The organism is Collinsella sp. SGI.033 (assembly GCF_050315135.1).
In the GTDB taxonomy this organism is placed as follows: domain Bacteria; phylum Actinomycetota; class Coriobacteriia; order Coriobacteriales; family Coriobacteriaceae; genus Collinsella.
This window is the reverse complement of sequence record NZ_JBNPOK010000003.1, coordinates 57672-115342: the sequence shown is the minus strand read 5'-3', so window position 1 is coordinate 115342 and position 57671 is coordinate 57672. Positions and strand designations below refer to the sequence as shown.

At 60.8% G+C, this 57671-nt stretch carries 46 protein-coding genes and 1 tRNA gene (2 of these 47 cut by a window edge); 17 read left to right on the top strand and 30 right to left on the bottom strand.

Annotated features, from left to right (window positions below; all coding sequences use genetic code 11):
• The 3 genes from ACQRC0_RS02050 to pknB form a co-directional block, all read left to right on the top strand.
• Window positions 1–1284, top strand: partial view of a Stp1/IreP family PP2C-type Ser/Thr phosphatase gene (locus tag ACQRC0_RS02050; protein WP_427727389.1) — the 3' portion only. 654 nt of this gene lie to the left of the window's left edge; only the last 1284 of its 1938 coding nucleotides appear in the window; its start codon lies off the left edge, out of view; it ends in the stop codon at window positions 1282–1284.
• A gap of 16 nt (window positions 1285–1300) precedes the next feature.
• Window positions 1301–4171: an FtsW/RodA/SpoVE family cell cycle protein gene (locus ACQRC0_RS02045; RefSeq protein ID WP_427727386.1), complete on the top strand. Its 2871-nt coding sequence runs from the start codon at window positions 1301–1303 to the stop codon at window positions 4169–4171.
• 133 nt (window positions 4172–4304) lie between these two features.
• On the top strand, window positions 4305–6254 hold the full coding sequence (gene pknB, locus ACQRC0_RS02040) for a Stk1 family PASTA domain-containing Ser/Thr kinase (RefSeq protein WP_427727384.1): 1950 nt from the start codon (window positions 4305–4307) through the stop codon (window positions 6252–6254).
• 177 nt (window positions 6255–6431) lie between these two features.
• On the opposite strand, the gene ACQRC0_RS02035 is transcribed toward pknB, so the two are convergent.
• From ACQRC0_RS02035 to ACQRC0_RS01960, 16 genes are all read right to left on the bottom strand, one after another.
• Window positions 6432–6905 (bottom strand): PTS sugar transporter subunit IIA, encoded by a 474-nt coding sequence (locus tag ACQRC0_RS02035; protein WP_427727382.1) that lies wholly within the window; start codon window positions 6903–6905, stop codon window positions 6432–6434.
• 117 nt (window positions 6906–7022) lie between these two features.
• Window positions 7023–7916 carry a class II fructose-bisphosphate aldolase gene (locus tag ACQRC0_RS02030; RefSeq protein ID WP_427727380.1) on the bottom strand — a complete coding sequence of 298 codons (894 nt, stop codon included), beginning with the start codon at window positions 7914–7916 and terminating at the stop codon, window positions 7023–7025.
• A 54-nt stretch (window positions 7917–7970) separates the two neighbouring features.
• Window positions 7971–8630 (bottom strand): class II aldolase/adducin family protein, encoded by a 660-nt coding sequence (locus tag ACQRC0_RS02025; protein ID WP_427727377.1) that lies wholly within the window; start codon window positions 8628–8630, stop codon window positions 7971–7973.
• Window positions 8631–8705: 75 nt separating this feature from the next.
• Entirely contained in the window at window positions 8706–9254 is a 549-nt protein-coding gene (locus tag ACQRC0_RS02020; RefSeq protein ID WP_427727375.1) for a hypothetical protein, read from the bottom strand.
• A gap of 98 nt (window positions 9255–9352) precedes the next feature.
• Window positions 9353–10756: a PTS galactitol transporter subunit IIC gene (locus ACQRC0_RS02015; RefSeq protein WP_427727373.1), complete on the bottom strand. Its 1404-nt coding sequence runs from the start codon at window positions 10754–10756 to the stop codon at window positions 9353–9355.
• A 102-nt stretch (window positions 10757–10858) separates the two neighbouring features.
• Complete coding sequence (locus tag ACQRC0_RS02010) at window positions 10859–11143, bottom strand: PTS sugar transporter subunit IIB (protein WP_427727371.1); 285 nt, start codon at window positions 11141–11143, stop codon at window positions 10859–10861.
• 135 nt (window positions 11144–11278) lie between these two features.
• Window positions 11279–11800: a YjbQ family protein gene (locus ACQRC0_RS02005; RefSeq protein ID WP_427727369.1), complete on the bottom strand. Its 522-nt coding sequence runs from the start codon at window positions 11798–11800 to the stop codon at window positions 11279–11281.
• Window positions 11801–11803: 3 nt separating this feature from the next.
• Window positions 11804–12508, bottom strand: a complete 705-nt coding sequence (locus ACQRC0_RS02000) for a triose-phosphate isomerase (protein ID WP_427727367.1) — start codon at window positions 12506–12508, stop codon at window positions 11804–11806.
• 216 nt (window positions 12509–12724) lie between these two features.
• A complete protein-coding gene (locus ACQRC0_RS01995; RefSeq protein ID WP_427727365.1) occupies window positions 12725–13423 on the bottom strand; it encodes a GntR family transcriptional regulator in 699 nt (232 codons plus the stop codon).
• Window positions 13424–13901: 478 nt separating this feature from the next.
• A tRNA-Arg gene (locus ACQRC0_RS01990) sits at window positions 13902–13977 on the bottom strand.
• Window positions 13978–14308: 331 nt separating this feature from the next.
• Window positions 14309–14707 (bottom strand): DUF956 family protein, encoded by a 399-nt coding sequence (locus ACQRC0_RS01985; protein ID WP_427719318.1) that lies wholly within the window; start codon window positions 14705–14707, stop codon window positions 14309–14311.
• A 120-nt stretch (window positions 14708–14827) separates the two neighbouring features.
• Window positions 14828–15748: a PTS system mannose/fructose/sorbose family transporter subunit IID gene (locus ACQRC0_RS01980; protein WP_154518429.1), complete on the bottom strand. Its 921-nt coding sequence runs from the start codon at window positions 15746–15748 to the stop codon at window positions 14828–14830.
• Between the two features lie 16 nt (window positions 15749–15764).
• Window positions 15765–16583 (bottom strand): PTS mannose/fructose/sorbose transporter subunit IIC, encoded by an 819-nt coding sequence (locus ACQRC0_RS01975; protein ID WP_055285302.1) that lies wholly within the window; start codon window positions 16581–16583, stop codon window positions 15765–15767.
• A gap of 18 nt (window positions 16584–16601) precedes the next feature.
• On the bottom strand, window positions 16602–17591 hold the full coding sequence (locus ACQRC0_RS01970) for a PTS sugar transporter subunit IIB (RefSeq protein WP_154518426.1): 990 nt from the start codon (window positions 17589–17591) through the stop codon (window positions 16602–16604).
• A gap of 378 nt (window positions 17592–17969) precedes the next feature.
• On the bottom strand, window positions 17970–18398 hold the full coding sequence (locus tag ACQRC0_RS01965) for a hydrogenase maturation nickel metallochaperone HypA (RefSeq protein WP_427727363.1): 429 nt from the start codon (window positions 18396–18398) through the stop codon (window positions 17970–17972).
• Window positions 18399–18597: 199 nt separating this feature from the next.
• Window positions 18598–21375 (bottom strand): FAD-dependent oxidoreductase, encoded by a 2778-nt coding sequence (locus ACQRC0_RS01960; protein ID WP_427727361.1) that lies wholly within the window; start codon window positions 21373–21375, stop codon window positions 18598–18600.
• Between the two features lie 188 nt (window positions 21376–21563).
• Here ACQRC0_RS01960 and ACQRC0_RS01955 point away from each other — a divergent pair, with 188 nt between their 5' ends.
• The 3 genes from ACQRC0_RS01955 (at window position 21564) to ACQRC0_RS01945 (ending at window position 25016) form a co-directional block, all read left to right on the top strand.
• Window positions 21564–22226 (top strand): TetR/AcrR family transcriptional regulator, encoded by a 663-nt coding sequence (locus tag ACQRC0_RS01955; protein WP_427727359.1) that lies wholly within the window; start codon window positions 21564–21566, stop codon window positions 22224–22226.
• A 62-nt stretch (window positions 22227–22288) separates the two neighbouring features.
• Window positions 22289–23296 carry a DUF5692 family protein gene (locus tag ACQRC0_RS01950; protein WP_154518417.1) on the top strand — a complete coding sequence of 336 codons (1008 nt, stop codon included), beginning with the start codon at window positions 22289–22291 and terminating at the stop codon, window positions 23294–23296.
• Window positions 23297–23528: 232 nt separating this feature from the next.
• A complete protein-coding gene (locus ACQRC0_RS01945; RefSeq protein WP_427727357.1) occupies window positions 23529–25016 on the top strand; it encodes a hypothetical protein in 1488 nt (495 codons plus the stop codon).
• A 131-nt stretch (window positions 25017–25147) separates the two neighbouring features.
• On the opposite strand, the gene ACQRC0_RS01940 is transcribed toward ACQRC0_RS01945, so the two are convergent.
• The 7 genes from ACQRC0_RS01940 to dnaK form a co-directional block, all read right to left on the bottom strand.
• A complete protein-coding gene (locus tag ACQRC0_RS01940) occupies window positions 25148–25342 on the bottom strand; it encodes a hypothetical protein (RefSeq protein ID WP_427727355.1) in 195 nt (64 codons plus the stop codon).
• A 133-nt stretch (window positions 25343–25475) separates the two neighbouring features.
• Window positions 25476–28103 carry an ATP-dependent chaperone ClpB gene (gene clpB / locus ACQRC0_RS01935; RefSeq protein WP_427727353.1) on the bottom strand — a complete coding sequence of 876 codons (2628 nt, stop codon included), beginning with the start codon at window positions 28101–28103 and terminating at the stop codon, window positions 25476–25478.
• A 621-nt stretch (window positions 28104–28724) separates the two neighbouring features.
• Window positions 28725–31025, bottom strand: coding sequence for a hydratase (locus ACQRC0_RS01930; protein WP_427727351.1), 2301 nt, complete (start codon window positions 31023–31025; stop codon window positions 28725–28727).
• Between the two features lie 535 nt (window positions 31026–31560).
• Window positions 31561–31977 carry a heat shock protein transcriptional repressor HspR gene (locus ACQRC0_RS01925; protein WP_427719306.1) on the bottom strand — a complete coding sequence of 139 codons (417 nt, stop codon included), beginning with the start codon at window positions 31975–31977 and terminating at the stop codon, window positions 31561–31563.
• Window positions 31978–32049: 72 nt separating this feature from the next.
• Complete coding sequence (locus ACQRC0_RS01920; protein ID WP_154518131.1) at window positions 32050–33015, bottom strand: DnaJ C-terminal domain-containing protein; 966 nt, start codon at window positions 33013–33015, stop codon at window positions 32050–32052.
• Window positions 33016–33122: 107 nt separating this feature from the next.
• Window positions 33123–33965 (bottom strand): nucleotide exchange factor GrpE, encoded by an 843-nt coding sequence (locus ACQRC0_RS01915; protein ID WP_427727348.1) that lies wholly within the window; start codon window positions 33963–33965, stop codon window positions 33123–33125.
• A gap of 2 nt (window positions 33966–33967) precedes the next feature.
• Window positions 33968–35860 carry a molecular chaperone DnaK gene (dnaK, locus tag ACQRC0_RS01910; RefSeq protein WP_154518137.1) on the bottom strand — a complete coding sequence of 631 codons (1893 nt, stop codon included), beginning with the start codon at window positions 35858–35860 and terminating at the stop codon, window positions 33968–33970.
• Window positions 35861–36450: 590 nt separating this feature from the next.
• Between dnaK and ACQRC0_RS01905 the strand changes: the two genes are divergently transcribed.
• The gene (locus ACQRC0_RS01905; protein ID WP_158564522.1) at window positions 36451–36702 is read left to right on the top strand and encodes an indolepyruvate ferredoxin oxidoreductase subunit alpha; all 252 of its coding nucleotides are present in this window, start codon (window positions 36451–36453) and stop codon (window positions 36700–36702) included.
• A 236-nt stretch (window positions 36703–36938) separates the two neighbouring features.
• Here the strand turns inward: ACQRC0_RS01905 and ACQRC0_RS01900 are convergent, their stop codons facing one another.
• The 5 genes from ACQRC0_RS01900 to ACQRC0_RS01880 form a co-directional block, all read right to left on the bottom strand.
• Window positions 36939–37484 (bottom strand): transcription repressor NadR, encoded by a 546-nt coding sequence (locus ACQRC0_RS01900; RefSeq protein ID WP_427727345.1) that lies wholly within the window; start codon window positions 37482–37484, stop codon window positions 36939–36941.
• Complete coding sequence (gene nadC / locus ACQRC0_RS01895; protein ID WP_427727342.1) at window positions 37484–38344, bottom strand: carboxylating nicotinate-nucleotide diphosphorylase; 861 nt, start codon at window positions 38342–38344, stop codon at window positions 37484–37486. The genes ACQRC0_RS01900 and nadC overlap by 1 nt, the downstream gene beginning before the upstream one ends.
• A 3-nt stretch (window positions 38345–38347) precedes the next feature.
• Window positions 38348–39724: an L-aspartate oxidase gene (locus ACQRC0_RS01890; RefSeq protein ID WP_427727339.1), complete on the bottom strand. Its 1377-nt coding sequence runs from the start codon at window positions 39722–39724 to the stop codon at window positions 38348–38350.
• Window positions 39725–39780: 56 nt separating this feature from the next.
• Complete coding sequence (gene nadA, locus ACQRC0_RS01885) at window positions 39781–40806, bottom strand: quinolinate synthase NadA (protein ID WP_427727336.1); 1026 nt, start codon at window positions 40804–40806, stop codon at window positions 39781–39783.
• Window positions 40807–41071: 265 nt separating this feature from the next.
• A complete protein-coding gene (locus ACQRC0_RS01880; RefSeq protein ID WP_427727333.1) occupies window positions 41072–46312 on the bottom strand; it encodes an MBG domain-containing protein in 5241 nt (1746 codons plus the stop codon).
• 242 nt (window positions 46313–46554) lie between these two features.
• Here ACQRC0_RS01880 and ACQRC0_RS01875 point away from each other — a divergent pair, with 242 nt between their 5' ends.
• Both ACQRC0_RS01875 and ACQRC0_RS01870 read left to right on the top strand, forming a co-directional pair.
• Entirely contained in the window at window positions 46555–47277 is a 723-nt protein-coding gene (locus tag ACQRC0_RS01875) for a LytR/AlgR family response regulator transcription factor (protein WP_427727330.1), read from the top strand.
• Window positions 47277–48554, top strand: coding sequence for a sensor histidine kinase (locus ACQRC0_RS01870; protein ID WP_427727327.1), 1278 nt, complete (start codon window positions 47277–47279; stop codon window positions 48552–48554). The genes ACQRC0_RS01875 and ACQRC0_RS01870 overlap by 1 nt, the downstream gene beginning before the upstream one ends.
• Before the next feature lie 60 nt (window positions 48555–48614).
• On the opposite strand, the gene ACQRC0_RS01865 is transcribed toward ACQRC0_RS01870, so the two are convergent.
• A complete protein-coding gene (locus tag ACQRC0_RS01865) occupies window positions 48615–49211 on the bottom strand; it encodes a hypothetical protein (RefSeq protein ID WP_427727324.1) in 597 nt (198 codons plus the stop codon).
• 115 nt (window positions 49212–49326) lie between these two features.
• Here ACQRC0_RS01865 and trxA point away from each other — a divergent pair, with 115 nt between their 5' ends.
• The 8 genes from trxA (at window position 49327) to ACQRC0_RS01825 (ending at window position 56781) form a co-directional block, all read left to right on the top strand.
• A complete protein-coding gene (gene trxA, locus ACQRC0_RS01860; RefSeq protein ID WP_154518161.1) occupies window positions 49327–49647 on the top strand; it encodes a thioredoxin in 321 nt (106 codons plus the stop codon).
• A 219-nt stretch (window positions 49648–49866) separates the two neighbouring features.
• Window positions 49867–50115, top strand: coding sequence for a hypothetical protein (locus ACQRC0_RS01855; RefSeq protein ID WP_006235225.1), 249 nt, complete (start codon window positions 49867–49869; stop codon window positions 50113–50115).
• Window position 50116: 1 nt separating this feature from the next.
• Window positions 50117–50623, top strand: a complete 507-nt coding sequence (nikR, locus tag ACQRC0_RS01850; protein WP_370450671.1) for a nickel-responsive transcriptional regulator NikR — start codon at window positions 50117–50119, stop codon at window positions 50621–50623.
• Window positions 50624–50740: 117 nt separating this feature from the next.
• Entirely contained in the window at window positions 50741–53398 is a 2658-nt protein-coding gene (hypF, locus tag ACQRC0_RS01845) for a carbamoyltransferase HypF (RefSeq protein WP_427727319.1), read from the top strand.
• A gap of 134 nt (window positions 53399–53532) precedes the next feature.
• Entirely contained in the window at window positions 53533–53793 is a 261-nt protein-coding gene (locus ACQRC0_RS01840) for a HypC/HybG/HupF family hydrogenase formation chaperone (protein WP_427727316.1), read from the top strand.
• A complete protein-coding gene (gene hypD / locus ACQRC0_RS01835) occupies window positions 53793–54905 on the top strand; it encodes a hydrogenase formation protein HypD (RefSeq protein ID WP_427727313.1) in 1113 nt (370 codons plus the stop codon). Before ACQRC0_RS01840 ends, hypD begins: the two co-directional genes overlap by 1 nt.
• Before the next feature lie 48 nt (window positions 54906–54953).
• Window positions 54954–55988, top strand: a complete 1035-nt coding sequence (gene hypE / locus ACQRC0_RS01830; RefSeq protein ID WP_427727310.1) for a hydrogenase expression/formation protein HypE — start codon at window positions 54954–54956, stop codon at window positions 55986–55988.
• A gap of 124 nt (window positions 55989–56112) precedes the next feature.
• Window positions 56113–56781 carry an HAD family hydrolase gene (locus tag ACQRC0_RS01825; RefSeq protein ID WP_229770728.1) on the top strand — a complete coding sequence of 223 codons (669 nt, stop codon included), beginning with the start codon at window positions 56113–56115 and terminating at the stop codon, window positions 56779–56781.
• Between the two features lie 511 nt (window positions 56782–57292).
• Here the strand turns inward: ACQRC0_RS01825 and ACQRC0_RS01820 are convergent.
• Window positions 57293–57671, bottom strand: partial view of a hypothetical protein gene (locus ACQRC0_RS01820; protein ID WP_427727307.1) — the 3' portion only. It continues 179 nt past the right edge of the window; the window shows 379 of its 558 coding nt (coding positions 180–558); the start codon falls outside the window, past its right edge — the gene reads right to left on this strand; it ends in the stop codon at window positions 57293–57295.

Here is a 57671-nt window from a genome sequence, read left to right as displayed (position 1 = left end):
GAGATTGATGTCGCCGCCGTGGAGGCCAAGCTCAAGGACCCTGGTTCGACCATGAGTTTTGAGCCGCTGGCCGACGAGCGCATCGAGACCGATTCGACCTACGATGCCGGCACCACCACGCAACTCATGTGGGGCGCCCGCTCCGATGTTGGCTGCGTGCGTCCGCACAACGAGGACTCCTACCTGGTACAGTCGCCGCTCTTTTGCGTGTGCGACGGCATGGGTGGTCACGCCGCCGGCGAGGTAGCCTCCTCCATCGCGGTCGAGACCATCGCCAAGACGGCGCCACAGGCTGCCGACGCCGCGCGCCTAGCCGCAGCCGTCGAAGCTGCCAACGCCGCCGTCATCGAGGCCGCACTCAACGGCCTGGGCAAGCCCGGTATGGGCTGCACGGCAACCTGCGCCTATATCGAAAACGACATGCTCGCCATCGCCCACGTGGGCGACTCGCGCGCCTACCTGCTCCACGAGGGCACGCTCATCCGCGTGACCCGCGACCACTCCTATGTGGAGGAGCTCGTGGACGCTGGCGAAATTACGGCCGACGAGGCGCGCGTCCATCCCAACCGCTCGGTTATCACACGTGCGCTGGGTTCGGACCCCGCCATGTATGCCGACCACTTTACCCTGCACATCGAAGAGGGCGACCGCCTGATCCTGTGCTCGGACGGCCTTTCGAGCATGATTCCCGATAGCGAAATCGAAAACATCGCCACGCAATCGTCTACGGCGCAGATTTGCGTCGACAACCTGGTGGACGCCGCGCTCGCTGCCGGCGGCCACGACAACGTGACGGTAGTCGTTGTGGACCTGGTCGACGACGGCGTCATGCGCGAGGCGAAGCGTGTTCGCCGCCGCAACGTCACCATTGCCGCCATCCTGGGCATCGCTTTTGTGCTGGCGGCAGCCATCTGGGCCTACGCGGGCGTCACCGGCTCGTATTACCTGGGCACCTACAAGGACACCGTCGCGGTCTACCGGGGCATTCCCGGCAAGCCGCTCGGCCTTAAGCTGCACTGGCTCGAGAGCACGACCGCCATCAAGCTATCCGACCTACCCGAAGACACGCAGAATCGCCTGAAAGCAGGCATTCCGCAAACGAGTGTCGACGACGCGCAGGACACTATCTCCAAGTACCGTCATCAAATCGATGAGGAACAGACCCGCCAGGTGATCGACGCGCAAACGATTCGCGACAACACCGACCAGGAATCGACTTCCAAATCGAATTCCGAAAAAACCGCCGAACAGTCCGCCGAGGCCGAAGCCTCCGATAAGAATTAGAAAGGGAGTGCCGCTTATGAGTCGCCGCAACACCGAAATGCTCTTGCTCATCGCCTCGGCGTTCCCCGTCATCCTGCTGTATGCGATGTACGTGCTCACCGCAGGCGCTTCCATCTCGTTTGAAACGCTCGCCGTGCCGATCGGTCTCTTTGCCGCCTTCGCCGCGGCGCATATCGCCGTGCGCATCCTGGCGCCCGGTGCCGATCCGGCCATCCTGCCCATCGTCTTTGTGCTTTCGGGTATCGGCATCACGTTCGTAACGCGTCTGGCACCCGCCCTCGCCATCTCGCAGCTCGTCATTCTGTTTGTCTCGGTGGCACTGATGGTGGGCACGCTCGCGATGATCAAGAATCTCGATGTGGTCATGCGCTACAAGTACACCTTTGGCATCATCGGCATCATCTTGCTGATGCTGCCCATCTTTATCGGCACCACCATTTCGGGCTCCAAGCTGTGGATTCGCATCGCCGGCTTCACCATCCAGCCCGGCGAGTTCGCCAAGATTTTTATCGTATTGTTCTTGGCCGGATACCTAGCCGAGAACCGCGAGCTACTCTCCATCTCCAATCGTAAGATCTTGGGCCTCAAGGTCCCGCGCCTGCGCCTGCTGCTACCGCTGTTCGCTGTGTGGGGTGTATGCCTTCTGGTCGTTGTCTTCGAGCGCGACTTGGGCTCCGCCGTGCTGTTCTACACCATCTTCTTGCTGATGCTCTACGTCGCCACGGGACGTTTCTCGTATGTCGTCATCGGCCTTGCGCTTTTGGCAGTGGGTGCCGTGGGCGCCTACAAGTTCCTGTCGCATGTCCAGGTACGTTTCCAGATCTGGGCCGACCCCTTTAAGGATGCCCAGGGCCAGGGCTACCAGATTGTGCAATCCCTTTTCTCGTTGGCTGACGGCGGTCTTATCGGCGTTGGCATCGGTAATGGCATGGCCAATAACATCCCCGTCGTCGAGTCCGACTTCATTTTCTCGGCCATCGGCGAGGAAATGGGCCTTTTGGGCGGCGGCGCCGTACTCGTCCTGTTTATGCTCTTTGCCGTGCGAGGCCTGACCACGGCCGCCCGCGCTAAGTCCGACCTTGCCGCATTTAGCGCCACGGGCCTCACGGCCGCCATTAGCTTCCAGGCCTTCTTGATCGTTGGCGGCGTTACCCGCCTGATTCCGCTGACCGGCGTCACCCTGCCCTTTATGAGCCAGGGCGGCTCCTCGCTGCTGGCGAGCTTTATCATTGTCGCGCTTTTGCTGCGCGCCGGCGATGAGGCCACCGGTCGCGAAGCCGAGCTCACCGGTACCGGCACCATGGCCGCCATCACTGACGACCAGGTCGCTTCTGCCGCGGCGCATGCCGGCACGCGCTTCGCTTCTTCGTCTTCCTACGGCCGTGGCAGCCACTCCACCGGCTCGCGCATGCGTCGTCGCCTGCTCGATACGCCCGAATCTGGCGTGCTCGGCCGCGTGGCGCTCGCTAACCGCCTAACCCGCGCGGTGTTTGCCTTTACGGCCCTGTTCGCCATCCTCATCGGCAACCTCACCTATGTCCAGGTCATCAAGGCCAAGGATTACCAGGATATGCCGACCAACAATCACACCATCGCCCGTTCCAAGTACATCCAGCGCGGCTCCATCATCACGTCCGACGGCGTGACGCTGGCCGAATCGCTGCAACAGGAGGACGGCACCTACGTACGCTCCTACCCTAACGGCAACCTGGCCGCCCATGTGGTTGGCTATGTGAGCCAGCAGTACGGTACCGCCGGCATCGAGAGCGTGATGAACGACACGCTCACCGGTTCCAAGGATTACTCCAGCTGGAACAACGCCATCGCGTCGCTCGCGGGCCAAAACCAGCCGGGCAACACCGCCAAACTCACCATCGACTCCCGCATCCAGACGGCCGCCGAACAGGCTCTCAAGGGCTTTAAGGGCGCCGTCGTGGTCATGGACCCGCGCACTGGCGCGGTGCTCGCATGCGCCAGCTCGCCCACCTACGACAACACCAACATCGACGCCCTGCTGCAATCGGGCGGCGGTGAGGACGGTTCTATGTACGACCGCGCCATGGACGCCCTCTATACTCCGGGCTCCACGTTTAAGGTCGTCACGCTTTCGGCGGCACTCGAGACCGGCACCGCAAGCCTTTCGAGCACTTATCAGGCGCCCGGTTCCATGGATATCGGCAATGCACCAGTCACCAACTCCGCCAATGAGAGCTACGGCACGATTAGCCTGCAGCAGGCCTTTGCCGTGTCGTCCAACGTCGTCTTTGGTCAGGTGGCAAACGAGGTTGGCGCCAGCTCACTCGTACAGTTCGCCAACGCCTTTGGCTATGGCCAAAAGCTCGGTCAGGACCTAACCGCCGCGGCGTCCATCATGGCCGACCCCTCGCTCATGACCGAGTGGGAAATCGCCTGGGCCGGCGCCGGCCAGCCCGTCGGCATGGACCACACGCCGGGTCCGCAGACCACCGTCATGCAGAACGCCGTTATCGCGGCGGCCATCGCCAACAGCGGCGTCGTCATGGACCCGTTCTTCGTTGCCCAGGTGCTCGCCCCAGACGGAACCGTGGTCAAAACCACGCAGTCCCGCTCACTGGGCCAGGCCGTCAGCGCCACCACGGCCGAACAGGTCAAACAGGCCATGCTCGACGTCGTTCAATCCGGCACCGGCACCGATGCCCAGATTCCGGGCGTCAAGGTTGCCGGCAAGACCGGCTCTGCCGAGACCGTCGGTACCAAAGTCAACTCAATGTTCGTCGGTTTTGCGCCTTACGATTCACCCACGGTCGCCATCTCGGTAGCCTTGGAGGATTACGACAAGCACGATGTCGAGGCGGCAAAGATCGCCGGCATCGTCCTGACCGCGGCGCTTGCCGCCCAGGGAGCGTGATGCCCGTGATTGATGCGCAAGCATGGGGCGTGCCGCGGCCGATAACGCTAGCGGCAATGCGCCACACGGCCCCAGCGGCCTCAAATTTGGTACTACACACATCGTTGAGCGAATAGTCATGTTAGGAGCAGGAATGGAACAGAGGGTCCTCGGGGGAAGATACCTCCTCAAGGATAAGGTAGGAACGGGCGGCATGGCGACCGTCTACCGTGCACAGGACCAGGTCCTCGACCGCACGGTAGCTATCAAAATCATGCTGCCGCAATATGCCGGCGACGCCACCTTTGCCGCACGCTTTAAGCAGGAGGCCCAAGCAGCCGCCGGCCTCTCCTCCCCCTATATCGTCGGCGTCTACGATTGGGGCAAGGACGGCGACACCTATTACATCGTCATGGAATACCTGCGCGGCACCGACCTTAAGAGCGGCATCAAGAGCCACGGCGCCCTTGACCCCAAAAAGGTCGCCCAGATCGGCTCGCAGATCAGCTCCGCACTTTCGGTCGCCCACAAGCACGAGATCATCCACCGCGATATTAAGCCGCAGAACATCATGGTGCTGCCCGACGGCAACATCAAGGTCATGGACTTTGGCATCGCGCGCGCCAAGAACAGCCACCTTACGCAGGACAACAACGTTTTGGGCACCGCCCACTACGTAAGCCCCGAGCAGACCCGCGGGCAGGATCTAGGCCCCACCTCGGACATTTACTCGCTGGGCGTCGTGATGTACGAGTGCGCCACCGGCCGCGTGCCTTTCGACGGCGACGATGCCATCTCGGTCGCACTCAAGCAGGTCAACGAGTTGCCCGTGCCGCCGAGCCAGATCAACTCCGGTGTCGATGCCGATCTTGAGCGCATTATCCTCAAGTGCATGGAAAAAGATCCGGCCAACCGTTTCCAGACGGCCGACGAGCTGCGTCAGGTGCTCAACAGCTACCTGTCTGGTCGCGCCGTCAACGTGCCGGAGCCTACGCGCGTTATCGGCGCCGTTGGCGACCTGGGTGCCACCAAGACCCGAGAGCTATCCGACCAGACGCGCGCCATGGTACGCCCCGTCTCGGGCGTGAGCGGACAAAATAACGCTCGCAGCTCCGTCTCGGGTTCAACCGGCTCTTACGCCACCGAGCAGCCCAAATCCAACAAGAACAAGATCATCGCCGCCGTAATTGCTGCGGTAGCCGTTATCGGCGTCATCGTGGCCTTTGCCACCGGACTCTTTGGCGGCGAGCAGGTCCCGGTTCCCGATGTGTTGGGTAAGGACCAGCAGACCGCCGTCGAACTGATTAAGGATGCCGGCCTTGACGTCGGAACCATTGACCAGAGCTACAACGACGACGTCGACGAGGGAAAGGTTGTCGAGCAGACTCCTAACGGTCACACCAAGAAGCCCAAGGGCACCAAGGTGAATCTGGTAATCTCCAAGGGTCCCAAGCCCTCCGAGAAGGTTGATGTCCCGCAGCTCGTTGGTCTGACCAAGGACCAGGCAGAGGCGGCGCTGGCAAGCGTCGGCCTTAAGGGCAATGCCACCGAGGAAGCCAACGAGGCCGAAAAGGGCGAAGTCTTTGAACAGGGCACCGATGCGGGCAAGGAAGTCGATAAGGGCACGACCATTTCGTACAAAGTCTCGAGTGGACCCGACACCACCTCCGTTCCCGATCTGACCGACATGACCGAGGCTCAGGCACGCAACGCCCTCGATATGGCCGGCTTTGGCGTCGATGTGACCTACCAGGAGAACGATTCCGTCACCGAGGGCACCGTCATTAGCTGGAACCCCAGCGGTAAGCAAAAGCCCGGCGCCACGATTACCGTCGTCATCGCCAAGAAGTCCGGCAAGGCAAACGTTCCGGGCAACCTGTACGGCAAGAGCATCTCCTCCGCCGTCACCGCGCTCAACAACGCCGGATTCTACAACATCGCATTCTGCGATCAGAACGGCAACCCCGTGAGTGGTAACGAAAACGCCACCGTGACGGGCGTCTCCCCCACTGGCAAGCAGTCCACCGACAGCACGATCACGCTGACGGTTTCGATTTCTGGCTCTGGCACCGATTCAGGCGACGATTCCGGCACGACCAACTAGTCATCGAGACATTGCCCACAGCGGCTGATGCCGCAAACATATTCGCTCACAGGCGCCCGCTTGCTCCCCCAGCAAGCGGGCGCTTTCTTTATCGACAGACCAAGGCTCCATAGCAACGCAAAGAGGCCCGCCGAAGCGAGCCTCCCAGGTGACAACAGATATGTGATACAGTAATTGCTAGCCGCAGAACTTCACCATGGTCTCGACCATGGACTCAGGAGTATCCTGAGCCAGGATCTCGGCACAGGAGTTATCATCCATAAAGATGCCCATCAGCGCCTGGAGAATAAACACCTGGCCCTCGGCGTGGGCAAGCAGGCCCAGGTTCACAATAAACTCGGCGGGGACGGGATCGCCCATACCGCCCATAGCCTCAAACTCAATGGGAGTCTTGGGCTTGATGATGGCAATGTAGGGCTTTACGAGATGCTCGGGGTCGACGTGCGGAATCGCGACGTTGATGGCCTGGCAGCCAAGACCGGTGGGGTAATTGGTCTCGCGCTCCATAATGGCATCGAACCACGAGTCCTTAACGTAACCACGAGAGCTGAGCTCCTCGCCAAGCTTTTTAAAGAAGTCCACACGATCAGTGGCCTCAAAATCAAAGAAAACGAGCTCCGGCTTAAAAAGACTGGTGTCAACAGCAGACATGGCGTTCCTTTCAGATACATCGCACCCTTTGAAAACAACGAGGGCACATATAGCTCAATGAAGAATTAAAACAGATCGCGGAGACGGACCTTCCGCCCCCGCGATCCCAGGGGGCTACTAGGCGAGCGGCTCGGCGCCGTTGGCAAAGACGCGAATGACCTGCGTGAAATCCTCGAGCAGGCGCTCGTAGGCAGCAGTGGTCATATCATGCCAGTACACTACGGCATTGCTGTCGTTGGCGCGACGCGACTGGACAAGGTCGCAGACTGTCTCGCCGGCATACTTTACGCCGTAGGTGTAGTAGTTGATCTTACGGATGCCGGCGTCGATGGCCTTGTGGTAATCCTCATCGGATACGCCGGAGCCGCCATGCATGACCAGCGGAATCTCGACGCGATTGCGAATCTGGTCGAGCACCTCAAAGGAAAGCTGGGGCTCGCCGCGATACAGGCCGTGCACGGTTCCGAAGGAGCAGGCAAGGATATCGAGGCCGGTGGAGGCGACAAAATCGAGCGCCTGGTCGGGATCGGTGTAGGTTGCACCGGAACCGCCCTCGGGAGCAGCGGAGCCGTCCTCGAGAATATCGCCCTCACGAGCTCCCAGGCTGCCCAGCTCGCACTCAAGGCCGCAATCGAAGCTTGCGCACATGGCGGCGGCGCGGCTGGAGTTAGCGATATTCTGCTCGTAAGGAAGCGCAGATCCATCGAACATCGCGCCGTTGAAGCCCATCTCGAGCGCGCGACGCATGTAGGACAGGTTCTCGCAATGATCGAGATGTACGCACACCTGCGCGGTAGAACGCTCGGCAAGCGCGACCATTGCAGGGCCCATGACATCGAGCGGCGTAATGTCGTCGTGGCACTCGGCGTGCTGGATGATCACGGGATACCCCGTTGCCTCGGCGGCGTCGATCGCAGCACGGACGGCCTCGAGGCTCGGCGTGTTAAACGCCGCGATAGCCATGTTGTTCTGCTCGGCGATACCACAGATATCACGAAGATTGACAAGCATGGTAGTTCCTTCCTATCGAGTTAGTAATTTGAGATGGAGTTGCCAAATGAAGCTTTACGCGTCTTGGTCGATGGGCTTTTGCCCGTAACGGTGGAATACCGCAACGGCCTCATCTATCTGCTCTTGAGTCATGGTCGCCATAGGCATCCCCGTCGACAGAGCCACGGAAACAGTTTTTGCCGCCTCCTCGAGATAGACGCAAGAGAAGAGTGCCTGACGAAGATCGCGACCCACCGCAATGACGCCGTGATGCTTCAAAACGACCGCAAGTCGATCGCCAATCGCCTTAACGGCCTCAACGCCCATAGACAGACTGCCCGGATCACCGTATTCCGCCACGGCAACCGGTCCTTCAGTCGCATTTGCCATCGTGGACAAATTGCAGGGAAGCTCGTCCATGACAAGTCCCAGACCAGTCGCATATGGCTGATGCGTATGGATTACGGCGTTAACTTGCGGCATGTTCTTATAGATGTACAGCAGCGCCTCGGTATCCACAGACGCTTTGCGCTCTCCCTCGATGATATTTCCATCGAGATCAACAACAAGAATGTCCTCGGGGACCATGTCGTCGTAAATCATGCCCGAAGGCGTGACAAGAACCTCACCAGAGTCCATTCGCCAACTCACGTTACCGCCCGACAACGCAATAAGGCCGTAGCGATCGAGTTTGAGAGCAGCGTTCAGAACTTCCTGCTTCTGTGTATCAAACATTTCTTTACCTCGCGGTTCTCGAATCCTTCGGCCCCGCCAAATCGAAAAGGCAAAATCGCTGCATTGATTTCTTTATTAGTGCTTTTTGCCCTTACGGTCATGACGGCGGCTTTTTGGTTTTTCATCATCGGAAGCTTTCTCTGCTTCCAGGTACTCGGAGTTGACCCTGCGGGCGCGCGCCTTAAGCGTATCCGGATGAATCTTGTACTCCAGGTCACAAATCCTCTGGAACAGCTCACGACCGTCAGTCATGACACGCGTTTGGAGCCAATAACGACCCCTCAAAAGCCCACTGTTGTTAACTCTGATATAAATCTTTCCAGCGGAGGGGAACTCTCTAACGCGGAAGGACGTCACGTCATTCCACAGATATCGGTCGGTCCTACCCCACGCAGAAAAAGCGATCGCCTCATCGTCAATCTCAACCGTCTGCGGGTTGGCAATTGCCACGAACGTGTTCCATACCTGATAAGCGGCCGGAACCATCAAGACGATCATGATGCCGGGGACAATACCCTTATAGGCGAGATAGGGACACACGAGGAGGGCCGCCAGGCACACTATCCCCGTTAGAGTAACCTCGATAAAGAAATAGCGTTTGAGATAGCTGTAGGTCGTCTTCATAGTGCCCCGTTTCAAAAAGACCTGGCGCACACACACCGTACACGCCAGGTCCTATCCGATTAAATCAGCCCTGCATTAAACTAGCTTAGTAGGATAACTTACGCCTCGACCTCATGCATGGCCTTGGCCTCCTTGAGGATGCGAGCGCGGTTCCAGACAGCCATACCGATAGCGACCACGGCGACGATAGCGGCACCGATGTAGCCGAGCCAGCCATTCAGGCGAGTGATGACCCAAGTGAGCGGGTTAGCGCCGTCGCAAATGGAGGAAATCATGGTGTCAGCAGCACCGGTAGCACCGGCGATGTCAAATCCAACGTTGTTGGCAGCCGTGGTGATGAGCGGAGCAAGGTCAGTAGCGATGTACAGGCCAACGGCGAGGACAATGATACCGATCAGGATGCCACGGAAGCCGTTGTTCTCAACGATCGGGGTGATGAGAACGAACATCCAAGGCACAACTGCAAGGTCAGCAAAGGGCAGAACCTTGTTACCCGGCAGCACGACGGCCAGAACGATCATCAGGGGAACCAGAATATAAGCGATGGTGAGGGTGGTCGGATGACCGACGCCCACGGCAGAATCGAGACCGATGTAAATCTTGCCACGGTTCTTAAAACGCTTCTGAACGAACTCGGAAGCGGAATCGCTGATGGGGATCAGGCCCTCCATGAGCAGGGCTGCCATCTTCGGGATGAGAACCAGAACAGCGCCGAGGGAAACGCCGGTGGTGAGCACGCTGGCCAGAGAGGTCTGGATGTCTGCGCCGTTCCAGTATGCAAGAGAGCCGATAACGAGACCGATAACGGAACCGATAATCATGGGCTCACCGAAGATGCCGAACTTCTGCTGAAGATCGTCAACGTTGATGTCGATGTCCCTGAGGCCAGGGATGTGATCGATAATCCAGTTAAAGAGCATGGCGATCGGTGCATAGGCGGTAGTGAAGCCATGCGGCAGGGAGACACCGGGCATACCCAGAGACTTCTCGACCTGCGGAGCAGTGTAGTCGCCCAGAACCATGATGATAATCATGTTCAGGACAGCAGCGATAACACCCATGGCGATGTTGTCCGTAACAATCGCGACGAGGGCGCCCGTAAAGGCGAAGTGCCAATAATCCCAGATGTCAACGTCGACGGTCTGAGTGGTGTTCGTCAAGAGCATGACGATGTTAACGATGAGACCGAGCGGAATGATGATGGTACCGACGACCGAGCCCATCGCGATGGCGGCGGCAGCGGGCCAACCGACATCGATAACGGACAGACTGAAACCAAAGCGCTCGATCATTTCCTGAACGGCAGGAGCGAGCGTCGTGCCAAGCAGGCTATTGATGACGAGGTTGAGGCCAATAAAGCCAATACCGACCGTCAGGCCGGCGCGCAAGCTCTTACCAAAGCCCGCACCGAGCACGCAGCCGAGAATCGTAATGACGATGGGCATAACCACAGATACGCCCAGCGAGTTAATGAACGAGAAAAAGCCAAGAATTGCGTCCATCGCGTTCTATCCCCTTTCAAAATAGACAAAGTTATCCTGGGGACGTATGTCCCTTCCAATACAACGCTAGTTTTTAGCCGGGTGATCCCTTTTCGGCAGGGACTACTCAGCCATCAGGGCCAGGATCTGCTCCTCAGCAGCGGCAGTGCCAACACCGGTAAGATAGGGAATGCCGTTGACGTAGGGGCACTGAAGACCAGCAGGGGCCATGGTCGTGGCGATCAGGAAGTCAAAGTTGGGGGACTTTGAAGGGGCCTCGGAAACCTTGCACTGGGTGATCTCGAACTGTCCGGCATAGCCCTTGGAGATGAGCATCTCCTCGACCTTCTTGTGAACGGCAGTAGAAGTGCAGATACCAGAACCACAGGCCAACAGAATCTTCTTCATATCTTTCTCCTTTCGGAATTAACGTATTACTAAAAGTAACCCACTAGAACCAGAACTGCCCGTCAATTTATATATGGCGGTTCGCTGGCTCCGGCTCCACGGCTACCAGTTTATCCGTCACCGGATGGTGGAAGGCTAATCGCCCATCACCACGACCTTCACCTTGCGCGTGCGCTCGCGGGTGCGGTCGTAATCAACGAGGTAGATGCTCGCCAGACCGTTCATCTCGAGTTTGCCCTCGGCAACCTCGAACGTCTGGTTGCTGCCGACCAGCGTGGAACGCAGGTGCGCGTCGCCGTTCCACAGCATGGTGCGGTCACCGCCCGGCAGCCAAGCCTCCAGGTTGGGCCAGGACTCTACCTCCTCAAAGTGGCGCAGGCCGGGATAGCGGTAGGTATTCCAGTCGTGCTGCTCCGGGAAAATACGCTCGAGGCCGGCATTCAGGTCGGCCTGGAGATACGTGTCGCCCGCGGGCGTGTAGTCGTGATCGAACTCCTCGGAGAAGACCGCGCAGGTGGTGTGGCAGGAAATCACCGTGACGGTGCCCTCCTTGATGCCGGAGTTCTCGACGGCAGCGGCAACGCCGTCGGTAATATCGACATACGTCGGCTTGCCAGCGAGCGTGTCCGTCTTTAGGGTCTCTTTGTAGACAGCCATGTTTTACGCCTCCTTGCAAAAATCGGTACGAGCACGATCGAGTGCCTCGAACATCTCGTCAAGCGTTGCAAACGGATCCTCGGCGGCAACGATGCCAGAGGTGCCACCCGTTGCGTCGGCGCCGTACTTGATGGCGTCGTAAACGTTCTGGCCAGTGGAAATACCAGCTGCCTGAAGTACCTTGGTCTGAGGGGAAACCGCCTTGACGGCCTCGGTCGACTCGCGCATGTAGTCCTCACCTGCGACCTGACCGGTGCCGATAAGGCTCGTCAGCTCGCACACCATGACATCGGGGTGCAGGCCGGCGATCCACTCGCCCTCCTCCACGGAGTCGGCGCACACGACGGTAAGGATGCCCACCTCGTTGGCACGCGCAATGGTGGAAGCGAGCTCGTGAACGGTACAGGGGTTCTCTGCATGGTTGAGGAACGTCGCCTTGACGCCTGCGGCAGCAAGGGCCTCGGGAAGCACATGGCCCATGCCGCGACCGGGCTTGAGGCTCTCCATGTGCTGCGCACACGGAATCAGGTGCGGGCAGGTCTCGATGATGTGCGGAAGGTCGATCAGCTGCGCGGTGAACAGCACGTCAAAGTCGTACTTGGCCGCCAGCTCATCGGTCTTTTTTGCGAGCGCATAGATATCCTCGCCGTACAGGTACGACTTAGGATTCACCACAAAAAACGGCGTCCTGAGCTGAGTTTTCTCCATAGCATCAAGCCTCTCTACTCTCTGTCCTCGCAGCCCCGTAGCGATGGACAACTAATAGACTAGTTGTACACTTCACTGTGTACATCTAGTTGTATACCAGAATGAACAGCTTTATGTACCTGATATGGAGTTGCGCTCTTTGAACGGTCGATTATTTCCCACGAACGGCGGAGTCAGTAAATACAGGCAGCACGGGAGCATCTTGCCTTAGACCGGCTAGTCGGCCTGTTCGGCCGTTCCTACGATATGCTGCCCCGGCTTAAACCACGTATAGGTCCATTCGATGCAGACCCCATCTTCCAGGCAGATGTTTTGTTCTAGCAACAGCAGCGCGGCCGACTCGCTGCAGCCAAGTAGCTCGCCGTATTCGATGCCGGCAGTCCGCGCGCTGTAACGCATATGCGAGATTTTGATTTTGCGCCCTGAACACTGCTGAACGGCGTTGAAGAGCGATTCCTGGGTGTAGTCGATATCCAACAGTCCCGGGCACTCCGGTAGATTCAGCCAGCTCTCTTGGCACATGATGGGCTCGCCGTCCACCGTGCGCACGCGGCGCATAAACATGGACTCAACGCCGGGCTCGATACCCAGCTCCGCCGCCACTTCGGCACTTGCCGGGGTCACGCGCTGCTCGAGAACATGCGTCTCGAACTCCTTGCCCTGCTCGCGTAGCGAATCGGCAAACGAGAGCGGGCGAACACCGGCCGGATGCGAAATGCCTGGTTCGGCAACATACGTTCCGCTGCCACGCACCTGGACCAGCAGACCTTCCTCGACAAGCGATTTCAGCGCCTTGCGCACCGTACCGCGCGCAACCCCAAACACGCTCATAAGCTCGTGTTCCGAAGGAATCTTGCTTCCGGCGGTCCACTGCTTGGTAAATATCCGCTCTCGCATAATCTCGGCAAGCTGCAAATAGATAGGATCTTTCGACTTGAGTATGGCAAGGTCAATCGAATTTCTCGGCGCTCCGTGCTGCGCATGAACCAGCGCAGGACCGCTTGCAACGGTTTCATGAACGTCAAAATTTGCAGCCAGTTTGATCGCCTCCCAGTTGTCTACTTCTTGTACAACATAACGCATGGCGTTGCATAACGTGCCGAGAAATCGAAGAACGGACGAAACCGTTCGCCCACCGTTATTTTAGCGGGCAAAGAGTGGGTAAGAATGGCTTGTTAGATGGTGACGCGGGTGTCGACGGCCCGAATCCGGCCCTTAGACCAGAAGAGCCCGGTACCGTGGTGGTACCGGGCTCGATATTGCTCTGGTGCCCCCGGGCGGATTCGAAAACTCCCCCCGCGGGGAAATCGGTGACGCGGGTGTCGACGGCCCGAATCCGGCCTTTAAACCAGAAGAGCCCGGTACCGCAGCGGTACCGGGCTCGATATTGCTCTGGTGCCCCCGGGCGGATTCGAACCGTCGACACCCGCTTTAGGAGAGCGGTGCTCTATCCCCTGAGCTACGGAGGCATGTTGTACTAGTGTAGCAGATTTGCGCCACTGCCATGCAGCGCATAGCCACTCTTCGAAGTTACGGTGGAACAGCCTTCCGGAAAGCGTGTCCCACTATCCAGACGAATTCTGGGACGGGCTTTCCGGATGGGGCCTCTCTAGGAAACTACGACCCGAAATTTGAGCTCGAAACGGGATATGGTTTCCCAAATGAGCCTGTTCCGGAAACTGCATCCCAGAATAGGCGCTCAAACTGGGATGATATTTCCCCAGCGAATCCCGCGAAGAGCTACAGGTAGTCATTGGGGACGTTCTTAAATGACTAGTCGTATAAGAACGTCGCAGGCGACTAGTTGCCTTTGTGGAAAAGGCCTTTGATGACGGAGGGGATGCTCTTGGCGCCCTTGGCCGTCACATCGATAAAGTCGGGCGAACGCACGAGCTTATCCTCGTCGACGTACTTGCGAACTGCACGAAGCGTCTCTTTGTCGTCGCGCGTCGAAAACGTAAAGTGGCCGTTATCCTTGGTAAAGATAGCAAAACGCGTGATCTTCTTAGTGCCGCGCAAAACCTCGGCGGCAATATAGTCGACCTCGTCCCACGGAATTTGAATAAAATCCTCGGGATTGCGCTCGTTGTAATACTCGAACGCCTTATTGCCCACCATCACGTTACCGTGGCTGGTAAGCCCCATCAGGCAGGTTGCCGGTGTTGCCAGATCGACCGTGCTGTTCTGAGATTGCGCCATGCGCGCCTCGCCCTCCAAATAAAACAATCGGACCGCATCCAGTGTACCCACCGGGTGCGGTCCGTTTCAATGGCTCAAAAGCCCTTGCCTAGCAACTCTCGGTCTTAAGCCGAAGCGTGCTTACATGAAGCCGCAAACGCGACCGATGATACCGACGGCGAAGAGAGCCAGGATGATGACGATCGGGCTGACCTTCTTCTTGAGCAGCTTGCAGACGAACAGCGTCAGGCACACGGCAGCAAGGCCGGGGATGAGCTGATCGAGGTTAGCCTGAAGCGTAGTGACCTTCACCTGATCAAGGGCGGTAGCACCGACGGAGTTGTACATCGTCAGCGCTTCCTTGATGCCCTCGGCACCGGAAGGCAGGTTAGCCCAGTCAATGAAGGCGCCGGCAGACTGCGTGACCTTGGAGACGACCGGGGTGAAGGAGATGGACACCCAGCGCTCGACCAGGGCGCCGATGATGAACATACCCAGGATGGAAGCACCCTCGGTGACCTTGCCCATCAGACCGCCGGAGAGGTCCTTGGCGATGGAGGAGCCGACCTTATAGCCAAACTCCTGCGTGTACCACAGGAAGGCGTAACGGATGATATTCCACGCGAAGAAGAACAGCAGCGGACCGGCGATGCTGCCGGACAGGGCCAGGGAAGCGCCCAGAGCGCCCAGGATCGGGCGAAGGGTGAACCAGAAGGCGGGGTCGCCGACGCCGGCGAGCGGGCCCATCATACCGACCTTGACGCCCTGAATGGCAACGTCATCGATCGGTGCACCGTTGGCGCGCTCCTCCTCGAGAGCGAGGGTAACGCCAATGACGGGGGCGGAAACATAGGGATGGGTGTTATAGAACTCCAGGTGGCGCTTAAGCGCGGAAATCTGGTCGTCCTTGCTGGTGTAGAGCTTCTTGATCGCAGGGATCATTGCGAAGCACCAGCCGCCATTCTGCATACGCTCGTAGTTCCACGAGCCCTGAAGGAACTGATGACGGAAGCAAACCTTCTTGCGGTCAGCCTTGGTGAGCTGAATCTTGTTCTCTGCCATATGTATCACTCCCCTCCTACTCGTAATCGTTCAGAATGTCGCCGAGCGGGTCACCGGAGCCACCGCCCATGCCGCCACCCTGCTTGGCCAGATCCTTGAGGCCAAGGTAGATGAGGGCAAGGGAGATGCCGATGAGGCCAAGAGCGATCAGCGTGAGCTGAGGGATGGCAGCAAGGACAAAGCCGAGGATGAAGAACGGCCAGGTCTCCTTGGTGGCCATCATGTTGATGACCATGGCGTAACCGACGGAGGCGACCATGCCGCCGCCGACAGCCATGCCGCCGGACAGCCAGTCGGGCATAGCGTTAAGCGCGTTGGTAACCGCCTCGGCCGGGATGATGCACAGAAGTACTGCCGGGATGGCGATACGAAGGCCCTGCATGAGGATGGCGGCGTACTGCCAGCGCTCGATGCCGGAGAAGTCGCCCTTCTCGGCGCAACCGTCCATGGCGTGAGCGATAGCGGTAGCCAGGGTACGGCAGATCATGGTCAGGAACAGACCAGCGACCGACAGCGGGACTGCGACGGCGATGGCGGCGGTAACGGCCTTGGCCGAATCGGTAGCGCCACCGTTGAGGGCGAGCACCATGATGATCGAAGAAGCGACCGAGGCCAGAGCGGCGTCAGGTGCGACGGCGGCGCCGACGTTAGCCCAGCCAAGGGCCATCATCTGGAGCGAACCGCCCAGGAGGATGCCCTCCTGAAGGTGACCGGTTACGAGACCGATAAGCGTGCATGCCACGAGCGGCTGATGGAACTGGAACTCATCCAGAATGCCTTCCATACCGGCAAGCAACGCGACAATCGCAACAAGCAGAATAGTGATTGCAGACATGTATCGGACCCTCCTTTACTATGCTTGAGCGGCCAGTTCGGCCTTAGCTTTCTTCAACATGGCGTCGAGATCCTCGGAGGAATCCGAAGGAACCTTGCGGACCTCGAACTTGACGCCCTTGGCCTTGAGGGCCTCGAGAGTCTTGACGTCGTCATCGCCCATAGCGACGGCGTTGGTGACGACGACCTTGCCCTTGGAGTGAGCCATGGAACCGATGTTGACTTCCTTGATGTCGACGCCGGCCTCGATAGCCTTGAGCAGATCCTGCGGGTTCTCAAAGAGCAGCATGGCCTTGGTGTCACCAAAGCGCGTGTCCTTGACAACCTCGGCCATCTTCTTGATGGGCACGACGTTGGCATGGACTCCCGGAGGGGCAGCCTGCTCGATCATGGTCTTGCGGAGCTCGTCGTGAGCAACGCCGTCGGAAACCACGATGATGCGGTTGGGGTTGATCTGCTTGGTCCACGTGGTGGCCACCTGACCATGCAGCAGACGGGTGTCGATACGGACGTGGGCGATCTTGATGTGCCCATCGCCGATGACCGTTCCCGGAGGGATGGCGCCTGCAGGAGCAGCGGCGGCCGTGGCCGGCTTCTTCTCCTCGGGCTCCAGAGACTCGGGCTTGACGCGCACGCCAGCCTTAGCCTCAGTCACGAGATGTTTTGCGATCGCATGTGCAGTGTTCTTTGCGTCAAAGCGCTGCGAATATGCCTCGATGAGCATAGGCAGGTTGACACCGGTGACGATAGCCCAGGAATCGTGGCCCTCGATGAGACCGCTGATCTGGTTGAACGGCGTGCCGCCCCACAGATCAACGAGGAAGAGCACCTGCTCCTGGTCCTCGAAGGAAGCGATTGCTTCCTCGACCTTGGCACGGAAGTCGTCGGGGCCCATGCTCGGCTCGAGCGAGACCACGGCCACAGACGGCTGATCGCCAAAGACCATCGAGCCCGTCTGCTTGATTCCGGCTGCCAAGTCCCCGTGGCTAGCAAGAACAATACTTACCATCACATAACCTCCTCTTTGTCTACGTATTTCCTACACGACATGAAAGGAGTATACCTGTTCGTCCTGTAAAATTATAGAGAAAAATGCGAATGATTGGATAATTTGTTTAAACGTCTAGGTTTGTTAGAAGTTGATTACGTTACTGCTTTTTGACGGATTACACGCCAAGGCGTCACTTATCAAGCCATTCATTTTACAGATACAAGCAGGCTGGTCATTAATATCGATTTTAGGCAAGCGCGAATGCGCTTGTACTGCAGTTATTTTGTTTAAACAGACATAACTTGACTATTAGCGTGACTTATGCACTAACGTAAGTAGTCATTGGGGACGTTCTTAAACGACTAGTCAAACAAGAACGTCCCCAACGACTAGGGGCTAGACGATGTGGAGGGGGTTGGCAGCGTCGACGGCATCGGGGGCGTCGGAGGGGTCATCGGGAACAGTGTCTGCCGGGTCCTCGTCGGGGGTCTCAATCTGCTTGATCATGACCTCCTGGCCCTGCAGTAGGTATGTCTCGCCGCTACCGCAATGGGGACAGATCCTGCCGTGCTCGACCGTCGCATAGTCGCGGCCGCACGCCTCGCAATGCGTCACGGCCTCGACAGGCTCCACGATAAGCTCCGCGCCCTCGGTGATAGGCTTTTTATCTGCCGCCCAGCGCCAAGCGTCGAGCAGCAAGTCGGGAACGACGCCCGAGACCTCGCCCAGCAGCAGCGTGACGCTCGAAACGCGACTCACGCCATTGGCGCGCGCCACGTTCTCGACATCGCGAATAATGTGATAGACGATTCCCAATTCATGCAAGGCGAAAACCCTTCTGCAGCGGTTGATACGATGTCAATCCATATATCAGCGAGCGGCGATCCAGGTGCCCCAGGTTGCCCCGAAACAAGGCGTCCGCTGGGCTTTTTGCCCGCGGCGCCGCAGTTGAGGGGCAAGATGGGGTATCTGGGCGCCGCGCAGCGTCGGCAGTGCCGCCGTTCGTTAGAACGGCGGCATCTCATTACTTCTTCCCGAATTTGATCTTGATGGCACGCTTGAGCGCGTACTTGCCCAAGCTGGGGAGCTTTTGCTCGTATTTGACCATCGTGGAGCACTCGGGGCGGTCGCGATCCAGATGGATGGCATCGAACGCGCACTTGGTGGTGCACAGACCGCAGCCGATACACTTGTTGGGGTCGACGATCGAGGCACCGCAACCCAGACAACGGGCGGTCTCGGCGCGCACCTGCTCCTCGGTAAAGGTCTCGACGTACTCGCTAAAGGGCTCGGCCTTCTCGCGCTCGCGGTCCACGTGGGCAACCTCGCGGCTCGCGTTGTCGTAGCTCTCGATCACGACATCGTCGCGGTCGAGCGCGATGTAGCGGCGCTGGTTGCGGCCGATGGTGAGCGTGGAGCCCGGTTGCACAAAGCGGTGGATGGACACGGCGGCCTCGTGACCGGCAGCGATGGCGTTGATGGCAAAGCTCGGACCGGTGTAGACGTCGCCGCCCACAAAGATGTCGGGCTCAGCGGTCTGGTAGGTCTGAGGATCGGCAAGGGCACCCTGGCCACGGCCAAGCTCCACCTTGGAGCCAGCCAGCAGGTCGCCCCACACGATGGACTGACCGATCGACATGACCACGCGGTCGGCGTCGACACGACGCAGGTCGTTCTCGTCGTACTCGGGCGCAAAACGGCCCTCGTCGTCAAAGACACGCGTGCAGCGCTTGAAGGTGATACCGCACACACGACCGGCCTCGTCCAGGTGAACCTCCTTGGGGCCCCAGCCGCAGCTGATGTGGGCGCCGTCCTCAACGGCCTCGCGACGCTCCTCCTCGCTGGCGGGCATCTGGGCCTCGCTCTCCAGGCAGAACATCTCAACGTGCTCGGAACCCAGACGGCAGGCGTTGCGCGCGACGTCGATAGCCACGTTGCCGCCGCCCACCACGATGGTGCGGCCGGACAGCGCGTCGATCTTGCCACTGTTGACCTTGCGCAAAAAGTCGACGGCCACGGTCACGTCCTCGGCATCCTCGCCCGGAATACCGGCGAGGCGGCCGCCCTGGCAGCCAATGGCAACATAAAAGGCCTTAAAGCCCTGCTCGCGCAGCTCGTCGAGCGTCACATCGCGACCGACCTCCACGCCATAGCGGAACTCGGCGCCCATCAGGCGAATGACCTCGACCTCGGCCTCGATAACATCCTTCTGCAGCTTAAAGCTGGGAATGCCATAGGTGAGCATGCCGCCCGGGCGCTCATTCTTCTCGAACACGACGGGCTTGTAGCCCTTCTCGGCCAGGTAGAAAGCGCAGGACAGGCCGGCCGGACCGGCACCGATGATGGCGATCTTCTGGTCGAAGCCGCCGGCGCGCGTCGGGGTCACCACAGGTGGGACATAGCGGGTCGCGGCATCCAGATCGCGCTGGGCGATAAACTTCTTGACCTCGTCGATGGCCACGGCCTCGTCCACGCGACCGCGGGTGCAGGCATCCTCGCAGCGGCGATTGCACACACGGCCGCAGATAGCGGGCAGCGGGTTCTCGCGCTTGATGAGCGCTAGCGCCTCGTCATAGCGGCCCTGCGCCGCGAGCTTCAGATAACCCTGAACGGCAATGTGCGCGGGGCAGGCCGTCTTGCAGGGCGCGGTGCCGGAATCGTGTGTCTCGATGCGGTTGTCGTTGCGGTAGTTGGGCGACCACTTGGTGTGGTCCCACTTGGTGGCATCGGGCAGCTCCTGGCGCGGATACTCGGGCACCTGTCCGCCGGCCTTTTTGCTGCAGAGCTTCTGGCCGAGCTTGACGGCACCAGCCGGGCACACCTCAACGCAGCGACCGCAGGCTACGCACTTGTCCTTCTCGACCTTGGCGACATAGGCCGAGCGCGACAGGTTGGGCGTGTTGAACAGCTGCGAGGTGCGCAGGGCGTAGCACACGTTGACGTTACAGTTGCAGATGGCGAAGATCTTGTTCTCGCCGTCGATATTGGTGATCTGGTGCACAAAGCCGTTGTCCTCGGCCTGGCGCAAGATGTCATAGACCTCCTCACGCGTCACATAATGGCCGCGGTCGGTCTCAACCACATAGTCGGCCATATCGCCCACGGCAATGCACCAGTCGGCGGGGTCGTCGGCGCAGCCCTCGCCCATCACACGACGGCTCGCGCGGCAGCTGCAGATGCTGGCGGCATATTTGCCATCGTATTTGTCGAGCCAATGCTCGATATGCTCGATCGGCACCGAGGTGCTCGAAGCATCGATAGCCTTCTCGACCGGAATGACGTGCATGCCGATGCCGGCGCCTCCGGGCGGCACCATCGGCGTGGCTTTGGACAGCGGCCCCTTGGACGCCTGCTCAAAGAACTTGGCATAGACCGGATGCTCCTCGAGCTGGCTCACGCGCATGTTGAGGAACTCGGCGGAACCCGGCACCAGCATGGGCAGTACCCACTGCTTGGCGCGCTCGGGATTTTCCCAGTTGTACTCGAGCAGACCCGTGTAGCTCATGTCGTCGAGCATCTTCTCGATCTGGGCCTCGGGCATGCCGGTGAGCTTGACCATCTCGGGCAGCGTATAGGGACGGCGCATCTTCATCTTGCAGAGCACTTCGGCCTGCTCGTCGGTTGCGGCCTCGGCAAACGACCAGTACTCGTAGCCCAGCAGCTCGTCGCGATGCAGCAGACGGTTGGTGCAATGCTCGCACAGCTTGACAATGGCCTCGCGCGGATGCTCCGGCAGCGGCGGCACGAACTCCGAACCGATGTCGGGCTCGGTGTAGCTAATTCCCGGTCCGTTGAGAATCATGGTTGTCCCTTCTCTTGCCGCAGCCCGACGAGGCCGCAGCGCCCCTCTTTTTGCAGGCCGGGCATGCCCCCATGCCGTTCACCCGCCATTGTTGACATTATGTCAAAAATAGTATTGACGAACCGTCAACAATATTCAAGACTATTAGGCGAACGGTCGGGCCCAAACGGATGAAAGGCGGCAAGCGCATGAGCGATAACGCAGCGAGCACCCCTGTGGCCGACGCCGTCCCCACGCCCGACAGCGCGGCAAAGCGCCTGACAGGTGACGAGCGCCGTCGCGAGATTCTCGCCGCCGTGCGCGCCGTGAGCTCCGAGCTGGGCGTGTCCCATCTATCCGTCTCGGCCGTGACCAAGCGAGCCGGCTGCACGCGCTCGCTGTTCTACCACTACTTCGTCGACATGGACGCCGCCGTCACCGCCGTCATGGACGAGGCAATCGACGGTTTTATCTCCGAGCTCGAGCAGTGGAATGCCAGCCGCATCGTCGGTGATATCGAGGGCGCACTCGACACCGTCGCCCCGCTCTTTAAGCGCCTGGTTGTGAGCGGCCACGAGCTGCCGAGCACGCTCACCTCGAGCAGCGGCGCGCTCTACGGCGGCTTTCTGCACAACGTGGTCCAGCGCGTGGCGCAATACATCTGCGACACCACCGTGGTGGACTTTGTCGCCCATCATGACCTGCGCATCGACCATGTCTACGAGACGTTTTACACCCTCATCATGGGGCTGTTGATGTACATCCGCACGCACCCCGATGTGCCCGACGAGACGGTTAAGGAGATTATCGCCTCGACACTCCACATCGAGGGCTACACCGCCAAGTATTCCGAGCGCAAGCCCAGGAACTGATGACATTTGGCCAAACTGCCCGCGACGGAAGAGGGGCCGCGGGCGTATGAAAGGAGAGCAGCATGCTGTTCGATGTTTGGGGTAGCGATACCCTTATCCACTGGGCCGGCTGGGCGATGGTCTTTATCGGCTTGATCGTACTCAACGAGGTCGGCCGCCGTACCAAGCTCGGCGCGGCCATCATCTTTGGCGTGGCTCCGCTGGCCATGACCATCTACTGCATCGCCATCGCCGTCGGCGTTTCGCAGGGTGCCGAGTGGGCGCTCACCAACCCCACCCATGTATACCAGAACAGCTGGTTCCATTACGCCAAGGTATACGCGGCGCTGGCCGGCTGCTGGGGCTTCATTGCCATTAAGTACCAGTGGGGCAAGATCGGCAAGGCGCATTGGTTCCGCGCATGGCCGTTTGTGATCGTCGCCATCAACATCTTGATCGCCGTCGTGTCCGACTTTGAGAGCGCCTATCACTTCTTTGTCCTGGGCGAGTCCACCTGGGTCACCTCCGAAGGTGCTACGCAGCTGGCCGGCTGGAACAACGTGTTCAACGGCATCGCCGGTATCATCAACATCTTCTGCATGACCGGTTGGTGGAGCGTCTACGCCTCCGAGGACAAGACCGACATGCTGTGGCCCGACATGACCTGGGTCTACATCATCGCCTACGATATCTGGAACTTCTGCTACACCTACAACTGCCTGCCCACCCACTCCTGGTTCTGCGGCTTTGCGCTGCTGCTGGCGCCCACCGTCGCCGCCTTTATCTGGAACAAGGGCGGCTGGATCCAGAACCGCGCCTTTACGCTGGCCATTTGGTGCATGTTTGCCCAGGTGTTCCCCTACTTCCAGGAGGAGTCCATCTTTGTGACGCACTCCACGCTCGACCCCGGCGCCGCCACCGCGGTCTCGATCGTCGCACTGGTCGCCAACATCGCCGCTATCATCTACGTCGCCTACCGTGCCAAGAAGCTCGGCCGCAACCCCTACAAGCAGGATGTCTTTGAGGGCACCAGCGATTGGGAGAAGGCCACTGCCCGTCGCGCCAAGGTTGATTACGCGCACGCCGAGTAACGCGCCTGACGCAAACATCGCTTGAGCACGAAGCGGCATAGCCGGCTCCGCACAACTCAACGCACTGCAGAGCCCCCGAAACGTGATTCGTTCGCGTTCCGGGGGCCTTTTGCTGCCGCGAGGACGCGGCTGAACGATACGCTCGGGTTAAATCGGATCTTATATTTCGCATGCGCTTTATATGACTCCATTTTTGGGTACAGTGTTGAGCCGATATTGCATTGGGGGATATATGAGCGATGAGACACGTGGCCACGAGGATGCGGCCCAGGATGCGGAAGCATGTGCCGAGGCCCTGGAGAGCCTTGACCGGATTGCGTTAGACGAGCTCTCGTTGAGCGATTTGGCCGTCGACGCGCAGGACGAGGTGCGCGAAGGCACTGAGGACGAAGGCAGCGACGCCAAAGACGCTTCTGACGAGGCCGAAGCCGAAGAGGACGATAGCAAGGACGACGTCCAGTCGGAATCCGCCTCGGGAGAAGAGACCGCCCTGCTTGGCAGCTTGCCTGCCGATGACTCGCTCACCCGCGAGCTTCCTGGCCTGGGTTCTGCGCCGGCCGTCGACGAGACCATCGCCATGGGCGATATTCCCCTGCCGTCCGTTCCCTCGGCACGCGAAGCCGAGGCTCGCCATCACAAGATGTCGCCCAAGCGACGCAATTTGATGGTTGCCGGCATCGTTGCCGCCGCGCTCGTTGCCGGCGGCGCGGGCTATGCCGCTTGGAACGGATACCAACAAGAACAGGCTGCCGTCGCTGCCGTCAACGCCCACACCATGATGTCGGTGCAGATTGGCGTACATGCCGCAGGGCTCGACTGTTCCACCGGCTCCAAGATTCCCGTGCAGGTGAGCGGGCAAGACTCTGACGGCTCCTCCGTGAGCGAGACGCTCTATGTTGATGAGCACGGTCGCGGTATTAAGCTGCTGCCTGGCGACTATACGCTCTCCATCGCTGGGTCCCCCATCGCAGCCGACGGTACCATTTACACCGTGCCAACCACCAAGGCGCAGGTTAGCGTAAAGAGCGACGGGCAGGACCTGAGCGCTCAGGCATCCTTTAAGCTTAAGGTACCTTCGGCAGACACGGTGACCGACGACCAGATCGATGCCGCGGCCAAGTACGCCGAGGAGGGCGGCGCGAGCTCTGCCGCGGTCGCAAAGGTGCTCCAGCAGGCGGCAACCGCGCGCCGTGACGCCGCCGTCAATGCCATGAGTTCCCGCGAGGCGCAGGCGGCCCGCGACGCCGATGCCCGGCATAAGGCAACGAACCTGTATCAGCTCGATATTCCCGTTGAGTGGTACGGCAAAGTCGCGACTTGGCAAAACGGCAATACGCTGTGCATCTATCTTGCCAGCGACAGCAATACGCCGATCGTGACGCTTGTCGCAGTGCGCGACGGCGAGAGCTTTACGCCCGATAAGGGCGATACGGTTTTAGGTGCGGCAAGCCTTGGCAACGGCTACACGGTCTACGCCAGCGGCCCCGTCTATCCGTATGTGGTGCCCCAGACCATCAACGGGCGCACACAAGACCCCGTGTCGACCTACCCCATGGACACGGCCATCGATCTTGTCGAGCTTACAACCGGCAACCGCTATACCTATAGCCAGATCAAGAACGTACTGGTCGGCAAAGACGGCAAGGCCGACGCTGCCACCAAACTCGAGACCGACTACCTCGCTCAGATTCTGATGCCAAGCATCAAGGCCCAAGACTAGCCGGCCGCAGCGAGGGTAGCTAATTTGGGACGGGGCTTTTTAGCTGCCCCGACCGTTAATCGACTAAACCGGCACATTACCAGCCGGGGCAGCTAAAAAAGCCCCGTCCCAAATTAGCTACCCTGCAGGAGTTAGCGCCACGGATCGGCTTCGAACATCGGCTCGCGCTCGGGGCGGCGATCGCTGTAGGGATCGTAGCCGTCGTCGTCCTCGTTCTCGGCACGGATGTAGGGGTCGCGCGGCTTGGGTGCCGGCTTGGGCGAAGGCTTGGGTGCGGCGGGCGCTGGCTCAGGCGCCGGTGCGTTCGTCTCGTTCTCGTCTTTCATCTGCATAGCTCCTTGCCATGTACTCATGTTCAACACTATCGATTGTCGCACGAAAAAGGGCGGCGGACCCAATTGGATCCGCCGCCCTTGGCGTTTGGCTCAAAAGGTAGATTTTAAGGCATGGCCCAACAATCTACTCGGCGTCGGGCACCTCGTAGGTGGCAGACGGCGTGTTGTCGCACACGACGGTAAAGGCACCGTCCTTGTCGACGTCAACCGTCACCTGATCGCCCTCACGCACCGTACCGTCGATGATAGCGGCGGCGATGGCGTCCACAACCTCGCGCTGCACCAGACGCTTGAGCGGACGGGCGCCAAAGACCGGGTCCAGACCGCCCACGGCGAGCATCTGCTTGGCCGCCGGGGTGATGGCAAGCGTCATGCGCTCCTTGGCCAGACGTGCGCGGACGTCGGCGAGCTGAATATCGACGATCTTTTCGATCTGCGCCATGCCGAGCGGATGGAACACCACGATATCGTCGATACGGTTGAGGAACTCGGGACGGAAAGTCTGAGCCATGGCCGCGTCAACCTGATGGCGCATCTCCTCCTCGTCCTTGCCCGAAAGATCGGCGATAGCCTTGGAGCCCACGTTGGACGTCATGATGATGATCGTGTTCTTGAAGGACACCTGACGACCCTGACCATCGGTCAGACGACCGTCGTCGAGCACCTGCAGCAGCACGTTGAAGACATCCGGGTGAGCCTTCTCCATCTCGTCGAGCAAGATCACGGAGTACGGGCGACGGCGCACGGCCTCGGTGAGCTGTCCACCCTCGTCGTAGCCCACGTATCCCGGGGGCGCACCGATCAGACGCTGAACGCTGAACTTCTCCATGTACTCGGACATGTCGATACGCACGAGTGCGCGCTCGTCATCGAACAGGCACTCGGCCAGCGCCTTGGCGAGTTCGGTCTTGCCCACACCGGTGGGGCCCAGGAAGAAGAAGCTGCCGATGGGCTTGTCCGGATCGGAGAGGCCCGCACGGCTACGGCGCACGGCCGCGGCGACGGCGGAGACGGCCTCATCCTGGCCGATGACGCGCTTATGCAGCTCGCCTTCCAAGCCCTTCAGCTTGTCGAGCTCACCCTGCATCATCTTGGAGACGGGCACACCGGTCCAGGCGCTCACGACCTCGGCGATCTCGTCGGAGGTCACCTGCTCGTTGAGGCCTTCACCGTCCTGCTGCTTTTGTGCCTCGAGCGCGGCCTCGGAATCCTGAATCTGCTGTTGCAGACCCGGAATCACGGAGTAACGCAGCTCGGACGCACGGCCCAAGTCTCCGTTGCGCGTCGCACGTTCCTCTTCGCTCTTGGCCTCATCGAGCTGGCCCTTGAGCTCCTGCACATGGTCGATGGCGTTCTTTTGGTTGAGCCAACCGGCCTTTTGCACGTTGAGCTTTTCTTGAACCTCGGCAATCTCCTGGCGCAGGGTCTCCAGACGCTCCTTGGAGGCGTCGTCGGTCTCCTTCATGAGCGCCTGTTCCTCGATCTGCAGCTGGGTGAGCTGACGCGTGGTGGCGTCGATCTCGACCGGCATGCTGTCGAGCTCCATGCGCAGGCGGCTTGCGGCCTCATCGACCAGGTCGATGGCCTTGTCGGGCAGGAAGCGGTCGGCGATGTAACGATCGGAAAGATCGGCGGCGGCCACGAGCGCGCTATCGGTAATGTGCACGCCGTGGAAGATCTCGTACTTCTCCTTGAGGCCACGCAGAATCGAGATGGTGTCCTCGACGGTAGGCTCGGAGACCATCACGGTCTGGAAACGACGGGCGAGCGCTGCGTCCTTCTCGATGTACTTGCGGTATTCGTCGAGCGTGGTCGCACCGATCGCGTGCAGGTCGCCGCGGGCGAGCGCCGGTTTGAGGATGTTGCCGGCGTCCATGGAGCCCTCGGTGGCACCCGCGCCCACAATGGTGTGGAGCTCATCGATGAACAGGATGACCTTGCCTTCGGACTTCTGCACTTCCTTGAGCACGGCCTTCAAGCGGTCCTCGAACTCGCCGCGGTACTTGGCACCGGCGACCAGCGCGCTCATGTCGAGCTCGATGAGGTCGCGGTCGCGCAGCGTGCTCGGCACGTCGCCGGCCACGATACGCTGGGCGATGCCCTCGACGATGGCCGTTTTACCGACACCCGGCTCACCGATGAGCACAGGGTTGTTCTTGGTGCGACGGGACAGGACCTGGATAGTACGACGGATCTCGTCGGTACGGCCGATAACCGGATCGAGCTTGCCGGCACGGGCCAGGTCGCAGATGTTGCGGCCGTACTGCTCCAGTGCCTCAAACTGGGTCTTGTCCTCGGCGGACGTCACGCGGTCATCGCCGCGCAGCTCCTCGTAGACCTGCTCGATACGCTCCTTGGTAACGCCGGCATCGCGCAGCACGCGGCCCGCCTCACCTTTGTCCTCGGCAAGCGCCATCAGCAGATGCTCGGTCACTACAAAGCTGTCGCCCATCTTGGTGGCCTTTTTCTCGGCCTTCTCGATGACACGGACGAGCTCGTTGGACAGGCCCATCTGCTGGCCCTCGCCCGAAACCTTGGGTGCGCGGTCGATGGCATCTTGCGTGGAGTGTGCAAGCTGGGCTGCGTCGGCGCCGATGCGCTCGATAATCACGGAGATATTGCGCTCGCCGGCACCGAGCAGGGCGGACAGCAGGTGAATCGGCTCCACCGCGCCGGCCTGCGCGTCGGCAGCCGTGCTCATGGCGGTCTGCAACGCCTCGCGCGACGTCATTGCTAGCTTATCGATTCTCATGGAATCACCTCTCTTGGGGCGGCCGCCCTACGGGGCGGCTTCACGTTGTCCGAGAAGTATTGTTGCCAGCTTTGTACGATCTTATACACAAATCTAAGTCTCTATATATAAGATTTTCTGAGTGATTAAGCGATAGGGAGCAGGCACGCTCACCCGCTGCGGACTTGTCCCCTTACTATCTCAATCTGTAACATCTAGCGACTGTTTATGGCTCCAGATGTTACAAATCAAGATGAAATGGCCAGCGGCACCCGTTTGTCTCAATCTGTAACATCTACTCGGCAAATAGAGCTCTATCTGTTACAAATCGAGACGAACAGAAGACACCCGAATCGAAAATCTAAATCTGTAACACCAGGCCCACTTTTAGCAGCCAAGATGTTACAGATCGAGACAAACCGAGAACCGCCACAAAGGTGCCTGTCCCCTTTGTGGCGGTTTTCGACAAAAAAGAAGCCGCCCCATTAACAGAGGCGGCATCAAGCAAGTCTATTTATTAGCGTCCCTCAAGACCCAACGAGAACGTCGCGGTAGCCCCTGCCACACCTTTCCCTCGGGCGACCCTCGCGAAGCGCGTGAGCGGGCGGGAAAGGATAAGCCCCGGGCGGACAATTAAGTGCGTTACTCGACAGCGGCCTTGAACTTGTTGTAGTTGATCAGGCAGCCGGCCTTGACGATGGCACGCTCCTCTGCCGTCATATCGGCAATGTAGAGCTCAATCTGCTCGACCGCACCATCGGCGCGCACCACGTAGGCAGCGATGTCCTTTAGGTCGCCGTCGAGCGCAGCACGGATACCCGGCACGAAGACGTAGTCGCCCACCTCAAAGTTGGGCTCGGCCTCCATCTGGAAGGGCACCATGCCCCAGTTCATCACGTTAGAGCGATAGCGCTTGGTGGCGTACTCGTGGACGATGTTGGCCAGGCCGCCAATTACGCGCTGGCAGCTCGCGGCCTGCTCGCGGGCAGAACCGTCACCGGGCTTCTTGGCATAGAGCATGGAGCCGTACTCGGTCGCCTTGGCATCTGCCGCGACGCCGGCGCCGGCCAGCGCCTCAAACACGCCGGCAAGCTCGGCATCGAGTGCCGCCAGGTCGCCTGCCGCCTCGCCGGCAACGCGGCGCTTCTCCACGGCGTCGACCTCCTTGGAACGACCCACGTAGGCCGGATCGCGGCGGCTGAGCGTAAACTCTGCCAGGCCCAGCGGGTTGGAGCGGAAGGAGCTCGTCTCGCCCGAGGGAATGAGCTCGTCGGTCGTGGTGACCGGGTCCATGATTTTGGAGCACACCTTGAGCAGGATATCGTCGCCGAGAGGCTCCATCGCGGGCCACGGCTTGATGTTGGGACCTTCGACCAGCTCGTCGGCAGGCTCTGCCTTGCCAAAGCCCCAGTACACGCGCTTTTTGTACGGCGCGTCGTCAAAGGTGTACTCGCAGGCCTCGTCCCAAGTCTCCTCGGGCAGGTCGGTCGCCGGCGTCAGGACGCCGCCGTTGGCAGCCGTCGCCGCAATGGAGCGAGCGTCCATTAGGGCCACGGCGCTCAGCTGACCATTGCCCGGCTTGGAACCCTCGCGGTTGGGGAAGTTGCGCGTGGTGTGGCGGATGGACAGACCGTTGTTGGCAGGCGTGTCGCCGGCGCCAAAGCACGGACCGCAGAACGCCGTGCGCACGATCGCGCCGGCCTCCATAAGGTCGTAAATGTAGCCGCGGCGTGTAAGCTCGAGTGCCACGGGCTGGCTCGTGGGATAGACCGACAGCGAGAACTCGCCGCAGCCGGTGTTGGCGCCCTTGAGCACGCGGGCAGCTTGGACCACGGAGTCGTAGTTGCCGCCCGAGCAGCCGGCGATAACGCCCTGTTGCACGTGAAGCTTGCCGTCGACGATCTTGTCGAGCAGGCTAAAGTGCGTCTTGCCCTCGCCGATCTTGGCGGCCTCGAGCTCCACCTCATGCAGGATGTCCTCGAGGTTCTCGTTGAGCTCCTCGATCTCAAAGCCGTTGGAAGGATGGAATGGCAGCGCGATCATGGGCTTGATGCTCGACAGATCGACCTCGACGCAACCGTCGTAGTAGGCGACATCGGCGGGCTTGAGCTCGCGGTAGTCGTCGCCGCGACCGTGCATGGCCAAAAACGCGTGCGTGTCCTCGTCGGTGGCCCAGATGCTCGACAGGCAGGTGGTCTCGGTGGTCATGACGTCGACGCCGTTGCGGTAATCGGTCGTCATGCTCGCGATGCCGGGGCCCACAAACTCCATGACCTTGTTCTTGACATAGCCCTTGGCAAAAACGGCACGGATGATGGCGAGCGCCACGTCGTGCGGGCCGACGCCGGGACGCGGGGCGCCCGTGAGGTAGATAGCGACGACGCCGGGATAGGCAACGTCGTAGGTGTCGCGCAGCAACTGCTTTGCCAGCTCGCCGCCGCCCTCGCCCACGGCCATGGTGCCCAGGGCGCCATAGCGGGTGTGCGAGTCGGAGCCCAGGATCATCTTGCCGCAACCGGCGAAGTTCTCGCGCATAAAGGAGTGGATGACGGCGATGTGCGGCGGAACGAAGATGCCGCCGTACTTCTTAGCCGCGGAAAGGCCAAAGACGTGGTCGTCCTCGTTGATGGTGCCGCCCACGGCGCACAGCGAGTTATGGCAGTTGGTGAGCACGTAGGGCAGCGGGAACTGCTCCATGCCCGAGGCGCGCGCCGTCTGGATGATGCCGACGAAGGTGATGTCGTGGCTCGCCATGGCATCGAAGCGAATCTTGAGCGCCTCGGGGTCGCCGGACGTATTGTGTGCCTGGAGGATCGAATACGCGATGGTGCCGCGCTTGGCATCCTCGGGCGTCTGCGTAATACCGCGCTCGGCAGCCTCGGCCGCAGGCACAACCTCGCTGCCGCCGCGCAGGTAGATACCGTCCTCGTACAGCTTGACCATACTGCCTCCCACTCTGCCCAAAAGATTTGGGCGCATAGCATGCATTCGTTCAATATCGTGCCATAGAACGGTTGCGAATGGGTTACGAATCTGCACGTTCACTTTATCTTGGTAAAGTACAGGACGAGCCCGATGTGGGTCAGCAGATTTGGTGCAAGAGCGTCCCTTTCGACTAGTCATTTAAGAACGTCCCCAATGACTACCCATAACAACGCCGATGCTTTGGCAACGACAGCGAGCGGGCCCCAATGACTACCAACGACTACTGCATCCGGAGCAAGGCAACGCCGCAGGTAGAGGACGGACAGCGAGCGGGCCGCATTTCCAAAGTGAGGGGCGTCCCCAAGTGCCGCATCCGGACCATGGCAACGCCGCAGGTAGAGGACGGACAGCGAGCGACGTCCAGAGCGAACAAGTTGGCATGAAAAAGGCAAGGCATAGACCTTCTGGTCATGCCTTGCCTTTTGAATGACAAATTGTCGCTCTGGGCGGCGCGCAGCGTCGACCGGTCCGCCGTTCGTTAGAACGGCGGAACCTAGAGATCCCCGCCGGCTCCCAGTAGCTTGCGCATGACCTGTTCGGGATTAACCGAGCCATCGCGCGGGGCCAGGGAGGTGATCTTCTTCTGCATCTTGTACTCGTGCAGCTCGTCCTCGAGCTGGCGCATGCGGGCGCGGAGCTTTTCGTTCTCGCGCTCGCGCTCCTCGGCACGCTCCTTCATATCGAGGATGCGCACCACGCCGGCAAGGTTGATGCCCTCGTCGGTCAGCTGGTTGATGAGCTCCAGGCGCTCGATATCGGCACGCGAATACAGGCGCGTGTTGCCGCCCGAGCGCTGGGGGTTCACCAGGCCCTTGGACTCGTAGACGCGCAGAGTCTGCGGATGCATGCCGGTCAGCTCGGCCGCCACGCTGATCATGTACAGCGGTTTGTTCCTATTGTCCTCGGCCATGCTACCTGACCCCTTTCCGTCTCGTTATCGTCCATCATAAGCCCGCAGGCGTGGGCGTGCACCGCGACCGCCCTAGAACGTCGCCTTGTAACGGTTAACTTTCTCGCGGTAGTCGCGCGTGTCGGCCTCGCGCAGCTTGGTCATGGCATCGCGCTCGTCATCGGATAGGTTCGTGGGAACCTGTACCTTGATCTCGACGAGCAGCGCGCCCGTACGGCCACGGTGCTTAACGTCGGGCGCCCCCATCTCCTTAAAGCGGAACTTCTTGCCCGTCTGGGTACCCGCAGGCACTTTCAAACGGACCGTCGCACCGCCGGGCGTGGGCACGTCCACCGTGCAGCCGAGCGCCGCCTCGTAGACCGAGACCGGTACCTCCATGGTCACGTCGGCGCCTTTGCGCTTAAACAGCGGGTGCTCCTCCACATGCGTGGTCACGACCAGGTCGCCGCGCTCGCCACCGGCGACGCCATACTCGCCGCGACGCTTGTAGCGTAGCTTGCCGCCGTCGACCGCGCCCGCGGGCACCGAGACCGTAATGGTCTGCTGCTCGCCTGTCGAGGGAATGCGATAGGTGACCTTGTGCGTCACGCCGCGAAACGCGTCCTCGGCCGTCACATCGACGGTCAGCGACAGGTCGCCGCCCTTGCGAGCGCGGCTGCGACCCGCGCCGGCACCGGCAGCGCCCGCAGCCCCGGCAAAGCCCGAACCCCAATCGCTGCCCCAGGCGCCGTTGCCGCTAAAGATGCTGTCGAAGATGTCGCCCCAGCCGCTGGCACCCGCGCCGGCACCGTAGCCGCCGCCATACGCGCCGCCTGCGCCCGGCATGCCGCCAAACATGAGCATCTGGTCGTACTCTTTGCGCTTCTTCTCGTCCGAAAGCGTCTCGTAGGCCTCGCTGATCTCCTTGAACTTGGCCTCGTCGCCGCCAGCGTCGGGGTGATATTTTTGCGCGAGCTTGCGAAACGCGCTCTTGATCTCTTTGTCGGAGGCGCTCTTGGATACGCCCAGGATGTCATAGAAGGTTTTGCCTGCAGCCATCGTAGCTCCTCTCCTGTTTTATCCGTCGCCCAGCGGGCGGCGGCTCATGCTTTCATATGGCACTAGGCCAGAAAGGGCCCCGGGTGTTGCCCCGGGGCCCTTCTCAATTACTCCTCGGTGCTCTCGGCCGTATCGGCCGCAGCATCCTCGGGCGCCGCTTCGGGCTCCGGTGCGGGGCGCTTTTCGCCACCGTAGGTCACCGTCACCATCGCGGAACGCAGGATGCGGTCCGCCATGCGGTAGCCCTTCTGGTACACGTCGTTGACGGTCTCGTCGTACTGCGACGAGTCCTCGACGCGACCCACAGCCTGGTGCTCGAGCGGATCGAACGCCTCGCCCTTGGGGTCGATGGGCTCAACGCCCTCGTGCGCAAACACATCGAGTAGCTTGGCATGCACCGCGTCGACGCCGTCGACGAACTGCTTAAAGTCGTCGGCAAGCTCTTGGCTGCGGGCATGGTCGATCGCGCGCTCGATATCGTCGACCACCGGCAGCAGCGCAGTGACGAGCTTCTCGGTCGCGCGCTCACGCTCGGCGATACGCTCGCTGGCGGTGCGGCGACGGAAGTTCTCCCAGTCGGCCTGCAGACGGGCGGTGCGCTCGGTGGCGTCCTTCGCCTTGTCCTCGGCAGCCTTCTGAGCCTCTGCCGCAGCATCGAGCTCATTGCGCACATCGGCAAGCTCCTTCTGGGCCTGCTCGAACTTGAGCTTAAAGTCGTTGTCGGCGGCTTCCTCACCGGCGCGGATAGCGGCTTCCACCATCTCGTCCTCGGTCATCGTCGCCTCCTTGTTGGAATCCTCTACCTGGTTCTCGACAGCCTCGGCGGCCTCGGCCTCGTTGGCCTCGGTATCGTCGACGGCCTCTACGGGAATCTTCACGTCCTTCTCCTCAGAGTCAACGGGGGCGGCTCCAACGGCAGCCGCCTCCGTGCGAGCTTTACGGGCGGACATGATTACTTGTCCTCGTCGTCCACAACCTCGTAGTCGGCGTCGACGACGTCATCGTCGGCAGGCTGGGCGCCGGCGGCACCGTCGGTCTGCTGCTGAGCGTCGGCGTAGACAACCTGAGCCAGCTCGTAGGCCACGGACTGCAGGGACTCGCCAGCGGCCTTGATGGCCTCGACGTCAGAGCCCTCGAGCGCCTTCTTGGCATCGGCGATAGCGGCCTCGGCCTTGGACTTCACGTCGGCGGAAACCTTGTCGCCCAGCTCGTTGAGGGTCTGCTCGGTGGAGTAGCACAGGCTGTCGGTCTGGTTGCGGACCTCGACCTCTTCCTTCTGCTTCTTGTCCTCCTCGGCATGAGCCTCGGCGTCCTTGACCATACGATCGACTTCTTCGTCGGACAGAGCGGTGGAGCCGGAAATGGTGATCTGCTGCTCCTTGCCGGTGCCCTTGTCCTTAGCGGAGACCTTGACGATGCCGTTGGCGTCGATGTCGAAGGTGACCTCGATCTGCGGCACGCCGCGGCGGGCAGCCGGGATACCGGTCAGCTGGAACTTACCGAGCGACTTGTTGTCGCGGGCAAGCTCGCGCTCGCCCTGGAGCACGTTGATCTCGACGCTGGTCTGGTTGTCGGCAGCGGTGGAGTAGACCTCGGTCTTGGAGGTCGGAATCGTGGTGTTGCGGTCGATCATCTTGGTCATGATGCCGCCCATGGTCTCGACGCCCAGCGACAGCGGGGTAACGTCGAGCAGCAGGATGCCCTCGACGTCGCCGGTGAGCACGCCGCCCTGGACGGCAGCGCCGTCGGCAACGACCTCGTCGGGGTTCACGGACATGTTGGGCTGCTTGCCGGTCATGGTCTTGACGAGCTCCTGGACGGCGGGCATACGGGTGGAGCCGCCGACGAGGATGACCTCGGTCAGATCGGAGAGCTTAAGGTTAGCGTCGCGCAGGGCGTTGGTGACAGGCTGCTTGCAGCGCTCGAGCAGGTCGCGGGTGATCTTCTCGAACTCGGCGCGGGTCAGCGTGTAGTTGAGGTGCAGCGGGCCGGACTGGTTCATGGTGATGAACGGCAGGTTGATAGTGGACTGCTGGGCGGCGGAGAGCTCCTTCTTGGCGTTCTCGGCGGCCTCCTTCAGACGCTGCAGGGCCATGGGGTCCTGACGCAAGTCGACACCGTTCTCCTGCTGGAACTTATCGGCCATCCAGTCGATGACGCGCTGATCCCAGTCGTCGCCGCCCAGGTGGTTGTCGCCCGAGGTGGACAGAACCTCAAACACGCCGTCGGCGAGGTCGAGGATGGAGACGTCGAAGGTACCGCCGCCCAGGTCGAAGACCAGGATGCGCTGGTCGGAGCCCTGCTTGTCCAAGCCATAGGCCAAAGCGGCAGCGGTCGGCTCGTTGACGATACGCTTAACGTTGAGGCCGGCGATCTTACCGGCGTCCTTGGTGGCCTGACGCTGGGCGTCGTTGAAGTAGGCCGGGACGGTGATGACGGCGTCGGTGACGGTCTCGCCCAGATACTTCTCGGCGTCGGCCTTCATCTTTGCGAGCGTCATGGCGCTCACCTGCTCGGCGGTGTATTCCTTGCCCTCGATGTCGACGACGGCACGGCCACCCTGGCCCTCCTTGACCTCATACGGCACGGTCTTGAGCTCGGAGGTGCACTCGGAGTACTTGCGGCCCATGAAGCGCTTGATGGAGAACACGGTGTTCTTGGGGTTGGTGACCGCCTGGTTCTTAGCGGCCTTGCCCACGACGCGGTCGCCGTCGGCACGGAAGCCCACGACAGACGGGGTGGTGCGGTCGCCCTCGGCGTTCACGATGATGGTCGGAGAACCGCCCTCGAGAACGGCCATTGCGGAGTTAGTAGTACCAAGGTCGATACCAAGAATCTTGCCCATTAGAAATTCCCTCTCTCTTGTGCGTTTGCACCGACTCGGCGGTCTGCCAAGCGGTCTTTCGGTTTGTCTTTCAGGATGTAGTGTATCCCCTTATGGACCGGAATATACAAAATCTAAGTCAATTCATATAAGATTTCTTATCACTTAGAGTTTAGGTTCTCGAATGCGCAGGTAGATGTGCTGATTGAGTTCTCGGCAAATCTATCGAAATCTATGTAGAGATGGCTGAGGTTTGGGCCGGGGGTGCCTGGGGCTGCTTTACGGAAAGCTCGTCCCGGTTTGAGCGTGGATTCCGGGTCGTAGTTTCCGTCTGAAGGCTCAACCGGAAACCATATCCCGTTTTGAGAGCTGATACCGGGTCGCAGTTTCCGCTAGCGGGCCCAACCGGAAACTGCGACCCGTTTTTCGACCAGGTAACGGGATGCGCTTTCCGAAAGCCCACTCAATTGCTCAATAATTCGAGTCACCTTTAGCTAACATATGCACAGCCCACCAGCCTCACCAGTGCGTTTCTTAGTAAGCCGTGGCATACTCGGCGAATGGTATGAAGATGCCGGCCAGAGGGTATTGCAAACGGTCGCTCACGTGGTATGTTTTTGCCCGAATCAAACCGGCGCGCATCGCCTGTAGCGTCGGTCAACAGAGAGGAAACTACCATGGCTCATCCCGTAATTGATGCCGACGAGTGCATCGCTTGTGGCGTTTGCGTCGACTCCTGCCCCGCTGGCGTTCTGGAGCTCCAGGACGTCGCTACCGTTGCTGACGAGGACTCCTGCGTCGCCTGTGGCGCTTGCCAGGACGCTTGCCCCGCCGGCGCGATCACCGAGATCGTCGAGGAGTAACAACTCCCCCACTTGCACACTCACAAGTACACCGTGCACAAAAAAGGAGGCCTCCGCATCGCCGCAGAGGCCTCTTTTTTTGCGGATAGCTAATTTGGCACCGTCGCAGGTTGAGCATAAGTCAGCGAAAACGCCCCTAAGCGAGCAAGGTGACGTGAAAGAGGAGGGAAGCGTACTTTTGTACGCGACCGACGATTGAACGTCAGATTGCCGCTTAGGGGCGTTTGCAGCATCGGCTACGATAGATCGTCTTCGTAGGGCATCAGGTCTGCCAGATAGCCCTTCTCCTTGAGCATAGCCTCGATCTCGTCGAGGGTTTGCTCATCCTCTGCCGCGATGCGATGGAAGTGATAGCCGCTCGTCACCGTTAGTAGTGGAAAGCTTTTGCCGCTCTCGATATCGTGCAGGTAACGCTCAACATCGCGACGATTGCGGATGTCCAGGTCGGCCGTGATCTTACCGTACACGCGGTGATTGACGATCACGTTGAGCACGGCGCCTCCGGCGTCGACGATACTCGTGAGCTCATCGCCTGCCTGCTCCATGCTATGGCGAACCTTGACCAGGCGCGTGGGCACGGCGGGGCTGCTGGGGGCCTCCTGCAGCACGTAGCCGCGATTGGTCGCCACGATATCGTGCCCATCGGCACGCAGCAGGGCGATGTCTTGCACGACAACCTGGCGGCTCACACCCACCTCGCGAGCAAGCGTACTGCCGGAGACGGGGTCTTTGACTCGCTCGAGCACGCCCATGATGGCACGGCGACGCTCGCGGGCGTCCATTATTTACCGTCCAGCAGACGCAGGTGCTTAAGCGAGAGGTCGAGAATCGGCGCAGAGTGCGTCAACGCTCCCGAGCTAATAAAGTCAACGCCCAGGTCGGCAAGCGCACGGATATTGCTGGCATCCACGTTGCCCGAACACTCGGTCTTGGCGCGACCGGCAATAAGCTCAATCGCGGCAGCCATGTCATCGTGGGTCATGTTGTCGAGCATGATGATGTCGGCGCCGGCCTCCACGGCCTCTCGCACCATGTCCAGGTTCTCGCACTCGATCTCGACCGTCGCGGTAAACGATGCATGGGCGCGCGCCATCTCGATCGCACGCGTCACGCCGCCGGCGGCGTCGATGTGGTTGTCCTTGAGCATGACGGCCGTCGACAGATTGTAGCGGTGGTTGCTGCCGCCGCCGATCTCGACCGCGGCCTTCTCGAAGACGCGCATACCCGGCGTGGTCTTGCGCGTGTCGACGAGCACGGTCTTGGTGCCCTCGAGCGCCGCAGCCATCTGGTGCGTATAGGTAGCGATACCGCTCATGCGCTGCAGGTAGTTGAGCGCCACGCGCTCGCCCGAAAGCAGCACGCGCGCATCGCCGCGTACCTGGCCCACATGGTCGCCGGCGTGCACCTCGTCGCCATCGGCAACATCAAACAGCACCGAGCTCCGCGAATCCAGCAGCTCAAAGGTGCGAGCGAACACATCCAGGCCCGCGATGATGCCATCGGCCTTGGCGATGAGCTCCACCGTGGCGGGACGCGCCGTGGGGCACACGCTCGCCGTGCTCACGTCCTCAAACGTAATGTCCTCGCGCAGAGCCTGCAGAATCAGATCATCGACGACGAGCTTCATGGTAATGGGGTTCATGGTCTACTCCTCCACGGCCTGCGTGCCGGCGGCACGGGCCAAATCATCGATTGCCAGGGTGTCGGCGCTCAGGGCGCGATGACGGCCATCGAGCGCGGGCTCGCCCGCCTGCTCCACGGCGAGCGACTCGCCGGTACGCATGTGCCACGCGGCGCGACGACCCCAGACCAGCGCCTCGAGCAGGCTGTTTGATGCAAGGCGGTTCTTGCCGTGAACGCCGTTGCAGGCCGTCTCGCCGGCGGCGTAGAGCTCGGGCATCGAGGTGCGGCCGTCCTTGTCGACCCACACGCCGCCCATAAAGTAGTGCTGCGTGGGTGTGACGGGGATGGGCTCGTCCAAGATGTCGCGGCCGTCCTCCAGGCAGCGTGCGCGAATGTTGGCAAAGTGTCCGGTCACCACGTCGCGCTCAACGGGGGCAAAGCTCAGCCACTCGTGCTCGGTACCATCCTGCTTCATCTGCTCGCGAATAGCGGCGGCGACCACATCGCGCGGCTGCAACTCGTCGGTAAAACGCTCGCCGGCGGCGTTGAGCAAAATCGCGCCCTCGCCGCGGCAGCTCTCGCTGATCAGGAAGGTGCGGCCCGGCTGCGGCGAGAACAGTCCCGTGGGGTGAATCTGCACGTAGTCCAGGTGCTCCATCTTAATGCCGTGCTCCTGGGCGATGTAGCAGGCATCGCCGGTGAGCTGCGGGTAGTTGGTCGAGTGGTCGTATACGCCGCCGATACCGCCTGTCGCCCACAGCGTGTGGCGGGCATGGATCTTAAACGGCTCGCCGGCATGCACGCCCTCGGCGGCATTTGCCAGCTCGTCGGCGGGGCGAACCGAGTTGTCCTCGTCCACGGGAACGGCGACGACGCCGAGGCACGCCGTGGCGCCATCACGCTCGCCCGTCAGAATGTCGGTCATGGCCACGTGCTCCAAAATCTGCACGTTATCCAGCTTGCGAACGGCCTGGAGGAGCTTGGTCGTGATTTCCTTGCCCGTAATGTCGGCATGGAAGGCGATGCGCGGGCGGCTGTGCGCACCCTCGCGGGTAAAGTCGAGGCTGCCGTCGGCCTTGCGCTCAAAGTCCACGCCCATGGCCAGCAGGTCGTTGATGACCGAACGGCTCGAGCGGATCATGATGTCGACGCTCTCACGGCGGTTATCGTAGTGGCCGGCGTGCATGGTGTCCTCAAAGAAGGCGTCGTAGTCAGAGCCTTCGGGAAGCACGCAGATACCGCCCTGCGCGAGCATCGAATCGCACTCGTCGACAGCGCCCTTGGAGAGCATGATCACGCGCGTGCTCGTCGGCAGATTGAGGGCCGCGTATAGGCCCGCCACGCCGCAACCGGCAATGACGACGTCGCACTCCATGTCGGGGCATTGTTTGGTTTCCACAGGAATCCTCTCCCTTGTAATGTGGCATAAGGGATGGTCCCTCATGTCACATTGGCTTAGCGCGCCGCGTATTCGAGCATGCGGTCGAGCGTGAGCTTGGCCTGGTCGGCGGCCTCATCCGACACGCCAATCTGCACCTCGCCCTCGCCCGTCTCCAGGCAGCGCACGAGCTTTTCGAGCGTGATAAGATCCATGTTGACGCAGGTGGGCTGCACCGCGGGGAAGTAGAACTTTTTGCCGGTGCCCTGACAGCGGCGCTCGAGCTCGTAGAGCACGCCGCGGACCGTCACGATGATAAACTCGCTCGCGTCCGACTCCTCGGCATACTTGATGATGCCGGCAGTGGAGCCGATATAGTCAGCCTCGGCCAGGACGTCGGCCTTGCACTCGGGGTGCGCCAGCACGAGCGCGTCGGGGTGCGCCTCCTGTGCGTCGACGATCTGCTCGACGGTGATGATGTGATGGCGCGGGCAGTAGCCGTTGTTGAGGATGACGTGCTTTTGGGGCACCTGCTCGGCCACAAAGCGGCCCAGGTTCTGGTCGGGAATGAACAAGATGTGCTGCTGCGACAGCTCGGAGACGATCTTGACGGCGTTAGAGCTGGTAACGCACACGTCACTCCAGCTCTTGATCTCGACCGTCGAGTTGACGTAACACACCACGGCCAGGTCGTCGCCATATTCGGCGCGCGCCGCGTCGACCGTCTCGCGCTTGACCATGTGCGCCATGGGACAGTCCGCGCCCGGCTCGGGCAGCAGCACGGTCTTAGTGGGATTGAGTAGCTTGGCGCTCTCGCCCATAAACTCCACGCCGCACAGCACGATAGTCTGCTGCGGCAGGCTCTTGGCGAGCTTTGCCAGGTAGAAGCTGTCGCCGACGTAATCGGCAACGGCCTGGACCTCGGGCGCCACATAATAGTGCGCCAGGATCACTGCGTCACGTTGGGTTTTTAGCTGATGAATGGCCTCGACGAGCTCTGCGGGCACCAGTGCCGCGCGCTCCGTTGCCGTCGTTGCCGATGCCAGGCCGGCCGCGATATCGCGTGCAAGCTCCGATGCATCCATGTTCGCGCTCTGTGCCATCAAGGCCCCTCTCTTTTGGCGAATCTTGGGGCTTTAGTATGACACCTGGCTTTACAGCTGACAAGACAGCTGTAAAGCCAAGTGTAAAGTTGGAATAAGGATTCAATCTTGGGGCGGGTCCATTTTCGAACTGGCAAGCTGAGGACAGTCGAAAATGGATCCGCCACACGGTTCGAGCGGCCCGTTTCATCTTGGTCCGAGAGGCGGTGGGCATAAAAGCGGGTCCGGATCGCTCGATCCGGACCCGCTGGGAGCTGGTGCGCGGTTAAGCGCGGCGCTTCATGATGGCCCACGCCAGCAGCAGGACTGCCGCACCGGCAGCGAGTACGGCACCCGCAATGACATAAGTGCTGTCGCCGGACTCAGGCAACGCCTCCTTACTAGCCCTCTTCTTAGGCTTGGAAGTCGTAGTCGTGGTGGTCTGGCCAGGAGCGGGCTTGGCGGCCTCGGCAACGGTAAAGGTCGTCTCGGCCGTGCCCGTGGTCGAAACCACGCTCAGCCTGTGTTCGCCCACGCCGAGCGTATTCAGGAAGCTCGCCTTGAGCGTCACGATCGTAGAGCCCTCGGTGAGCACGTAGTTCTCGGCCGCGACCTCCTTATCGTCGACCAGTACCTTCTGGAAGAATGCGAGCGGTGCGCTCGAACGGAAGCTCAGGTCCTTGGCGGCGTCGACCACCATCGTCTGGCCCTTACCGTCGATGATCTCGGGTACCAGAATCGCGATTTCCTCGGTTGCGCCCTTCTCGCCGCAGACGGTGCACTCCTGGTGTTTCTTGCCCTTGACCTCGGTAGTCGCCGGTTTGTCGACAACCCACTTAAAGGTATGCTCGGCCTTGTCGATGATGTTGCCGCAGCGGCAGTTATGCCAGTGGTTCTTGGCATCGCGTGCCCAGCCGGAGCCGTCGGGCTCGTGCTTAAGCACGCCCTCGACCGTCACGTTCACATCGCCCTCGACGTCCTTGAGCTCATAGGTGCCCTTGGCGGAAAGCTTAACGGCCTTGCCGTTGACCTTGACGGCGTAGTCCTTACCCGCAAAGTACGCGCTGTCGATGCCCATGGTGAGCGTTGCAGTCCCGTGCCAATCGAGCTCGGTTGCCGTCGAGCTGAGCGCGTAGCCCACCTGATTGCTCGGCAGCGTCACGACCAGCTTGGGACCGGCCGCCACGGTAACCTCGGTGGCGGAAGAAGCGTCGTAGTTGGCCTTGGCCTGGTAGCGCACCTCATACGTGCCGGCGGCAAGACCCGTAAGCTCGGCCGTGCCCTCGTCCACCGCCTGATACTCGTCAGCACCCTTGGCACGCCACTCCATCGTCGCGCCGACGCCCGTGATCTTGCCGTCACGCTTGCCGCTCACGGTCTCGGCCGCAACCTGGACCACCGGCGCGCCCTGCTCGGCGTTCTTGATGGAGAAGTCGCACGTCAGGCCCTCAGTCGGAAGCACGTAGTTGCCCGCGGCCTTGCCCGTCAGTGCGGTGAGGTTCGCCGTGTAAGAAGCGCCGGCCTCGATCTGGGAGCCTTCGACGGTCGCGCCAAGGTCATCCTTGCCGATGACGTTGCCGAGCGTCGCCTCGGGGCAGTGCTCCTTGCCGTCATAGGTGAACTTGGTGGTGCCCCATGCCACAGTGAGCAGACGCTGGTTGATGGTGAACACGCCGTCGACAAACGTGATGTTGTAGTTGGGGTTTGCACCCTCAGGTTGCGTCAGCTGCAGAGCATAGCCGCCATCACGCACGTTGTCGCTATCTTCGCGCTTGATCTCGAGGCCCTGAAGCGTTTCGCCCGCGACGAGTTTGCCAGCAGTGACATCCCACGTAAACACGGGATCAGCCTCGCCGTAGGTCTTGGAGGCGTCCTGCGCCGCGACCGTTATCGCACGCGGTTTGACCTCAAGCGTCACCTTGCCGTCGACCGCCGCGCCGTCGATCGTGACGCGATAGTCGACCGTCACACTGCCGGAATCCTTGATGCTGGGCGCAACGCTCGTCCAGCCGCCGTCAGCAGCCTTGTATTCAACGACGGAACCTTCGGGCAGCGCCGAGGCGTCGACAGAGTGGTCCTTGCCGTCATATTTGCCCGAATAGCCCTTAACAGCCAGGGCCGGAATCTCTACCGCACCCGACTCATGGCCGCACACGGAGCACGTTCCATGTTTGGAGCCGGTCTCGGTAACCGTCGGCTGCTTGTCGATCGTCCATTCGTACGCATGTTCGGCGTACATCTTAATTGTGATGGTCTCTTTATTGCCGGCAGTGTCCGTAGCCACGATTACATGCTCAGCACCGGCATCACCTTCAGCGGCCTTAGCCGTGTACTTTCCGTCCTTGCCAGCCGTGAGCTCCTTGCCGTTATCGGTAACCGCCACCGTCTCGTCGCGGTCATCGAACACGTCAAACGAGACGCTCTCGCAGTAGGCCTTATCTACCCAGAGGTCATAAATGGTGGGGGCGTAAGTATCCACGTAGGTATAACGTTCTTCATCCCACCTGCCGTTGCAAACCCTGCAGACCTTTTGACGAACACCATCGGCCTCAGGCGTGGCGGGCGTAACGATCTCATATTTCCACCTGCAGGGCTGGCGCTCCTGAGCCTTCTTGCAATACTCGCAGACCTTAACGTGGCTACCTTCGCCATTCGGCTTCCAAGCTGCATTGTCAGCAACGGCATGAGGACCCTGCTCGATCTTGACCTCGGCATCGGGCGACGCATTGTGGTTGTTATCCTCGGCATAGCGAACGTAGTACGTTCCCGACTTCGCAAGACCGGTCAGTTTATCGTCAGACGTTATCTTCTGGTAGTCTTTGCTGAATTCGTGGCGGTATTCCATTTTCTTGGTCACGCCCGAGATGGAGCCGTCCTCGCTGCTGCACGTGGTCCAATTATTACCCACGAGCCCAGTCGGCGCGTCCTGACCGGCCTTGGAAATATTCACGGTCGCGCTGCCCTTGACGGTCAGGTAGTCAGAAGCCGTCACACGGTAATAGGTCGTGTACTCGGCCGCAGTGCAATAGGTCGGCTTGTCCGTCGTCCAATCACCGCCGTCTTCACGGTACTCAATTTTCATATCCGCCGGAACGGGGTCATTCTTAACGTTGACCGTAATGCCGTGCTCTTTGCCGTCATAGTCGCCCTCAAAGCCAGTGACCTCAAGGTCAAAGCGCGAAACATCAACGATCTCCCACTTGAGCGTCAGAACACTTGTGGTGCCGCCATCGGTCGTGAAGTTGCCCTTACCGATGACAATGCACTCGTATTGCCCTGGCTCGGTCTGCTTCAGTCCGGATTCACTTCGAGCGTTGAGCTCGTAATCCTTGCCCTCAACGAGATCGACCCACTCACCGGCACCGTTTTTGAACTTTGCACTTTCGACGACAGGCTGATGCTCCTTGCCGTCATAGGCATACTTGCCCGCGCCCTTGCCGCCGTCTTTAAGGGTGAACTGGTAGGATTGACCCCTAACCAGGCGACGCGGCGAAATCTCAAAGGCCTTCTTGCCCTCGAGCGTCTGACCAGAGGCAGTCTTAAAGCTCGTGACGACATAGTAGTAGCCAGCGTCCGCCGGAGCATCCTTGAGCTTGGTGCCGTTTTTATATGCCTCGGCGTCCGCCTGGGACTTGCACTGATACCACGTGAATTCATCGCTGGCCGTCACGCCCATCTGCTCTAGATTCCACGCGCCGTCCTTATTCAAAGCAATCTTTACCGGGCAACCGTCATAGACAAGTTCGGTGCCCTGAGAGCTCGTTGCCTTGGACATGGAGAGCTTGTACGTGGCCGTCAGGTACTTTTTGACCTCACCGTTCTCGTCCTTGCCATATTCGCACTCGCTGTTGCGGAACGGGCCCACGCACGATGCACGAACGCCCAAACCATCAGCTTCAACCTTCCACTTGTGCTGGTGGATGGTCTCGCGGAAGGTGAGGTCGCCCTTAAGGTTCACGATCTCGTACTTGTCGGAGTTGTCGTCGTTCTCGGACGAGCCGTCTGGCACAACGCCTTCGATCTCGTTGGATTCGCAGGTGCCAAGGACACGCGACTTTACGCCATTACTGTCCGCGGTCTCCTCAATCGAGATCCAAACATTGTCTCCAAAGCCTCCGCGTACGGAGAAGTCAGACGCGATATGCAGCGCCGGGACGTTGGCATCGACACTCTTTTTCTTCGGGACATACAGGCTCTTGGCGGTTCCCGTAGCTTTATCAGCTTCAGTGTACTTGTCACCATAATTAGTATCGTCGGCGTGGCTGTTCTTCCAGTAGCTCGCGATTTCCGGCGATCCATTGAGGGTAAGGGTCCCGGCGGCGTAAACCACGCACGTATTGCCGCGCGCGCCATAGCGAGAAATTTCGCCACCGTTTATGTTGCAGCGAGCGCTTCGTGCAACATTAAGGGCATCAACCGTCAAAGTATTGTCAGCGGAGCTCGAACGCGTGCTGTGGAAGTTGCTCATCGTGCAGCTGTTGAGGTTGACCGTAGCGTTGGTGACGCCCATCACGCCGGCGACAGCATAAGTATTAAGAATAGAGGAGTTAGCAAAATAACGAGACGCTTCGACCGACTCATAGCTATTGTTCGTCTGCCTGACACCCAGGTTCTCCCCATTGCTGCCACTGAAGCTGCAATTGTTGAACGTCGCTGTCAACTTTGCGACAGCGCTTCCGTCTTTGGGCATCTTGAAGCTGCTGTTGCCATCGACGGAAACAGCACCATTAAAGTCTCCGGACGTATCGTAGAACTCGCAGTCGGCAAAAGTCGCCGTGAAGGGATTGATGTTGCCACCAGTCGTATCCCTGCCCTCACGGAAGAGATGCGCAGGGACGGCATACTCTTGAGCGTTGCCCGCCACTGCGCCCGACCTACCAACATAGCCTTGGATCTTCAGCTTTTCGAACTTGGCGGTCAGCTCGCCCTCGGTGCTTCCCAACGAAATCGCAGGCACCTTTTGGTTGACCCTGCTGCTGTACGAGAGGAAAAAGTTCTGAGAACCATCGCCGAGCTTTAGGCTAACCGAGATGTCACCCGAAGCATTTTTGTAGCCACCGTCGTAATATCGGTCGGTCAAAAACCCGCTTACAGACTGGCTCCCTCCATTCTGATCATGAAAGCTGACGCACGGGTTGTTGATACCGATGAACTCGATATTGCTGCCCTGTTTAATGTTGAACAGCCATCGATTTTGACCTACCGACGAGTTCGTATAGCTGTTCACGTAGACCGTGCCATCAATGTAAATCGTCACGGGGTTATACGAAGTCGAGTTCGGAACGTCGATGACGTAGCCCGAGGAGGGCGTGGTCTGATTCTCGCTTGTCCTGAGCACATAGCAACCAGGCTCGGTGATTTTAACGGGCTCTTTGCCGGCCTGTCCAAGCGACAGCACTTGTGTATTAGCAGGCACCTGCGTCTCGGCGTTTGCCACGGCCGGCGTTGCCACGAGCGCGCATGCCACGGTTGCGATACCCAGCAGACGCGTCAGCGCGGCGCGCATCCCCATCTTCTTCCCCCTCATCACAGCTCCCCTTACCTCTATGCTTTCGCAATGTTCGCTATCGCTTGGCGCCGGCGGTCGGCCTGACTCCCCGTCCGACCGCCGGCATCGATTGACATGTGTATCCATGAAGTATTGTGCGGCCGTCAAAACTGACGCCCCGCCGCTCGGCGCGAGTTGCGCACCGTGGGGCGCAAACGGGGTGTTCCTCCGCGGGCGGCGCGCACCCAATGTGGCAAAATCGAACTACTAAGGGGGCCCGAATGCTCAAGATCATCGCCTGCGACGACGACGTCGCTTTTCTAGATAGACTGCACCGGATGATCGACCGCTGGTCGACCGAGACGGGCACGGCGGTCGACGTTGCACTCGTCACGCGCGGCGAGGACCTGCTGGCCCGCCATGCCGCATCGCGCGCCGACATCATTCTGCTCGACATGATCATGCCGCTCGTCAACGGCATGGACACCGCGCGGGAGTTGCGCCAATCCGATACAGCCGTGCGACTGGTGTTCCTCACCTCATCGCCCGAGTTCGCGCTGGAGTCCTATGAGGTCCGCGCCTTCGACTACCTGCTCAAGCCCGTAACGTACGAACGTCTGGCGCAACTGCTCGACGAGCTTTCGAGCATGCGACCTGACGCGACCGATGAGCTCGTGACCAAAACGTCCTTTGGATACCATGCCCTGCGCCTGTCCGATATCGAATACGCCGAGGCCCGCAACAAGCACGTGGTATTCCACCTGCGCGACGGGCGCGACATCGAAGCGCTCGAGCCGTTCCGCAACATCGAGGACCAGCTGGCCAAAAACGCGAACTTCTTTAAATGTCACCGTAGCTACCAGGTCAACCTGCGCAATATCGACCACTTCAACCGCACGGATATCGTCATGCGCTCGGGCGCTTGCATCCCGCTGGCGCGCAGCTGCAAGCAGGGTTTCCAGGATGCCTACTTTGCGGCACGGTTCGAGAGCGGGAGGCGCTAATGCTCCCCGCGGCCGAGATGGTACTTTGGGCAATCCATCACGCAACGACCCTGCTTTTTGGCGTTTTTGCCTCGGCGGCGCTCTGCGGTATCGAGATCAACCGGCGTCATGCGCTTGAGCTGGTGATGGTCGGCGCCGTAACCGGATGCGCATTCGGCCTCGCCAATGCCGTCGGCGGCGAGCTTTTCGCCCGTCAGGTATATCCGCTCGTCGTGCATCTGCCGCTCGTCATCTACCTGTGCGCGCGCTATCGCCTGAGCCCGCTGCTCGTTATGCTGGGCGTCACCAGTGCTTATCTGAGCTGTCAGTTCAGCAACTGGATGGGCATCGCCGCGCTCGCCGCCACCGACTCGCAAATCGCGTACTACGCGGCACGCATTATCACCACGGCCGTCGTCTTTGCAATCCTGCTGCATTGGGCCAGCGACATCGGTCCGCGCCTGGCGGTTAAAACCCCCACCGAGCTCGAGATTCTGCTCATCCTGCCGCTCGTCTATTACATCTTTGACTACGCCACCAACGTCTACACCACGCTCTTCCACTCGGGCTCCGTGGTGACGGTTGAGTTTTTGGCGTTTGCGCTTTGCGCGTTCTACCTCATGTTTCTTACTGTGTATCTGCGCGAATACGAGGCAAAGGAAATCGCCGAGCGCGAGCGCTGGATGCTCGCGACCCGCGATAGCGCAGCCATCAAGGAGCTCGAGGCCTGGCGCCAATCTGGACGGGAGCTTTCGGTTCTCCGCCACGACATGCGGCACTTCCTGCGCGGCCTTGCAGCTTTGATCGAGGAGGGCCGCATCGACGAGGCGCTCGAGCGCATCGACGAGCTCTGCGAGACAAACGACCGCACCGCTGTGCGCCGCTACTGCGCCAACGACACGGTCAATATCGTGCTTTCGTCATTTAGCTCCGATATCAACCGAAACGGCATCAGCGCCGATTTGCGCGCCGCCGTGCCCGAGAGCGTCCATGTAGCCGACGTCGATCTGTTTAGCGTACTCTCAAACGCCCTGGACAACGCCATCGTCGCCGCAAGCGCCGCTCCCCAGGGCAAGCGATTTATCGATCTGGACCTGCGTTGCGAGGACGGACAACTGCTACTTTTGGTCTCCAACACGTTTGGGCGCCCGCCGCGCATGGTCGACGGCATGCCCGTGGCCGAGCACACCGGACACGGCTTTGGAACCAGGAGCATTAAGCTTGCCGTCGAGCGCATGAACGGCAACTGCCAGTTTCGCATTCACGGCGATCGATTTGAGTTTCGCGCAGTGATGTAAGGGCGCGACAAGTCGGCGCCGCGCTCGACCCATCAGGACCGCCTTGCCGGCGCCAGTCCGCTACAGCGGCGCGGCGGCCGGGGTCAGCTGCTTGATGTAGGCCCACATGCGCTGCTTGGCGGCCTTGTCGGTCAGCGCGGCCTCAAAGCCGTCGAGCGCGAGTACGCGACGACCCTGCACGTGGGCGACCAAGCCGGGCTTGAGCATGGCGGTATCAAAGTCGTCGATCGCCACGAGCATGTCTGCGTAGGTCTCGCGCATGGTATCGGCCGCGCGATCGTCCAACAGCAGGACCGCCTCGGGGTCCAAGGCCTCGAGCGCCTCGCGGAACAGCTCGCACGGCAGGTCCTCGCCTGCCGCAACCGCCCCGTCGCCCGCGCCGGCAACACTTGCCAGCACGCAGAAATCCTCGGGCGCGTAACCGATGGCGCCGAGCGCCTTACGCAACGCGGCGCCGTCTGGACCGGCAGCCAGCTCGCCACCCGCACGCTCGGCATCGTCTAAATCACCTTTTACCAGCACAATCGGCGAGCACGCGTTACCCGCGATACGCACGCCGCGACCCGCGAGCGATGCGAGCTCCTGCTCGGCCGCCTGGGCGATGGCTTCTTTTTTCTGGCTTTGTGACGTGGGCATGCGCTCTCCAATCGTTTGCATGCCCACCATTATATAAAAGAGCCGCCCGCGAGTGGTTGCATTGCGGGCCGTTGGGTATAAGCACGGTCGTACTGAGTTTTACGCGGCCGAGCCGCGTCGCACTATGGAGGTCACTATGGCTGACATTAAGCAGATTACCCCCGAGAATTTCGATTCCGTCGTTAACGGCAGCCTTCCCGTGCTGGTTGATTTTTGGGCACCGTGGTGCGGTCCCTGCCGTTCGCTCTCGCCCATTGTTGACGAAGTGGCCGACGAGCTGGCCGGCAAGATTACCGTCGCCAAATGCAACGTCGACGACAATCAGGACCTGGCCATGAAGTTTGGCGTTATGAGCATCCCCACGCTGGTTGTCTTTAAGAACGGTGAGGAAATCGACCGCTCCGTCGGTGCGCTGCCTAAGGCCAGGCTGCAGGCGCTGCTTGAGAAGCACCTGTAATACGCCGGTCATGTGTTGCCGTCCATGAGTGGTTTTGCGCCGCTCGCCGGAGAGCCGGGTGTTGCGCCCGCGACCACGGATAGTATGGTAATCACAAACAGCCCCCAGTGAACGGGTGCGGGTCAGACGGACTCGCACCCGTTTTCTTATGCGGCGATGCGTAAAGCGGGCGTAGTAGAATCTGAACCACTGGATTGTCCCGAACATAAGGAGATTCCCATGCATGACGTCGGAATGAACATGAGCCAGCTTGCCATGAGCGTCAAGCAGGTCGACGACACCATTGAGCTCGCTCACGAGTGGAGCCATCAGCTGCTGCATGCGACCGAGAACTTTGACATGGAGCGCATTGGCGCCAAGCTCGAGGCCGCCATGGCGGCGCTCCACGAGGCGCACGACGCACTCGAGGGCTACGAGGAGGCCATCGAGGCCGACCATAACTCCGTTGGCTCCGTAAAGCTGGTGTAGCGTGGCCGAGCACGAGCACGCCTGCGAGCACGAGCATCCGCACGGGCCGACCGGCGACGTGGGCTGCCGCCTCAGCGGCTCCGCCTCCGAGCTGGTCCGTTTTTCGGTCACCGCTCCCGACGACCTGTTGCGCCGCTTTGACGAGCAAATCGCGCGCCGCGGCGACGTTGCCAACCGCTCCGAGGCCGTGCGCGACCTGATTCGCGCCTCCATTGCCAAGGAGCAGATGCGAACGCCCGACGAGCAGGTCATCGGGTCGCTCACCATGATCTATGACCACCATACCGGCGATCTGACGCGCCGTCTGGACGAGGTGCAGCACGACTACACCGACGAGATTGTCTCGACCATGCACGTGCATCTGGACCACCACAACTGCCTGGAAATTCTGGCGCTCAAGGGTCGCGGCGAGCGTGTCTACGAGCTGGCTGACCGTCTGCTGGGCCTGCGCGGCGTTAAACACGGCGAGCTCACCTGCGCCGCCACCGAGCAGAGCCTGGGGCTGTAGCGGGTCTTTGCGCGGCGCACCTGCCAAAAAGGGACAGGTTTGTTTTGGCAGGTTTAACGTTTTACCTACCAAAATAAACCTGTCCCTTTTTGGCAGGTCTCGATGAAGGAGGGTCGCATGCGACATGTGCATATCCATGTAACGGGCATTGTGCAGGGCGTCGGCATGCGACCGTTTGTGTATCGCGAGGCCATGGCGCACGGCATTTGCGGCTGGGTGCTTAACGCGGGCGATGGCGTGCATATCGAGGCGCACGCTCTAAGCGAGGCGCTCGACGAATTTGTCGCCGCGCTTTCCGAGCATGCGCCTGCGGCGGCTCGTGTGGAGTATGTCGAGGTTATGGACCTAGCGCCCGGCGACTGGGACGCCGCCAACGAGCGGGGCTTTCGCATTGTGGCATCGCAGGATCAAACCGCCCACACGACGCTCGTCTCGCCCGACCTCGCCACGTGCGACGACTGCCTGCACGAGCTGTTCGACCCCGCCGACCGACGCTTTCACTATCCCTTTATCAACTGCACCAACTGCGGACCGCGCTTTACCATCATCCGGTCGCTGCCCTATGACCGAGCGGCCACCTCGATGGATTGCTTTCCCATGTGCCCCACCTGTGCCGCAGAGTATGGCGACCCGCTTGACCGGCGGTTTCACGCGCAGCCCGATGCCTGCTTTGATTGCGGGCCGCACATTACGTGGCGCGAGGCCGGCGAAGCCGCCGCGTCGCTGACCGTCGGCACCACGCACGAGGCCAGCGACGCCATTATCGACCGCTGTGTTGAGCTGCTGGCCAACGGCGGTATCGTCGCCATCAAGGGTCTGGGCGGATTTCACTTGGCATGCGACGCCTCCAACGAGAAGACGGTAGCCGAGCTTCGCCGCCGCAAACGCCGCAGCAACAAACCGCTTGCCGTTATGGTACGCGACCTTGCCGATGTTGAACGCCTGTGCCATGTCAACAACGTTGAACGCGGCTTGCTGACCGGCAGCATTCGCCCCATTGTGCTGCTGCGCCGACGTGCTGTTTGCGAGAGCGGCGGCTCCCCCAACGCGCTCGCGCCATCCGTCGCGCACAACCTTCCTGAGCTTGGCGTTATGCTCCCCTATACACCGCTTCAGCATCTGTTGCTTGCCGCGGCAGAAGCCCGCGGTATGCACGCGCTCGTCATGACCAGCGGAAACCTGAGCGAGGAACCTATCGAGACCGATGATACCCTTGCATGGGAGCACCTTGTTGCCGCCGGCATCGCTGACGCGCTACTTGGCAACGACCGTGCGATTCTCTCGCGCTACGATGATTCCGTGGTGCGCGTGGTCGGTGGGGTCGCCATGCCCGTTCGCCGCGCTCGCGGATATGCACCCCAGCCGCTGCCGTTGCCGGCGCTCGACGGCGCTCCGTCCTGCGTGCTCGCCTGCGGGCCACAACAAAAGGCCACGATTGCGCTCACGCGTGAAGGGACGAACGGCGAGGCAACCTGTTTTGTGTCGCAGCATATCGGCGATGTTGAAAACGGCGGGACCTTCGATGCCTGGAACGCCGCGCGCACGCGCTTGGAAGATCTCTTTGACTTGGCGCCCGCCGCCTTGGCCTGCGATCTACACCCCAGCTATCTATCGAGCCAGTGGGCGCGCGAGCAGGCGCGAAAATGCAATCTGCCGCTCGTCGAGGTGCAGCACCATCATGCGCACATCGCGAGCGTAATGGCCGAGGCTATCGCCGCGGGCCAGCTTACAACCGACGCGCGCGTCCTTGGCATCGCCTTTGACGGCACCGGCGCCGGCACCGATGGGACCATTTGGGGCGGCGAGTTTCTTGTTGCCAGCCTTGGCGGCTTTGAGCGCGCCGCGCATTTGCGCACCTGGACGCTCCCCGGCGGGGCGGCCTCTGTGCGCGACGCCCGCCGCAACGCCTTTGCCCTGCTCAGTGAGCTCGGCCTGCTTGAACATCCGGGGGCCGAGCGGCTCTTGGACGGCCTGGACGAGCAAACACGCAGCGTGACGGCAACGATGATCGAGCGGAACATCAACAGCCCACGCACGAGCAGTATGGGGCGTCTCTTTGACGCCGCCGCTGCAGTTTTGGGCATTTGCGAGCAGGCAACCTACGAAGGCGAGCCCGCCATCGAACTCGAAGCCGCCGCCTGGCGCGCGCTCGGCAGCAAAATTACCCATGTTCCCGGCGATAAAGACGGCTGTTCCGCATCTGACCCATTGCGACTGGACAGTTTGTTCAGATTTGTATTAAAAACAGACCCTCTAACCAACGGTTTTGGCTCAGATTACCCCGAAGAGGGCTCTCCAGGCACCTCATTTGCGGTTAATTCGCCCGCCGGATACCCCAAATCAACCCATTCGGGGTCCTCGCAGACGATTTATACCACCCATTACCACTCTAAAAAGTACAAATCTGAACTAACTGTCCAAGCTACCTCGAGCAGGTCTCTCGTCCTGAGCCCCAGCTCACTTTTTGCGGCGCTTTTGGAGGGAACCAGAGCCAGTGTGCCCGCCGACAGGCTCGCACTCGACTTCCATGTCGCCGTCGCGCGCTCCTCGGCACGCATCGCCAGCGAGATCTGCGCGTGCGAGGGCATCGACACCGTCGCGCTCTCGGGCGGCGTGTTCATGAACCGACTTCTGCTCCAGCTCCTCACCCGCGAGCTCAAAAGCGCAGGTCTTACTGTCCTTATCCCCCATACCGTGCCCGTCAATGACGGCTGCATCGCCTACGGTCAGGCGGCGGTCGCAAGCGCTCGTCTTGCGCAGATCGCATCGCAGTAGCTCGCTCTCGCACACCGCTGTGCCCAGCCGTCTCACAGGCGTAACGCGTTTGCCCGCGAACCCCGCGAGCGCTACCATCAACTGATGGATTATCGAGCGCCTATCCAGCGCAAAGCGTATAAAAGGGGAACAATATGTGCCTTGCCGTCCCCGGTAAAGTAGTCAAACGCGACGACGGCCTCAAGGCCACCGTCGACATGATGGGCGTCGAGCGTCCGGTGTCGCTGCGACTCGTGCCGACGGCGCAGGTTGGCGACTATATTCTCGTGCACGCCGGCTTTGGCATCCAGATCGTCGACGAGCAGGAAGCGCAAGAAACGCTCGAGCTCGTTAACGCCATGACCGAACTGGCCGAAGAAGACCAACTGGCCAGCAATCCGGCCGAGGCATACTAGTGGCGGCCGGACAGCCGGTGCGCTCCGGTATCGACTTTTCGGCATTTCGCGACCCCAAGCTGGCTCGCGAGCTCATCGAACGCATTCGCGGTCTTGTCGGCGACCGCACCATCAACCTTATTGAAGTCTGCGGCACGCACACCGTGAGCATCGGCCGCTATGGCTTTCGCTCCATTATGCCGGCCGGGCTCAAGCTGCTGAGCGGCCCGGGCTGCCCCGTCTGCGTTACCGCCAACCGTGACATCGACCACGCGATCGCGCTCGCCAACATAGACGGCGCCATCATCACCACCTTTGGCGACATGATGCGCGTGCCCGGATCGTCCACCTCGCTCGCTGCGCAAAAGGCGGCAGGGCGCGATATCCGCATCGTCTACTCCCCGCTCGATGCGCTCGACATTGCCGAGCAAAACCCCGATCGTCCGGTCATTTTTTTGGGCGTGGGCTTTGAGACTACGACGCCCACCATCGCCGCTGCCATCTTGGAGGCCGAGGCGCGCGGGCTTTTGAACTTTTCGGTCTATTGCGCCCACAAGACCACGCCGCCGGCGTTGCGCGCCATCGCCAACGATCCCGAGACCGCCATCGACGGCTTTATCTTGCCGGGCCACGTCGCCACTATCACGGGCTTGGCGCCCTTTAGCTTTTTGGTCGACGAGTTCGATACCCCGGGCGTGGTCACGGGATTTGAGCCGGTCGACATCTTGCAGGGCATCTGCATGCTGGTCCAGATGGTTGCCGAGGACAGGCCCACGATCGACAACGCCTACCGCCGTGGCGTCAACGCAGGCGGCAACCCCGTGGCGCGCCAACTGGTCGAGCAGGTGTTTGAGCCATGCGACACCACATGGCGCGGGCTGGGGCCGATTGCCAACTCGGGCCTTTCCATCCGCCCTGAGTTCTCGCGCTTTGATGCCCATGCTCGCTTTGACGTGCCCGTTGAGGCGACGGTCGAGCCGCGTGGGTGCCGCTGCGGCGACGTGCTGCGCGGGGCCATTACGCCGAGCGACTGCCCGCTCTTTGGCCGCACCTGCACGCCCGAGCACCCCGTCGGCCCGTGCATGGTGAGCTCCGAAGGCAGCTGCGCGGCGTACTACCGCTACCGCAACTAGTCCGGACGCACCCGCACACTGGCACCACCCACGATTGGAGTTTTCGATATGTCCCGTACTGCCACCGATAGCACCGTCCTGTTGGGCCATGGCTCCGGCGGTCAGATGATGAAACGCATCATCGATGAGGTCTTTTTGGATGCCTTTGGGGCGCCCGAGTTGCTCGAAGGCAACGACGCCGGCGTCGCCGCGCTGCCCCCGAGCGGGCGCATCGCCATGTCGACCGACAGCTTTGTAGTCTCGCCGCAGTTCTTCCCCGGTGGCAACATCGGCCGTCTCGCCGTGTGCGGAACCGTCAACGATGTCGCGACCTCGGGCGCCAACGTGCGCTACCTATCGTGCGGTTTTATCCTTGAAGAGGGCTATCCCATGGATAAGCTCCGCCAGATTGTGCAGACGATGGCCGAGACGGCGCGCGAGGCGGGCGTGTCCATAATCACGGGCGACACCAAGGTGGTCGAGCGCGGCGGGGCCGACGGCGTCTACATCAATACCGCCGGCGTGGGCGAAGTGCCTGCGGGTGTGGCGCTCAGCGGTGCAAACTGCCAGCCTGGCGATGTCATCCTGGTGTCGGGCACACTCGGCGACCACGGCATCGCCATCATGAGCCAGCGCGAGGGCCTGGCGTTTTCGAGCACGATCGAAAGCGATGCCGCGCCGCTCAACCACCTGATTGCCGACGTTTTGGCCGCAGCGCCCGGCACGCGCTGCTTTCGCGACCCCACGCGCGGTGGACTGGCGTCCACACTCAACGAGTTTGCCCAGGCCAGCGGTGTTGCCATGGAGATCGACGAGGATGCCGTGCCCGTGCGCCCCGACGTGCAGGCCGCATGTGGGATGCTCGGCTACGATGTGCTGCAGGTGGCAAACGAGGGCAAGATGGTTGCCGTCGTGCCGGCCGAGCAAGCCGATGCGGCTCTAGCCGCCATGCGCGCCGCCCGCTACGGCGAGAATGCCGCCATCATCGGCCGCGTGCTGCCGCTTGGATCGGACGTCCGTCCCGCCGTGCGCGTGCGCACCGGCTGGGGCTCGACCCGCATCCTCGACATGCTCGTGGGAGAGCAGCTGCCGAGAATTTGCTAGGGCGGAATCTCATGAGTGGCGCGATGTCACCTGATATCCCTGGAGATGTTCAGATTCCAAGCACACCCAACGCGTAAGCCCAGTATTATGGGGTGCGTTTTGAAACCCAACGACGGGAGCTCTCATGGCAGCAGCTTTTTCCCATGTGATCTTTGATCTGGACGGCACCATCCTCAACACGCTCGAGGACCTGGCAGCCGCCGGCAACCATACCTGCGAGGCGCACGGCTGGCCCACGTTTGCCGTTGACGAGTACCGCTACAAGGTGGGAAACGGCATGCTCAAGCTGGTTGAGCGCTTTATGCCCGCCGAGTACGCGGGCGACGGCCGTATGTTTGAGCAGACGCTTGCCGAGTTTAGGGCTTATTACGGCGAGCACAAGGAGGACCACACCGCCCCCTATGCCGGCACGATCGAGATGCTCGACCGCTTGCGTGCCGCGGGCGTGCAGCTTGCCGTGCTCACTAACAAGGACCACGTCTCGGCGGCCCCGCTTATCGAGAAGTATTTTGGTTCCGAGCGCTTTGCGCTGGTACAGGGCCGTGTCGATGCGTTTCCGCCCAAGCCCGAGGCACCCGTCACGCTGCATGTGATGGAAGAGCTGGGCGCCGACCCGGCGACCACGCTCTACGTAGGCGATTCCAATGTCGATATCCTGACCGGCCACAACGCCGGTCTTAAGAGCGCAGGCGTCAGCTGGGGCTTCCGCGGCCGCGCAGAGCTGGAAGCCGCCGGCGCCGACTACGTGGTGGACAGCCAGGCAGAGCTCGCGGCGCTGGTGCTGGGCGAGTAGCGGAGCCGCTGCTTAACGTAGCTGCGACAATTCTTCCACGCGGAAACGGCATCCCGTTTTGGAGCTCCGGAATGGGATGCACTTTCCGTTTGAGGCGCGTCGGGGAAACGGCATCCCGTTTTGGAGCAATATTCCGGGTCGAACTTTCCGCAACCCACCCCATCCGGAAACCGCGACCCACTATTCGGCCAAAAACCGGATCGCATTTTCCCAAGCACTCGATGTAACGCCGGTGCAAGGAGTGTCCCCAGCTGCCGGCAGAGAAGGAACGTCCCCAAGTGCCGCAAGAGTGTCCCTTTTGACTAGTCATTTAAGAACGTCCCCAATGACTACCATGGCAACGTCGATGTTTCGGCAATGTCAGCGAGCGGGCACCAGAGCGAACAAATTGGCATGAAAAGAGGACGGCATAGACCTTCTGGTCATGCCGTCCTCTTTGAATGACAAGTTGTCGCTCTGGCGCCCACGCAGCGTCGAGCAGTTGCGGCGTTTGGTAAAACGCCGCAACGAACTAGTTCATCATCGCATTCATCATCTCGGTGGTTGCGGAATCGTCGGCAGACCACTCGTTATCCTCGTTGGCGGAATACTTAAAGGTGACCTTGGTGTCCTTGGTCTCAGCGGCCTTGGTCACGTCGACCATCACCTGGCCGGCCATCTTGTACAGCTCGTCCTCGGAAGGCATCGTATCGAGTGCGGCGATCTTCTCCTGATACTGGGTGGCGAAATCTTCGACGATCTTGTTCATGGACTTGCAGGTGATGGTGACCTCGGCGGTCGCGGTGCCCTTGTCCTCATCGACCGTCACATCACCGATCTTGTAATCAAAACCCTCGAGATAGCTCTTGGCATACTCCTTGGGATCGATGCCCAGCTGCTCAAACTCGTCG

Excerpts from the sequence above, each read along its gene's own strand:
- ACQRC0_RS01970 (WP_154518426.1), bottom strand. The coding sequence starts at position 17,591 with ATGGTAAGTATTGTTCTTGCTAGCCACGGGGACTTGGCAGCCGGAATC.
- ACQRC0_RS01855 (WP_006235225.1), top strand. The coding sequence starts at position 49,867 with ATGCATGACGTCGGAATGAACATGAGCCAGCTTGCCATGAGCGTCAAG.
- ACQRC0_RS02015 (WP_427727373.1), bottom strand. The coding sequence starts at position 10,756 with ATGGACGCAATTCTTGGCTTTTTCTCGTTCATTAACTCGCTGGGCGTA.
- ACQRC0_RS01955 (WP_427727359.1), top strand. The coding sequence starts at position 21,564 with ATGAGCGATAACGCAGCGAGCACCCCTGTGGCCGACGCCGTCCCCACG.
- ACQRC0_RS02010 (WP_427727371.1), bottom strand. The coding sequence starts at position 11,143 with ATGAAGAAGATTCTGTTGGCCTGTGGTTCTGGTATCTGCACTTCTACT.
- nadA (WP_427727336.1), bottom strand. The coding sequence starts at position 40,806 with ATGGCACAGAGCGCGAACATGGATGCATCGGAGCTTGCACGCGATATC.
- hypE (WP_427727310.1), top strand. The coding sequence starts at position 54,954 with ATGTCCCGTACTGCCACCGATAGCACCGTCCTGTTGGGCCATGGCTCC.
- clpB (WP_427727353.1), bottom strand. The coding sequence starts at position 28,103 with ATGAGAATCGATAAGCTAGCAATGACGTCGCGCGAGGCGTTGCAGACC.
- ACQRC0_RS01980 (WP_154518429.1), bottom strand. The coding sequence starts at position 15,748 with ATGGCAGAGAACAAGATTCAGCTCACCAAGGCTGACCGCAAGAAGGTT.
- ACQRC0_RS01945 (WP_427727357.1), top strand. The coding sequence starts at position 23,529 with ATGAGCGATGAGACACGTGGCCACGAGGATGCGGCCCAGGATGCGGAA.
- ACQRC0_RS01915 (WP_427727348.1), bottom strand. The coding sequence starts at position 33,965 with ATGTCCGCCCGTAAAGCTCGCACGGAGGCGGCTGCCGTTGGAGCCGCC.
- ACQRC0_RS01880 (WP_427727333.1), bottom strand. The coding sequence starts at position 46,312 with ATGAGGGGGAAGAAGATGGGGATGCGCGCCGCGCTGACGCGTCTGCTG.
- nadC (WP_427727342.1), bottom strand. The coding sequence starts at position 38,344 with ATGAACCCCATTACCATGAAGCTCGTCGTCGATGATCTGATTCTGCAG.
- ACQRC0_RS01975 (WP_055285302.1), bottom strand. The coding sequence starts at position 16,583 with ATGTCTGCAATCACTATTCTGCTTGTTGCGATTGTCGCGTTGCTTGCC.
- ACQRC0_RS01940 (WP_427727355.1), bottom strand. The coding sequence starts at position 25,342 with ATGAAAGACGAGAACGAGACGAACGCACCGGCGCCTGAGCCAGCGCCC.
- hypF (WP_427727319.1), top strand. The coding sequence starts at position 50,741 with ATGCGACATGTGCATATCCATGTAACGGGCATTGTGCAGGGCGTCGGC.
- ACQRC0_RS01865 (WP_427727324.1), bottom strand. The coding sequence starts at position 49,211 with ATGCAAACGATTGGAGAGCGCATGCCCACGTCACAAAGCCAGAAAAAA.
- dnaK (WP_154518137.1), bottom strand. The coding sequence starts at position 35,860 with ATGGGCAAGATTCTTGGTATCGACCTTGGTACTACTAACTCCGCAATG.
- ACQRC0_RS02025 (WP_427727377.1), bottom strand. The coding sequence starts at position 8,630 with ATGTTTGATACACAGAAGCAGGAAGTTCTGAACGCTGCTCTCAAACTC.
- ACQRC0_RS01925 (WP_427719306.1), bottom strand. The coding sequence starts at position 31,977 with ATGGCCGAGGACAATAGGAACAAACCGCTGTACATGATCAGCGTGGCG.
- ACQRC0_RS01905 (WP_158564522.1), top strand. The coding sequence starts at position 36,451 with ATGTTTTTGCCCGAATCAAACCGGCGCGCATCGCCTGTAGCGTCGGTC.
- ACQRC0_RS01920 (WP_154518131.1), bottom strand. The coding sequence starts at position 33,015 with ATGGCTGCAGGCAAAACCTTCTATGACATCCTGGGCGTATCCAAGAGC.
- ACQRC0_RS02000 (WP_427727367.1), bottom strand. The coding sequence starts at position 12,508 with ATGGAGAAAACTCAGCTCAGGACGCCGTTTTTTGTGGTGAATCCTAAG.
- ACQRC0_RS02030 (WP_427727380.1), bottom strand. The coding sequence starts at position 7,916 with ATGCTTGTCAATCTTCGTGATATCTGTGGTATCGCCGAGCAGAACAAC.
- ACQRC0_RS01875 (WP_427727330.1), top strand. The coding sequence starts at position 46,555 with ATGCTCAAGATCATCGCCTGCGACGACGACGTCGCTTTTCTAGATAGA.
- ACQRC0_RS01825 (WP_229770728.1), top strand. The coding sequence starts at position 56,113 with ATGGCAGCAGCTTTTTCCCATGTGATCTTTGATCTGGACGGCACCATC.
- ACQRC0_RS01960 (WP_427727361.1), bottom strand. The coding sequence starts at position 21,375 with ATGATTCTCAACGGACCGGGAATTAGCTACACCGAGCCCGACATCGGT.
- ACQRC0_RS01985 (WP_427719318.1), bottom strand. The coding sequence starts at position 14,707 with ATGGCGCAATCTCAGAACAGCACGGTCGATCTGGCAACACCGGCAACC.
- ACQRC0_RS01950 (WP_154518417.1), top strand. The coding sequence starts at position 22,289 with ATGCTGTTCGATGTTTGGGGTAGCGATACCCTTATCCACTGGGCCGGC.
- ACQRC0_RS02020 (WP_427727375.1), bottom strand. The coding sequence starts at position 9,254 with ATGAAGACGACCTACAGCTATCTCAAACGCTATTTCTTTATCGAGGTT.
- ACQRC0_RS02045 (WP_427727386.1), top strand. The coding sequence starts at position 1,301 with ATGAGTCGCCGCAACACCGAAATGCTCTTGCTCATCGCCTCGGCGTTC.
- trxA (WP_154518161.1), top strand. The coding sequence starts at position 49,327 with ATGGCTGACATTAAGCAGATTACCCCCGAGAATTTCGATTCCGTCGTT.
- ACQRC0_RS01900 (WP_427727345.1), bottom strand. The coding sequence starts at position 37,484 with ATGGACGCCCGCGAGCGTCGCCGTGCCATCATGGGCGTGCTCGAGCGA.
- pknB (WP_427727384.1), top strand. The coding sequence starts at position 4,305 with ATGGAACAGAGGGTCCTCGGGGGAAGATACCTCCTCAAGGATAAGGTA.
- ACQRC0_RS02005 (WP_427727369.1), bottom strand. The coding sequence starts at position 11,800 with ATGGCTGTCTACAAAGAGACCCTAAAGACGGACACGCTCGCTGGCAAG.
- ACQRC0_RS02035 (WP_427727382.1), bottom strand. The coding sequence starts at position 6,905 with ATGTCTGCTGTTGACACCAGTCTTTTTAAGCCGGAGCTCGTTTTCTTT.
- ACQRC0_RS01870 (WP_427727327.1), top strand. The coding sequence starts at position 47,277 with ATGCTCCCCGCGGCCGAGATGGTACTTTGGGCAATCCATCACGCAACG.
- ACQRC0_RS01840 (WP_427727316.1), top strand. The coding sequence starts at position 53,533 with ATGTGCCTTGCCGTCCCCGGTAAAGTAGTCAAACGCGACGACGGCCTC.
- ACQRC0_RS01930 (WP_427727351.1), bottom strand. The coding sequence starts at position 31,025 with ATGGTCAAGCTGTACGAGGACGGTATCTACCTGCGCGGCGGCAGCGAG.